This is a genomic window from Acanthopleuribacter pedis (assembly GCF_017377855.1).
GTDB lineage: Bacteria > Acidobacteriota > Holophagae > Acanthopleuribacterales > Acanthopleuribacteraceae > Acanthopleuribacter > Acanthopleuribacter pedis.
On record NZ_JAFREP010000027.1, the window covers coordinates 115,343 to 168,895 of the forward strand.

The following is a 53,553-nucleotide window of genomic DNA, read 5'->3' on the forward strand; positions in this document are numbered from 1 at the left end:
CAGGCCCATCGTGGAAAAGGCAGCAACAAAAAAACGATGTGAATCAAGAACACACGATTCTAGCACGCATGGAAAAAAGCGGGGTTGCAATGGTGCCAACATGCGGCATGGATGTTTTGAATGGGGGTGATTTGGCTTTGGCGTCGGGCGTTGCTTGGGTTTTCAGCCGTTTTACGGGGTTGCCGCCCTGTGCCAACCCTGCCCGGAACGCTCGGTGAAACGCCAACCTCGCCGACGCGCCTGCATTGCTTACCAAGGATTCTGCTACTAAGCCTTGTGGGAAATACGGGCCTGGCCCCCATCGATTCAGCGACCTTGAGCGAGGGTAATGACAGCGTGCAGCATCCGCGTTTTTTGGTAAATTGCATGCACAGCACGGCGCGGGTGGGCCATAATGGGCGCCGCCTTTCTTTTTGGCGTTCCTCGTTTGAACCGACGGGGGCACACCTCGTAAACAGGGAGACACATGCAATGAGTGGACAAAACCGGGACGAAATTCGAATAGGTTTGCGGGTGGCGATTGTGCTGAAAAAAGACCAGCGAAGCGGTCGGCTAACCCATGGCGTCGTAAAGGACATCCTCACCAAATCCCCGTTCCATCCCCACGGGATCAAGGTTCGTCTTAGCGACGGACAGGTAGGCCGCGTGAAAAGCGTGGAAGGCGATCCCGACTTCCAATTCGCGACCTAAGTCCTCACCACCCATTGGGTAACCTTTGTTTGATCTCGCCACAGGGAGCGTGCCATGAACCGAACCATTCGCCTGCGCGGTGTCGCCGAACACAACCTCCGCGACATCGACGTGGATATCCCCTTCCACGCCCTGACCGTGATTACCGGCGTCTCCGGTTCGGGAAAATCTTCGCTGGCCTTCGACACGCTTCTGCGCGAGGGTCAACGACGCTTTCTCATGCATCAATCGACCCATTTCCACAAGTTCATGGGCCGCATGAGTACCCCTGATGTGGGGTCGGTCGAAGGATTGCCCCCGGCCATCGCGGTCGCGCAATTCACGGCCCGCGGTGGTGCAGGCTCCACGGTGGGTACCTTAACCGAAATCTACGACAACCTGCGCCTGCTCTTCGCACGTTTGGGCGAGGCGCCGCCAAATAGCGACCAACCCCTAACCCGATCCTTGTTTTCTTTTAACACGCCCGTCGGCGCCTGTCCCGACTGCCGCGGCACCGGTCACCAAGACCGGGTTGACCCGCAACTGCTGATTGCCGATCCCGCCAAAACCCTGCGCCAAGGCGCTTTGGTTCCCACCCTGAAACGTGGCTATATCGTTTATTCTCAAGTTACCATGGCCGTCCTCGACCAGGTCTGCCGCGTCCATGATTTCGACGTGGACACCCCGTGGCAAGCACTCACCAAAGCACAGCAGGACGTGGTCTTTTACGGCTCGGAACGCATCAAGATCCCCTTTGGAAAGCATTCACTTGAGTCACGACTCAAATGGTCGGGCATTACCGCGAAACCGCGCGAGGAAGGGTACTACAAAGGCATCGTTCGGGTGATCAATGAGATTTTGACCCGAGATCGCAACCCCAATGCACTGCGTTTCGCCCGCTCCAAACCCTGTAACGCCTGCGGCGGAAGCCGCTTGTGTGAAGCAGCGCGCGGGGTGCGGGTCGCGGGTCGCACCATCGCCGATCTCAGCCGCCTTTCCATCAGCGCCTTGGGCGACTTTTTCAGAACCATCCGCGAGGAAGGCGGCGTCGCGGCACGAACCGCCGAGGACGCGCTGCGCCGCATCGATTGTTTGGAAGAATTAGGTCTTGGCTACTTACCCTTGGAACGGAACGCCGCCGGTTTGTCGGGTGGCGAATCCCAGCGCATCAAAACAGCCATTCAAGCCGCTCAGCCCCGCGAGGGCCTGCTCTATGTTCTGGACGAACCCGGCATGGGCCTGCACCAACAGGATCAAGCGAAACTCCTCAAGGTTCTGCTGCGGTTGCGTGACCAAGGCAACGCGGTGGTCGCGGTAAGTCACGAAGCACTGCTCATGCGCCATGCGGATTACCTGATCGATATGGGACCGGGGCCGGGTCAAGCAGGCGGTCGCTTGCTCTACCAAGGCCCGCCCGACCCGGATCTTCTGCCCGCCGAAAGCCCGACGGGCGTCTACCTGCGCGGCGAGTGCACGGTCCCCACCCCCAAGCGGCGTCAAGGCCGCGGTTTGCTTACCGTCAAAGGCGCCTCGGCACGCAATCTCAAGAACATCGACGTCTGGTTTCGAAAAGGCGCGCTCAACGCGGTCACCGGGGTTTCCGGCGCGGGCAAGTCCTCCCTGGTCCACGAAATACTGGCTAAAGCTCTGTGTGACAAATCCGACACAACCCTCGTTAAGTCAGAATCTTATCAAGCCATTGAAGGGGCGGATTTCGACAAGGTCATTGTGGTGGACCAATCCCCGATCGGCCGGAGCCCACGCAGTAACCCGGCAACCTATGTCAAATTCTTCGATCCCATTCGCATCTTGATGGCGGAGCAGGACGAGGCCAAGCGCCGGGGTTGGACCAAAAGTCGCTTCTCATTCAATCTCAAGGGCGGTGCCTGCGCGGAATGCAGCGGGTCGGGCGTCTATGAGATCGGCATGCATTTCTTGGAAAACGTCTCGGTGCCCTGCCCTAGCTGTGAGGGCCGCCGATTTAACGCCGAAACCCTGGAAGTCGCCTACAAGGGAAAAAACATCCGCCAAATCCTCGATCTCTCCGTCGACGAGGCACGCACCTTTTTCACGGACCAGAAAAAGATCGCCCCTCCCCTGCGCGCCATGGCCCAAATCGGCCTCGGTTACCTGACCCTCGGTCAAGCGGCGACCACGCTCTCCGGGGGCGAGGCCCAGCGTATCAAGCTGGCTTCCGAACTCGCGCGCCCTGCTGGAACACACACACTTTACCTCTTGGATGAACCAACCTCGGGTCTTCATCCCCACGACATTACGCGCCTGCTCGAGGCGCTGAACGGCCTGATTGAAAAGGGCCATACGATCATTCTGGTGGAACACCATCCCGACCTACTTCGCCGCGTGGATCATATCGTCGACCTCGGGCCGGGTAGCGGCGCCGAAGGGGGCCGGCTAACCGCCCAGGGAACCCCGGAAGAAATCGCCGACGAACAGGGCTCCCCCACCGCGCGGCTCCTCGCGCGGATGTTGCAGGGCAACCCGCTACCAGACATCAAAAAACAGCCCCCCCGTCCACCGGACACCAGCCTTCGGATTCGCGGTGCACGAACCCATAACTTAAAAAATGTGTCCCTGGACATCCCCCATGGGCAACTCACGGTGGTGACGGGGGTTTCCGGCAGTGGCAAATCATCACTTCTGTTCGATACCATCGCGGCGGAAGGTCGGCGGCGCTTCATCCAATCGCTCTCAAGCCAAACACGAGCGGTGTTAGCCCAAGGCGCCGACATCGAGGTCGACACCCTTACCGGACTGCCGCCAACCCTCGCGGTGGCCGGTCGCTCAAAATTCCAAACCCCGCGCACAACGGTTGCCACCATCACCGGCATCGATCCCTTGCTCAGGCTGCTTTGGAGCAGGGCCGGCGCCTACCCCGAGCCATCCGGCAGCGGCGAAAAAAAACCGATTCTCACCGCCTCCCTCTTCTCCGCCAACCGTCAGGAGGGCATGTGTCCCGACTGTAAGGGATTGGGTTTTCGCCGCGTGGCCGATCCTGAGAAGTTAATCACCGACCCGGCGCGGGCGCTCACCGACGGCGCCATGGCCGGCGAAAAAATCGGCCGGTTTTACGGTGATCCATCGGGGCGGCATGTCGCGATTCTCAAGGCGGTCGGTCAAGGTCACGGAATTGACTTTGAACAACCCTGGCAGCAATTGGACGATGCGGCACGTCGCATCGCCATGTGGGGAACAGGCCCGGAAATCCACCAGGTCACCTGGGCCTTCAAGCGAGGCACACGCACCGGCACCCACGATCTCGAAACCCCCTGGCAGGGCTTCGCGGCCTTGATTACAGAAGAATACGACCGCACCCACGGTGATCCCAAAGGCAAAGCCATGGCGCATTTGCTCCGCGATCAAACCTGCGTCCCGTGCAACGGCCGACGGCTGAACCCGACCGCCTGTCGCGTCCAAGTCGCGGGTGCCGCTTTACCGGAAATCGCCGCACAATCGGTTGACGCCTGTCGCCGCCGGTTTGAAGCAATGCGCGCCACGCTGGAGGGTGCCGCCGGTGAAGTCGCCGCGGCCACCATCCCCAAAATCATCGCCCGCCTGGACGCGCTTGCCGCGTTGGGTTTGGGTTACCTTTCTCTTGATCGCCGCGGCACCACCTTATCCGCGGGCGAAAGCCGTCGCGTCCGGCTGGCCGCGCTTCTTTACGGGGGTTTGAGCGGAATTACCACCATTTTGGACGAACCCACCTTGGGGCTTCATGCCTGTGACATCGCGAGTCTCTGCGAAAAATTAAAATTGCTGCGCGACAACGGAAACACCATTCTGGTGGCGGAACACCACCCCGACCTGATCAAGGCAGCCGATTATTTGATAGAACTCGGGCCGGGGCCGGGCGAAGCAGGCGGTGAACTGACCGCGTGCGGTCCTCGCGAGAAGGTACTGGCCGACAACAACTTCCTCACCGGCGCTTATTTGCGAAACCCATCCCAGATCGCCCTTCCCCGCCAGAGACGCCGCGGCGGCCCAGCGATCACCATTCGCGGCGCGCGCGCCAACAACCTGCGCGATGTTTCCCTTGATCTCCCAACCGGCAACCTCATCGCGCTCACCGGCGTCTCCGGCAGCGGGAAAAGCAGCTTGTTGTTGGACGTTTTGGCCGCCTCCGTCACCTCGGGACAGCCGCGTCACTGCGACGCCGTCAGCGGACACGATTCCTTCCGCCAAACCTTTTACTTCACGAGTGAACTCGGAACCATCGCCCGCACAAACTCAGTTATTGAAACCCTCGGCCTGTTCGAACTTTTACGGACCTTGCTTGCAAAAAGTGATGGAGCGCGCCGTTTGGGCCTAAAAAAGGCCCATTTCTCGCCACATGGCAAACAGGGCCGTTGCCCGCAATGCAAAGGCGAAGGCAGACAACGCATCGCCATGGATTTTTTGGAAGATGTCACCTACGACTGCGAGCCCTGTGGGGGTTCGGGATACCAACCCGAGGTCGCCGCTTTCCGCTACCGGGGAAAAAGCATCCCCGAAATGCTCGACTTAACGCTCGCGGCAGCCGCCGTTTGGTTCGCGGAAACCCCCTTGGGCGACGCGTTCAACGAACTGGCGCAAACCGGAATTGAATACCTGCGTTTAGGCCAAAAAACCGCGGCCCTTTCGGGCGGCGAACGCAACCGACTCCACCTCGCCGGCGCATTACGGCAAACGGAAGCACCCAGCTTGTTCCTGCTCGACGAACCGGGCGCGGGCCTTCATTTCCGCGATCTGCAACGGTTGCGCACCCTCTTCGACCAACTGCTGGACGCGGGTCATACGCTTGTGATCAGCGAACATCGTCCCCACCTGATCAAATTGGCGGACCACATCATCGAGCTCGGACCGGGCGCGGGCGAGGCGGGCGGACAGGTTATTTTTAGCGGGACACCGGAACAGATCGCGGCAAAACCCGATTCTAAAACAGGCGCCGCGCTCAAACCCTATCTATAAAAATCAAGGGGCTGGGAGCGGCCCAAGCGCTTAATGGGTCAGCACGCGAGGTTTTATCTTAGCCGCCGGCTCGGCGTTTCCCACCGCTTCTTTTTTGAGGCCCAGGCGTTGCTCCACCCGTTTAATCAGGGTGGGCACATCCAAACCGGCCATGGCAAGGGCTTCGACCCGTTGGCCGTGGTCGATAAACACATCGCCGATGCCGAACATTTCGATTTTACCCGCGTCCAATTGGTTTTGGTTGGCATGTTCCAAAACGGCCGCGCCAAACCCACCCGCGAGATTGTGGTCCTCAAGAGTGAACACCACGGGCTGACGGGCACATTCACGCGCGATCATCTTGGCATCCAAGGGTTTGGCAAAACGCGCGTTGATCACCGCCAGTTCAATACCGTAACGGCTGTAAATTTCACCGGCCACATCCAGCGCCATGTAAACCATGGTGCCGTAAGCCAGCAAGCAGCCGTGGTTGCCGTCGCGGAGTTGTTCGGATTCGCCGACTTTAAAAGGAAGGCGCGGCAACTCGGCGGATTCCATCGGGGTGCGCGTCCGTGGGAACCGAATCGCGGTAGGGCCGGGGTGATTGACGGCAAGACGCATCATCTGGCGTAACTCGCCGCCGTCGCGCGGCGCCATCACGGTCATGTTGGGGAACATGCGACAGTAGGTGATGTCGAAGACCCCGTTGTGGGTGGCTCCGTCGGGCCCTACCAAACCGGCACGGTCCAAACACATCACCACCGGGGTGTTGATCAAGGCCAGTTCTTGAAAAATTTGATCGACGGAACGCTGCATGAAGGTGGAATACACGGCACAAATCGGTTTTTGGCCCGCGAGCGCCAAACCCTGGGCCATGCCCACCGCGTGCTGTTCTGCCATGCCCACGTCGTACACGCGGTCGGGAAATTTGTCCCGGAACTTCACCAATCCGGTCCCTTCCAGCATGGCGGCGGTAATGGCCACCACGTCCTTGTCTTCCTCGGCCAAACGCATCATTTCATCGACAAAAACGTCGGTGTAGGCGGGACCGCCTTGCGCGCTGAACTCGGCAGGCAAGTGCGCGGTGATGGATTTACAGGGTTTGCCGGCATGGTAGGCCAAGCGATCTTGTTTGTAGGAATAACCCTTGCCCTTGGTGGTAATGCAGTGCAACACGACCGGACGGCGGAAGGATTTACAATCCTCAAGCGCTTCCAAAAGCGTGGGAAAATCGTGCCCGTCGATGGGGCCGTAATAAAAGTAACCCAGCGCTTCGAACAAAAAGCCGGGCGCAATCACCGGAACCAAACCGTGAATGCTCGACTTCAAACGGTCGGCCACGTCGTAGGTGAACTTGCCGAAAAACGGCGAGGCGCTTTCCATCATTTTGGTCAAACGTTTGAAGTTGCCCTTGGCGGCGCGGTAAATGGTGCCGGAACGGACTTTAGAAAAATACTTCATGAAGGCGCCCACCGAGGGGCCGATGCCGTGTTCATTATCATTTAGCACAATAATCAAAGGTAGGTCGTCAAAGACACCGGCGTAGTTGAGTGCTTCCAGCGCCGAACCCTCTTGCAAACCGGCGTCGCCCAACATGGCTACCACCTTGCGGTCCGCCTGCTCGCCGCGATTGCGCAAGGCCATCGCCATCCCCACCGCGGTGTTGAGGCTGGTACCGCCGTGACCTGTTTTAACGCGGTCATAGGGCGATTCATGGGGATCGGGAAACCCGCTCAAGCCACCTTTCTGACGAATGGTACCCATCTGGTCGCGGCGACCGGTCAGAATTTTGTGAGGGTAACACTGGTGGCCCACATCGAAGATGAGGTGGTCTTGTTGCTTAAATTCAAAGAGGTAATGCAAAGCAATGGTCAGTTCAACCACGCCCATTCCCGAGCCAATATGGCCGCCGGTGGTGTTGGTGAAGTCCTTGATAAAAGCCCGAAGCTCTTCGGCAAGTTGCGGTAACTGCTCGCGAGGCAGTAATTTAAGGTCTTCTGGGCTGTTGATCCGGTCAAGGAGATCACTCATGTTTTCCTACACCTACAAGCGAAATTTCGCCAAATCTGAATATTATTACCACTTGTTCGCCCATGCCGCAACTTTCCAAACACGCTACCAAGTATCAACCTTGATGCGGTCCGTTGCAACGATCCAGCGCGGCCCACGTAAAAACGCGAAGACACGGGGGTGAACCAAACCCTCTCACAAGATTAAACAGCGTCGAAAAACTTTCAAGTAGAAGGAGCACCATGAACGACTGGGAACGCATTCCCATGGGTTACACCGCCAAGCAGCAGCCCGCGACAGCGGATCTGTTAAACACGGGCGAATGGCGCTTTCCAAACGTGCCGGCAACCTTGAGCAGCTGCGTGGTCGACAGCTTCTGCGATTACGTTTCAGCCTGGAACCACAACGGTTTCTGGCTGTTTGACCATCCCCAAATTCTTTTGAAAACGGCGGCCCATTTCGGGGTGGACACCACCGACATGCGGCTGTTCTACGCCGAGGCCTACCCCCGCCAATACAGCGCGGCCGGGGAGGATCTCGGCGCGGTACGCCCGGATCCCGGTTTGCCCACGGCCGTCCAGGAACCGACCCACAAAACCCTGCTTGGCTTCGAGCCTGTGACCTTCTACGCCGGAACCCTGCCGGAATGCGCTTATTTAAGTTGTAACGGCCTTTACAAAGATTTTCCCAACCTCAACCAACACCTGCTGTTTCCTGACCTGGATACACCGCGCGTCCACCTCCAAAACGGTGACTTTAGCCATTGCGAACCCGGCCCGGTGCGCCTTATCGCCCTATACGAGGTGCCTTGGCCGGATCAATCGGCCGAATCAGATTGAATCGCGGGCAAAGGCCCCCGCCGACTGTCGTTGAGCGACCAGTCATAAGGCAGGTAGGTGATGGGGGCCTCGACGACGGTACCACGCGGCCCCCGCGCTTGCAGCAGGTTGCGCAAGCCTTGTTCGCCGCCGAAATCGGCCAGGTACCATTTAAAAATCGAGGACAGGCGCCATACCTTCTCCTCGGGGTCGTAGTGGTTGTAGCGCTCGTTGTTAATGAAGGCGGTTTCGGCCTCGCTCAATTGCGCTTCCAATCGGTCGGGTACGTAGGCCTCGGCGCGCAACGGCGGGCAGGAACGCGCGGCGCAATTTAAGGCGAAATGGACGCGGGCGTCCAGCGGCTGGATGAGGGTGGTTTCGAGCCCGTGCAAGGAAACCTTCCGGCCCGCAAGGAGATAAGCCCGCTCGCGGAAAAATTGCCGCAAGGGACCGGCATCCTCAACCGACTGAATCGGCCGGTGCTGCAGCACACCTTGGATCACAAATGCATTGTAGGCGTTGATCAAAAAGGCCAGCCGCGCGGCCTCGTCGGGAAATTGGGCAGGCGTGGCCCGCGCCACTTCCGCCAAATATGCATTGAGATGTTGTCGGGCCGGACCCGCCGCCCGCTGATAATCCACCAAGCCCCCGTCGGTCACCACTTCTTTGAGGAAAACGTCCCACAAACGCGGGTCCGGTTTCAAAAAGGGTCGCTCATCGACATGCATCACCGCGGCGACACCGTTTAAACCGGCAAACCATCGCCAAGCGCCGATTGCAGCGACGATCAACACCATTCCCAAAACCAAAGCCGTTCCGATTTTTGCCGCCACCAAAGCCTCAATGTACCTTTTTCTTGTGCCCGAACCGGGCTCTTACGCCCAAATCACCGCGATTCATCGCGCTTCTTAGGTTAAACACCGACTGTGCCGATTTTCTTCTCGTGAAACAACAGTGGCCGCGGGATCGCTTAACCAGACAACACCCGACCGGGATAACAGCGCTGCTCCAAGGCTTGGAGTGAGGGAAATCGCGCCAGATCGGGTCCCTTCAACGAGGCTTCGCCCAGGATCAAATGGGCGTTGGAGGCCTCGTGTAGGGTACGGGCCAGCATCACCAGGGCGGTGCGGGCGTCGCGGACATCGGGAAACAAACGTTTGGCCGCTGCATCATCGGGTTCGAGCCGGATCACGCGCGCCACGGCCGAGGTGTCCTCAAGGTCGCCGAAAACCAAGTCGAGAACCAGGCCGTGACCCGCGACCAAAGCAAGGGTTAACCCGTTGATTCGCTGAAAGGGAAAGGTCCGCACCTGTTGACCGGGGATCAGCAGCAAAATGCCTTCTTTGTTTAATCCCTGCACCGCGGCCCGGAACAAGGTGGGTTGGGGTCTCGCCGGGGCGCCCGCGGGCACGGCTTGCGGGGACGGCGCGACTTTGGGGACGGGACCGGTGGGCTGGGTCGGGACAGCCGGGTGATCACCCGAAGCCGACGGGGGCCGGCCGGGGTCGACCTCGGGCACCAGGGCTACCGCGTGCGCCTTGTTTTGCCAATGATCTTGGGCCGGATCCAATTCCTCAGCCCAGGTATCGCGGTCAAAAACCATCGGTTGTTGGTACTCCGATAGATCAAGCGGCTTGCGCACATTGGGATCGGGCGCATAAACGGTATCCGGCGCATCGCGCCAAAACGCGAGCGAGGTGGCCAAAGTTTCCCGGCTCTCCCCATCCAAATCCCCGTTGTTTTCCAACGGTTCGGCGATTGCCAAGGCGCGCGCATGACTCCAATCCGCGGCAAGTAAGGCCAACTGCAGACGTTGTTGCGGGCTGTACTCGAAGAGAATCGCTTTTTGCTGATCCAGCACCTCGGCCGCGGCATCATAATCGCCGATTTCCATCAGCGTTCCGGCGAGGTAACAACACAGGTCAAAAGGAAAACGCAGATGGGGGACCAGGTCGCGGCAGGTACGGTACACAATCAACGCCGTGCCGATATCCTCGTGTTGCAGGGAATGCTCGAACATCCAAGGCGCGGCGGCGGCGAGGTGAACAGGATCCTTGGTCTCGCGGGCGCGGGTCCAATAACGGCGACGCAGATCCTCCATTTCGGGATAATCCTTTATACCGCGCGCCAAAATGTCGAGGGCGTCGCCTTTTCCGTCGGCGTCGGCCTGTCGCACCGCGTTGACGGGGTTGTTTTCGGGAAGATCCAAATCGAGGCCCTTGGGATCGATGCGCACATCCCAACCGGTGATTTTTAAAAGGGCGGCGATGGCAAACCCAAAGGCAAAACCCCAAACATACAGCCAGACCGCGCCGCTCCCGTAACCGCGGTCAAAGTAAGCCATCCATCCGAAAAAGAAAGCCAGCACGGTGATGAAGAGATAGGCAGGGACCTTGAAGGTCCCCGAGCCAAAGCGGGTCGCGTAAAAAAAGGTAAAGCGAACGTCGTAGAATTTAAACAAAAACGCGCCGGTCACCGCGGCAACAACGCCACCGGCACCTACCACCGTGTGGTACGGGTTGCGGTGGAGACCCAAAAGCATCACGCCGGTAAACACGGCGGCGGTCGCCAGGAAGGCACCGTAAAAGGGACGCCCGAAACGATCCTCTACTAAGGGGCCGGTGAAGTAAAACATGACGAGGTGTCCGATTAACACCAGAATGTTGGTGTGGATAAAAACATAGGTGAGCAAACCAAAAGCGGAGAAACCGCGTTGGCCGATGCCGTAGCGAAACGCGGGATAATGGCGCAAAAATTGATCGACCCGAACCGCAAACTTTCGCGAGGCGGTTTCAACTTGTTGACGACTCACCTCGGGTATGGCTATTTCGGGCAGGGTCGCCCCACCGTAATACGAAACCTTGGCCTCGACTTTTTTCCGTGCCTCGGGCGAAAGGGAATCCAGATAATCCTGAACATCGTAATAATGCACCGTTTCAAAAAAGAGGCGGTCCTCCAAGACGGCCTCATGGTAGGGGCTGATCTGGATGTAACGATGCTCGCGGTACGTGTCCACCAAATCGAGGTAATCAGCGTGTAACGCCTCTTGCGAGCCGCCGAGATTGGACAAAAACTGCAAAACGACCCAAACGACCATCAGGCTAAACGAGACAATCGGAACCCGGCGCAAAATGGATTGGTCAATACCAACAGGAATCAAGGTTTTGGCTCCAAGAGAAGGGTTGTTCCAAGCGTACACGAAAACAGCCTGGGGCGGCGACCCCATCGCGCGGGCGGCCACCTTCCAATCAGGCGAAATCCGAAGGAAGAAGCGCCTGAAAATCACCGTTAGGTGCAGCACACAAGCAAAGGATCCGGCACAGCCAAGGAGACGAACGAACATTGATTATTTCTATATGTGACGCGGCCATCTCGAAGCCGTGTTTCGAAGTGACGGGAATATCCGCGGCGGATATTCCCAAGCCCAACCGACGGTTGGGCGGGAGAAGCAACCTCAGCGCATCCTCAAAATCAAAATATCCTGAGAAAAAACGAATACAACACTACCCCCCAACCGGCACACCAACGCACCCAACCATCCTAGCCCAGGATTTGCTCGGTCGTTTTCACGATGCAGAACTCCTCATGGAGCGAGGCAAGGTGAACGTTGTGAAGGGTTTCCGCGGGTATGTAAACGCCGCGATGGTCGGTTTTGTCAAAGGTTGCGGTGGCGTCCGAAACAAGCTCGACGGAGAAACCGAGGTTGGCCGCCATGCGGGTGGTGGTTGAAACACAATGGTCCGTGGTCAAACCAACGATCACCAACCGGGTGATGCCCGCCTCCTTCAAGCGCGCTTCCAAATCAGTGCCGATAAAGCCGCTGTTCACGGTTTTTTCAAACACCGGCTCGCCCGGCAGGGGAGCAACAGCGGGCAGGAAGGCATTGCCGGGTTTGTCCGGGTGCAGGGGTGATTTAGGTGATAACGAATTGTGTTTGACGTGGAATACGGGCCAACCTTGTTCGCGCCAATGGGCCAAAATACGCTGCATGTTGGCCTCCGCATCGGGATTGTTGCGCGGCCCCCAAAAAGGTTCCTCAAATCCCTGCTGCACATCAATCAAAACCAAAGCACGACGATCCATGTTTGCGCTCCTTTCAAAGATCACCCCGCGCGGCGGCGGGTATTATTGCACCAACGGGCTATCGTTGGGTTCGGGTTCAGCCACGCCGGTTTCGTCGAATTCCCGCAACGCCTGTTCCAAGTTGCGCGCCAAACGGTGTTGCGCGCCGTAGGTTTCCCGGCTCAAATCGAAGGCACACTGAAGGAAGTAGTCGGCGCGCGCGTGTTCGCCCTCGCGGCGTAGTTTCTCGGCCACGCGCGCAAAGGTATGAACCAAGTATTCGTCCGAACCGGCCTGAATTTGCTCCTCCAACGCCCATTTCAACAAAACCTCTTCGTGGGACCATTTCTCCAATTCTTGGTAATGGCTGATCAAGGCGTACAAGATGCGGGAAACCCGTTCGGGGTCTCGCTGATCCTGGTTGTGAAACACGGCCAAAGCCCGCCACAGCATGGGTTCGGCCAAGTCGTGGCGCCCCTGTCCGTCATAAACTTCGGCTAAATCTTGCAAGACCTGCCCGTCCATGAGGGCGGCGATTTGGTCGTCCTCGGCCTCGGTCAATGATCGGGCTTCCAGCAGCAAACACTCCGCCTTGTCAAAGTGACGGCGCCGGGCATGAATACCCGCCAGAACCCGCAAACTCTCGGCGACATCGCGCGCTTCCCCCTGTTCGCGCCGTAAGGCCAGGGCTTCTGTGATGATGGATTCCGCCTGATTTTCAGCACCCAGGTTGAGGCACACCGAACCAACCGTATGCATCACCGCCGCTTGAACCGCCGGATTATCGGGATAAAACTCCTGAATCCGACGCATGGCGCGGTCGGTAATCAGATTGGCGGGGATTTCGCCGGCCGGCCCGCCCACTTGGGGTACCGCAAACAGATCGGAAAAAAACTCACCGACAAAATGCGCCTTGGCGCGTTGCATTTCGGCCGCGCGCCGTTGCGCCAAGGTTTCGCGATGCTGCACCAAGGCGGTCACCACAAACAGCAGCACCATCACCACCATAATAAAGGTGGTCATCATCGCGAATTGGTGTCGCTCCCAAAATCGCTGCATCAGGTACAGCGGGCTGTGCCCGCGTGCCAGCACGGGGTGCCCGCTTAGGTAATTGACAATATCCAGCGAAAACTGTTCGGCCGAGGCGTAACGCAAATCGGGATCTTTGGTAATCGCCTTCATAATCATATTGTCGAGATCGCCGCGCAACTGGCGTTCCATGCGACGCGGATCGGTCCGGCGCTTCTCGCTGATGGATTCCGGCGTCAGCACCACCGTCCCGCGAGCGCGTTCAATTTGGAAACGCTCCCAAAAAACGACGCTGGGCCGCGGCGGGTAATCATCGCAAACCACACGCTGAACGTCTTCCTCCGTGCGGTTGCCGAAGCGGTGGGCGCGGTGCCCGCTCAAGAGTTCGTAGAGCAACAAGCCAAGGGCGTAAATATCGCTTTCCGTGGTCACGATTTCGCCGCGCACCTGTTCCGGGCTGGCGTATTCCGGCGTCATCGGGCGCACGCCGCTTTCGGTGAGGGTCACCGGCTCGTGACTGCCCGGCCGCAGAATTTTGGCTATGCCGAAATCGAGTAACTTGGGTTCACCCGCCGCGGTCACCAAAATGTTTCCCGGCTTTAAGTCGCGGTGGACCACCAGGTTTTGGTGCGCGAAATGGACCGCCGAACACACCTTGCGGAACAAACGCAAACGCGCGGCAATGGTCAGTTTTTGAAAATCGCAATAATCGTGGATGGGCACCCCGTCGACGTATTCCATCACGAAATAAGGCAAGCCGTCGTCGGTGGCACCGCCGTCCAACAAGGTGGCGATGTTGGGATGGCTCAGATTGGCCATGATTTGGCGTTCGTTGTTAAAGCGGGAAATCAAATCTTGGGTCGCCATGGCGTAGGGCAAAATTTTGAGGGCGACCTCTTGCTCAAACTCTTCGTCTTTGCGGGTCGCCATATAAACCGCGCCCATCCCACCGCGACCGATCTCGTGAATCACGCGATAAGGGCCGACCACGTCGTTGGCTTTTAAGCCGGTCGAGGGAACTTGTTCGGGATCCGCCATGGGCGATGCTTCGATAAATTCCGCGTCGGCCGCCTCGCCGTGGGAAGTAAGCAATTTGTCGACCTTCTCGCGAACCTCGGCGCAGCGCTCCGCCACCTTGGCCAGGTACATCGCGCGGGCTTCGCGGTCTAGATCCAGGCAAAACCCGAAAATATCCAGCGCGCGCTTCTCCTTGGACCCGGTCAGTTCGGTAGGGTCCAAGGTCGCCAGGATTTCCTCAATCTCTTCACGTAAATCGGGCTGCTTGCGGCAAACCTTATCGAGAAATGCGTCGCGTGCCTCTCCCGATAAATCGAGGGCGGCAATAAAAATGTGCTGAAACTGATCTTCACCGGAGGCGGTGTCCATAAACCCTCAACGCACAATCCCCGCGGGTCCTCTTCCCCGTTGCCGAAATTTCACGGAAAGCCCTGGTGAACCAACGGATGAAACCCAGTCAAAAGCTTTTTTGTAATGCTGCATTGTAGCGCACATCGGCCGTCGCCCAAAAAAATGCTTGGCCCGCATTGCTCAATCGGGTTGTCCCGTGGCAGAAACCTGGGTTAGCCCGCATTTCTCACAAGGAATTCTGCTACGGGGCTAGCCATGCGATTACGAGGGGGCGGCCTTCCGCCTTACTTGGTCGAGCCGCCTTCGCCTCAGCTGCTACACCTGTGCCGGCTCTCGGTCGTAAGCTTCGTACTCACAATGCTTTCTGCTTTTCGCGACGAATCCTTGTGAGAACCGCGGGCTAGCAATGCGGGTGCGCGCCACGCGAAGGGGCTGGTTGGCAAAGCCGCGTTAGTCCTGGTTTTCGGGTTGGTGCTCGGCCATGAAGCGATCATATCGGGCCAACAAAGCGGGAAACAAATTCTTGTGGTAACACACATTATCACCAACGGTGTTTTGCACCATCAGACCTTCGATGTTGCCTTGATCCATACACCAACGCATGACGCGGTCCCCGGGGAGCGCGATGTGATCAGGACGCAAACGCTCGTCCTGTTCGTCGGCGTAAAACACCACATAACTGCCCTCTTCCCCGTTAAACACGGGCAGGCGCACGGCGTCGGGATCTTGGGGTTCTTCCCCTTCAATCTGAACCGGGTTGGTGTACAAGGGCAAGGCAACCAAAACGCGGAACAGCCGCGCCACTTCTTCCTCGCGCTGATGGCGGCTGACCTCGCGGATCAGGTCGTTAATCTGGGCCGGGGTGATGGCTTGGGTCTCCCCTTGCGGCGCGGCATCGGCCTCGGTCAAAGCGTTTAGTTCGGACAGGTAGCGGCGCGCCATACGGCCCATGGGTGAATCCGCGCCTTTCAACTCAAGCACGGCCCGGAAACATTCAATCGCCTCGTCGTGATCGTCAATTTTCACCAGAGAAACGCCCATGCCCAGCAGCGCTTCGGGCCACGGGCCGTCAGCCACCTCCAAGGCCTCGCGATAATCATCGACCGCCGCCACAAAATCTTGGGCCTCGGCCATCATTACCGCGCGGTTGAAATACACCGAGGCGGCGCGCGGTTGCAATTCAAGCGCCTGCTCGTAGGCGGTTTGTGCGCGATCAAACTCACCGAGTCGGCCGTAAATCACACCGAGCCGGTTCCAACTTTCGACGTTCTCGCCCGCAAGGGGCCAGGCCTGCTCGGCGTCGGCCTCTGCCTGACCCACGTCTTTGATTTCCAGAAAAGCCAAGGCACGTAAAATCAAAATCGCGGCCCGATCCGGCGCGGTTTCCATGGAGCGGGTAAAGTTGTAAATCGCCTGGTGGTGTTTCTCGTTCGCAAGTTGCAATTGCCCCAACTGCGCAAAAACGCGCCAGTCGCGGGGATACTTGGAGGCCGCTTCTTGGAAAAAGGCAACAGCCTCATCCAAACGTCCTTCTTCCATTAGCTTAAAGCCCGGGAGAAGCGGATCGGTTTGGGTCGTTTCGGCATGGCCCTCTTGGGATTCAGTCATAATACGGCCTCCAACTTTTATATAAGGAATAGGGTTCAGCACATCGCGGGCGCCGGTACAGCAACGCGCCCGGGGCAAAAGCAACATCCCGTGCACAAACCATAGGCACCATATCAGGTCGTACCGACGCTGACAAGCATGGGCAGCGCGGCAATCCCCAACCAACGCGCAAGATTCCCCACCCGACTCAGTGCGGCATTGGCAAACCCGCAAGAATCGCGGAACGCGTGACGCAACGCAGCAATAACGTGGCGATTCGCCCGTGATCCATCCGCAACCCATTCCGTCGCTGTTTGGGTGATCCGAGTGCGATAAACGGCCTTAATTCGTCACCTTACAACGCTTCATCGCTATCGTGCCCATCAAAAGCAGTTGTTTGGTGCGCCTGCTTTTTCGTGAAGAAACGGTGAGATCAAAAAAACCCATCGCGCTTGGTATCCCCCTTGCTCCATGATAGGTGCGGGTTGTCCGCAAACCCGCAATTCTCACAAGGCGTTCTGCTGCGAAGCCTGAAACCCATGCGATTACGAGGGGGCGGCCATCCGCATTACTCAGTCGAGCAATACTCGACGTAGCGGTGCTACGCCGAAGGGTCGGCCCCGCTCCGTTTGCTCTCAGTCGTAATCCTCGTACTCACAAGGCTTTCATGCTTCTCGCGACGAATCCTCGTGAGAACCGCGGGCAAACCCGCGTACCCGCGCAACCCGCACCCTCGCTTCACAGCGGTTACGCACCTCGAATCAATCCTGCCGCGGTCCCCCACCGTGGTTTCCTTATCAATGAGGACGTTATGCAAAAAGCTTACGAACCCCCCACCCAAGAAAAGAAACCCGCCAAATTTGACCGCGCCACCATTCAATGGCTCGGCTTCTTCCTCGCACCGGTTTTGGCCGGCCTCGCTTTTTACGCCTTGCCCGAAAGCTACCTCAACCAAGACGGCGCCGCCGTCGCGATCAGCCACGAGGCCCGCGTGACCGCCGCCGTCGGTGTCTGGATGGCAGTTTGGTGGCTCAGCGAAGCCATCCCCATCTCCGCCACCGCCCTGGTCCCCCTCGTTTTGTTACCCCTGATGGGTGCCGCCCCAATCAAAAATGTGGCCACCAGCTACGGCCACGAGTTGATCTTCCTGTTCATGGGCGGTTTTTTTCTGTCCAAGGCCATGGAACGCTGGGGCCTACACCGTCGCATCGCCTTGTTAACCCTGCGCTTTTTCGGCCGCGGCCAACGCATGATGATCGCCGGTTTCATGATCGTCACCGCCGTTCTCAGCATGTGGGTTTCCAATACCGCGACCGCCATTATGATGTTGCCCATCGCCCTCAGCGTCGTCGCCTTGATCGAAGAAAAAGAAGGTGCCTCCAGCCAATTCGCCCCGGCACTGATGCTCGGCATTGCCTATTCCGCTTCGATTGGCGGCGTCGCCACCCTCATCGGTTCACCACCCAACCTCTTCCTCGCCGGCTACATCCGCGAACGGTTCGGCACTGAAATCAGCTTTGCCCAGTGGTTTATGGTCGGCTTCCCGCTGACCTGCGTGTTCCTGCCGCTGTCTTGGTGGCTGCTCACCCGGCTGTTCTACAAGGTCAGCCCCAACCCACCCGCGGGCGGTCGCGCCCTCATCGACAAAGCCTACCGCGAGCTCGGCACGATCAACCGCGGCTCGGTGATTACCCTGGTCGTTTTTTTGATGACCGCCGCCATGTGGCTGATGCGCCCCATGCTCACCAAACTCACCATCGGCGACCTGCAACCCCTCGCCGGCCTGACCGACGCCGGTATCGCCATTCTCGCCGGCTTGTGCCTGTTCTCCCTGCCGGTTAATCCCAAAGAACGGGTGTTTGTGCTCGATTGGGAAACCGCGGTCAAAATGCCTTGGGGCATTCTCATTCTATTCGGCGGCGGCTTGGCCCTCGCCGGCGCCATCCAAAGCACCGGACTCGGCGCCTATCTGGGTTCGCTGGTCACCCACTGGCAAACCCTTCCCACCGTTCTGCTCATCGCCCTGGTTGCCACCATGGTCATTTTCCTGACCGAATTAACCAGCAACACGGCGACCTCCGCCACCCTGGTTCCCATCCTGACCGCGATTGCCATCGGCATGGCGCTCGATCCCTACCTTTTGGTATTCCCCGCGACCCTTGCCGCCAGTATGGCGTTCATGATGCCCGTGGCCACACCGCCCAACGCCATTGTGTTCGGCAGCGGCAAAATCTCCATTCCAGAAATGGCCAGGGTCGGTATTTGGCTCAACTTCATCGGGGTGGGTCTGATCACGCTGGTCACCTGGCTATGGATCCCGGTGATTATGGGTTAACCCTCAACCGAAGCCCAAAACCAAAACCAAAAACAGCCCCCGAGGTGGGGGCTGTTTCCGTTTTGGCGCTGATTTTATGCAGTTGGGGGTTAGTAGACGAAGATGCGACGGCCGCACCAGCTTGAGTTGTTCTGCCACACGCTGTCGCCGGAGGTGCCGACGAAGGCGCCGATGTAGTACCAACCGGTCGGCGTGCTCTCGGGAATCGTCAAGGTGCGTGCGGTCAGCCAGTAGTGATCACGCGCCAGGGAAGAGTGGGTCGTGGTGCCGATGTAGCGGTTTGAACCCCAGCTGTTGATGTTGGGGACCAGGTACCAGCGGATGGTCGGGGTGTTGATGGTGGTGGTACCGGTGTTTTCGACCATGAAATTGCTGATGCGGATGGTGTCGCCTTTGCGAACGTAGATTTTGTTGAGCGTGCTGTCGCTGTAGCTTTGGAAGCCGGTGTTGTAGTAAAGCGCGACGCCCAGATCGGTGCGGTTCACGGTGCGGCCGGAGAAGGCGGCGCGGACAGCCATGGTGTCGTCACCCGAGAGAACGGTGTAGGCGCGGTACTTATGCGGCGCGTAGTTCATCACAGAGAGGAAGTTGAACTGGTGATCGAGGCCCCAGGAATGACCGACTTCGTGTAACAAGGTGCGGTCGGCGTTGAACAGGTTGGCGTTGCTGTAGGTGTCGTAATCGTTGGTGGTCCAAGAGAAAGCGGGGTTCATGGCGATGTCGGATTCAACACTGAAGCCGGTCCAGTCCCAACGCTTCCAGCAGACGGCCAAGGTGGTCGCGCCCCAACCGGAACCGAATTGACTCACCATGGTGGCGTTGCTTTGGAAACCGGCGATGTCGTAGCGACCGTTGCCCCAAGCCCAGGAACCGGTGGAAGTACGAACGCGGAAGATGTCGCTGTACTTGTTCCAGTAAGCCATGGCGTATTGGTCGTGCAAGCCGATCAAGCCACCGGAAGGCAGGGGGTTAAAGACGATGGGAACGTTTTTGGCACGGTTGGAGTAAGACCATTTGCTATGGGCGTGGTGGTTGTGCTTGTCTTTGCCGTCGCTGTCGTAATGACCGGGTTCGCCTTCTTCACCTTCTTCTTTGATGTATTCGTCGCGAATGTCCCGGTCCAATTCCAGGTCGAACTTCCGCGTGGGCGGCTCCCAGCCGTCTTCGAAAATCAGATCGTCGTTGCGGTCGTATTTAAGGGCGGGCAGTTTTTCCGTAGGAATCGCCAAGTGCCGCAAATGGTCGGGCAACTCGAGGCTGGGCACCGGCTTGGCCTTGGCCTCGGGGATTTCATCGATCAAAACATCGACAAAGGCCTCGAAAGGAATGGTTTCACCTTTGAACAAAATCGGTTCGCCTTCCCCGTTGAGGACCATCGAGCGGCCGTCTCGTTCATCGAAGCTCTCGATGAAACTGCCTTGGTACATACCGGTTACGGGACTGAACAAGGGACGTTCCAGGTCTTCAACCATCAGGATCACCCGTTCTTCCAAGCCGTACTCGGGCACACCGTGGATTTGGTGTTTTTCACCATCCAACTCACCGCCGGCAAAGGTCAGGAAAATGAGTTCGTCCATTTTGCCCCAAAGGCCTTTTTCTACTTGAAAGTGGTAGTCGGTAACGATCATGTTGCCCTGTTCGTTCCAGCGCACTTTTTTGCCAACCACGGTGGCGACAAAAATCGCGTTAGAACGTTGAATAACCTGTTCGCGTTCCATGGGAATAACCGAACCAAAGGCCGTGGGTAAAAACATGAGGCAGGACAAGATGCAAAGAATTAACTTGTGAACGAAACTGCTACGACGAGACATAATAAGCTCCTCTAAATACTCAATCTTTTGAGATGATGTTCTTTTAAGTTAGTATGTTTCACCAGCAAGGCGCACTTAAATACAAGACGTACTTAATCCCTGAAGGCCCGCCGGTGAACCCATTTTGATAGTCGATATTCAAACAGACCCTTGTGCTTTTACCGATGACCACCGCAAGCGAGCGCGCCATCCAAAATCTGTTTATCCCGATCGGTTGTGGTCGTACACGTTTTTGTGTCGGCAAGGCCTCCAAAAACCAAAGGTTCGCCACAAACCGCTTTATACAAGACTTTTAACAAACGACCGCTCCGTGATGGTCGCCGTTGTTTCCTTTCTTCCGCACAGCCCTGGGCACAGTTGATCCGCTCGCCGACCGCCAAATCCATCCAGGCAATTGGTCGCCTCTTGCGATGGTGGGGCGGCTGATTGAATCGTTTCCGCTCAATTGCCGTATCTGGCTAGTTAGTGCCGATCACCAAGCCAAGGTTTCGAAAAAAAACACACAAAGATAAACTTTTTATTTTCGCCGAAAAACGAAAAAAGCCCCCGAATTTCACGACCAAAGCCGGAAAAGCGGGGGCTCTTTTGTATAGAATTGTAATAAGGCGTAGACGATAAACTGGGTTTTTATTTGATAAGGTTTTATCGGAATTGATCAGCGGTTGTTTCGGCGAAAAAAGTCACAAGCCGGTGGACCATGATGTTGGCATGTGAACCAACCGGCTTGTGATGAATACCGTTCCACGAAAATCGGTGCGGATCACTCACAACAACGGGGCCGCAAGGGGAGAAACGCGATCCTGGCTTCATAGGATTTCGTCTCTGCTGAAAAAAGCCTTGCAGTGATTGAAGGTGTCGTTGTTCTAAGTGGTTTCCATCCCGTTTCAGCATCAAGGGCGACAGGACGGAGGAAAAGGTGTCATCCATTTTCGTTTTTTTTGCGCCGTCCAGGCCGCCAAACAGACAAAACCTTCCATTCAAATAACTTAATCCGAGAAAATTTATTGATATCCCTTGGCTTGCAACTTAAAAAGCCGTGCGTAATCGCCGTCAAGCTGGATCAGCGTCGCGTGATCACCTTGTTCCATCACGCGACCGCGCCGCAGCACCACAATCAAATCGGCTTGGCGCACGGTTGAGAAACGGTGCGAAATCAGAATTGCCATGCGGTCTTGGGTCATCTCACGGAACTGCTCGAAAATCCGCGCCTCGGCCTCGGCGTCCAAGGCCGCGGTGGGTTCGTCCAGTACCAAAATATCCGCCTCGCGCCGCATCAGTGCCCGCGCCACGGCGATCTTCTGCCATTGCCCACCGGACAACTCCTGTCCTTTGTGGAACCAACGCCCCAACTGGGTGTCGTAGCCGTCGGGTAAACGGTCGATCAATTCCGCCGCCAGACCGCGCTCGGCGGCGGTTTGCCAACGGTCCCGATCCGCAAAAGCGGTCACATCGCCCGCGCCAATATTTTCGCCAACCGACATTTGGTACCGCACAAAGTCTTGGAAAATCACGCCAATCCGCTCGCGCAAACGGCCGCGGTCCCAATCGCATAAAGCCAACCCATCGAGAAGAATCCGGCCGCGCTCCACCTCGTACAAACGGGTCAACAACTTAATAAGCGTGGTTTTGCCGGAACCGTTCTCCCCAACCAAAGCCAGCTTTTGGCCAGGCTTGAGGTGGAGATTGATCCCGCACAAGGCCGGCTCACCGGCGCCGGGATAGGTAAACCAGACATCCTCAAACCGCACACCGTCGCCGGGCTTGGGGCCGACCTTCGCCGATCCGGCGGGCAAGGCGTCGGGCTCCTCTAAAAACTCGTAGAGATTGGAAAGGTAAAGGTTGTCCTCGAACATGCCGCCGACGGCGCTTAACCCGGCTGAAAAAGCGGATTGCCCCTGCTTAAACACCAGAAAATACATGGTCATGGAACCGATGGTTAAGGCGCCTTGCACGGCGCTCCAGCCAATCCAGGCATAAGCACCGTAGAGGGAAAGGGTTCCCAACAAACCCAGCACGTACCCCCAAAAGCCGCGTCGCAAAGTCAGGTTGCGGTCTTCCTGGTAGAGATCGTTAAAGATCTGGCGGTAGCGCTGTAAAAAAAGAGGCCCCAAATCGAAGATTTTCACCTCCTTGGCAAAATCCTCACGGGCAAGCGCCATTTCCAAATAAGCGCGCTTGCGGGTTTCCGGCGCGCGCCAGCGAAACAAACGAAAGGCTTCGCCGGAGAAACGGGTTTCGGCGACAAACGCGGGCAAGCCGGCCAAAACCAGGACCAACACGGCAAGCGGGGAAAAAGCCAGCAACAACCCCCCGTAACTCAGCAAGGCAATGAGGTTCTGAATCAAACCAAAGGTGCGCATGACCAAGCTGAGCGGCCGACTGGAAGCCTCGCGACGGGCCCGTGTGAGACGATCATAAAATTCGCTGTCCTCAAACTGCGCGAGCTCCATCCTCAGTGCTTTTTCTAGGATGATCACATTCACCCGCTGCCCAAGCTGAGCGCGCAGGAGCGACTGGCACACATCCAAGGCACGCTGGGCCCCGGCCAACGCGGCCACCAGGGTGCACTCCAGCGCGATCCAGCCAATCAATGAGGCAGCCTCCGCACGCCCTTCCATCGCCGCCAGCGCCCCGTCGACGATCCACTTGCCGACATAGGCCACGCCGGCGGGCAACAAACCGGCCACCAAGGTGAGCGCGCCAATGGTCAGGGTCAAGCCACGCGAGGTCTGCCAAACCAACCCCAGGGCGCGACCACTGAACCGAAATACGGAAAAGAAACGGGTGCGCTCTGGGTCAGGCGGCGCGCCCGCGGCCGGGGTGCGCCGCCCCTGATGACGCGATTGATGAAAAACCATGAAACCATCCCAAGGAAAAAGAACCGGAGACGCACCATTCTAACCGGGCTTAAATCGGTCCACCCCCGGCAAAACCGCCCCGCGTTGCATTTAATACGGGGGTTCACGGTGTTTTTTAGGTAAAATCGGGGCTGGTTCCTATGCCTTCCCAACAATCCCTCTCGGCCGTACCGGTGGTTGTGAACCCCGGTTACCCCCACTTGGAGCAACCGTGCCCGTTGAAAGAAGACGAATCCTGGTTGTCGACGACGACGACGATATGCGCGAACTGCTTGAACGCAGACTCAAGCGCTGGCAACACGAGGTTGTTGTTGCCGACAACGGCTTAAAAGCGTTGGAAATCCTCAAAGAGGAAGACATCCAATTTGTCATCACCGATTGGATGATGCCCGAAATGAACGGCCTAGAGCTTTGCAAGGCAGTGCGCGCCGGGTCCGGCAATCGCTACATTTATATCATGCTGCTGACCGGAAAAGCCGAACGCAACGACCTGGTCGAAGGCATAGAAGCGGGCGCCGATGATTTCATCGTGAAACCCTTTAAGAAAGAAGAGCTTCAGGTACGCATTCGCGCGGGGTTACGCGTGCTCGAATTCGAGCGCCAGAAAGAACAAGCGCTGCAGGAAGTACGCGCCAAACACCAAGCCCTCGAGGAAGCCAACAAAACCATTCACGCCCACCTGGAAGCCGCCGGTCGCCTGCAACAAGCCATGTTGCCCCAGCACCACCGCACCTTTAACGATTTCCGCTTTGAATCCTTGTTTGTCCCCTGTGAATACGTCGCCGGCGATATGTTTAATTATTTCCAACTGGACGAAGCGCGTACCGCGTTTTACTTGCTCGACGTGGCGGGTCACGGCGTACCTGCCGCGATGCAGTCGGTCACGCTCTCCAAGGTGATCAACCCCTCGACCCTCGCAGATCAAATGGCGGTCAAGGATCAGATTGATCCGCGCGTGCCCATCCTGGATTTTTTCGATCCCGTCGCCATGGTGACCAAGCTGAACCAAATCTTTTTGGGACCCAGTTCGGGTACCCAGTACTTCACCATGTTTTACGGGGTGATCGACACACGCACCCGCCGCATCAGCCTAACCCAGGCGGGCCACCCGCCCGTGGTCTGGCTCAAAAGCAACGGCGGGGCGGAACTGGTCGGCGACGGCGGTTACCCGGTCGGTTTGTTGCGCAAAGCAAGCTACGACCTAATCGAATTTTCCTACCAGCCGGGAGATCGCTTGTACCTGTATTCGGATGCTTTGACCGACGGCCGCAACGACGAACGGGAAAGTTTTGGGCAAAAACGCATGCTGGCGACCTTCCAACAATACGGCGATTTACCGCTGCGCGAGGCACTGGAATCGGTTCACAAAACACTGAAAGATTGGGTCGGCGACGAAGTATTGGATGACGACCTCTCGATTTTGGGTCTGCAATTCCTTAACCCCGAATAAGCGAGCGCCATAAAAAAACGCCCCACGATCCCAAAGGTCGCGGGGCGTTTTTCACGTCAACCCATCAGCGGATTAGTTACAGGTTCCGCTGTTTGCTTCGTCGATTAAGTCGAGCACGTTCAACACATTGTCGACAACGCGGTCGTCCTGGGCTTGCCATTCGGCGTCGCCGACACGGGACATCCAGCGCGAGGTCATCGGCATCAAACGATCCGTGGCATGCGCCACGCTGATGTTCACAACAAACTCGGCCGTGAGCCCGCCGTCGTTGACATCGCAGATCAAGCTGTAGTCGCCCACGGCGTTGGCCGTGAAGTTGGGCGCGTTGACGTCGGTGGCGGAGAATTGCGCGAGGTCCGTGTCCGGCCCGGAGCTGATGCGCCAGTTATAGGTTACTTGCCCGCTCGCGCCGTTCACGGTAAACGGCAGCGCGGTGTCGTAACCGCGACACAGGCTGTACTGGCTTTGGCCTTCAACCGAGATCTGACGCGCCGTCAGGGCGATTTGCCAAGCGCCGCGGCCGTAGCTACCCAGGGTCAGCCAATAGGGATTGTCGTCAATTTCCAGATCGGTCACCATCACGCCCATCGGTAAACCAGGCATGAAGGGTTCGAAGTTTTGACCGGAATCAACACTGACAAACACGCCGATGTCGTTGCCGACAAACACCCGACCGGCCTGTAACGGATCCACCGCCACGGTATTGGCCGGCACATTGGGCAAACCGGTCCCCATCGGGGTCCAGTTGGTGCCGCCGTTGTCGGAACGGTAGAATTGCGCTTCGTTAAAGCCACCGCGCGTCAGGTAAATACGCTGGTCGTCGTTGGGGTCCAGCGCCATGTCGGTCACGGAACCACCGGGATAGTCCGAGGTGATTTCAGTCCAAACCGGCGCGGCCTCATCGGCGTTGCGGCTGATGAAAATACGGTTGCTGGATTGGGTGGCCGCCATGGCGACGATGTTGTCGCCGGTACGGGTCGAAACCACGAACGCGATCGGGCGCGTCTCATCAAAAGCCGAACCAAGGCCCGTCCACGTATCACCTTGATCCACGGAACGATAGATGCGGTTGGTACCAATGAAGATCCCAGTTTGCTGATTGCCCGGCATCACCGCGTTGTCCATCGGCAAAACCCAACCCGTGGGTTCGTTCGGGGTCACGCCCGTCATGGGCAACCACTGAAAGGCCCGCGGCGCGCCACCGGTGGTGGAACGCACAATCGACGGGGTACCGCCAAAGGGATAACTGGTTTGAAATACCACGTTGGGATCCAGCGGATCAAACAGGTTGGTAAAACCGTCACCAGTCACCACGGTCACTTCCCAAACCAGGTTGTTGACGGTGCGCGCGCTGGAGTTGTCCTGGGCGCCCCCGAGAATGTGATCGGCTTGATCCGGGTGAACGGCAATATCGTAGAACTGGGTGATGTTGAGTTGATCGTTGAGGTTGGCGTAGTTGGCGCCGGCGTCGTCGGTACGCCACAAACCACCGTCGCTGCCGACCCAGTAGCGATCCCCGTTTTGGCCTGCACGCAGGTCATAGCGCACCACGTGGGTGTCCTGGTGAACCGTCTGGCTCGAACCCCAACCGTCGACAATTTCGGCCAGGTTGGGACCGCCGTCCGTCGAACGGGCGACCCGCAGCGTCCCCACCAGAATCTCGTCGGGATTCGTCGGGTGCACCGCGATGCACAGGTTATAGCTGCACTGACCGGTACAGGCGTCGGCATTCACCAGCGCCCAGGTATCGCCGCCGTCGTTGGTCCGGTAAAGCGGCGTCTCGCTGCCGACATTCGCCAGAAGGTACAGAATGCTGCTGTCGGAAGGCGCCATCGCCAAACGCGCGCGGCCGATGGTTTCACCAAAAGGAATCGTGCTTTCCAAGCGATCCCAGTTAATACCGCCGTCGGTTGATTTGTACACCCCGTCGGATGCATTGCCCCAGCGGCCGAGAACCGTGTAAAAGGTGCCGGGATTTTCCGGGTCGGCGATAATGTCGTTCACCGCGGTGTTGAGCACGCGGGTCCAGGTCGCGCCGGCATCGGCGGATCGGTACAGACCACCGTAAAAGGCGCTGCCGTCTTCCTGGCAGAAACGCTCGCCGCCCGCCAGAATCACATCGGGCTGGGTCGGGTGCAGTTCTATCGCGGTCACGTTGGTGACGTTCAGCGTCGCCTCACCCGAACCGTTGGCGTCCTGCCAGGTTTGGCCGCCGTCCATGGATTTAAGCAAGCCAATCCCCGAATAACCGGAACAACGGGAACCTTGCTCGCCGGTACCCGCCCAAATGATGTTGGGTTGACCGGGTGCACCTTCCTGAATTTTCAGAGAACCAATGGATTGGGTACCTTGGCCGTCAAAAACGGAGGTCCAGTTGATGCCGTCGTCATCCGAGATCCACAGGCCGCCTGAGGCCGTCCCCAAATAGAGCTTCTGCGCATCGGTGGGATCGTAAGCAAAAGCGGAAACACGGCCGGCCACCCGACCCATCGCCCAATTCAACATCGTCATCGAATTCGGGCCGCGGTTCACCCACACTTGGCCGGGCTGATAAAATCGCGCTCGTAACTCGGCCGCTTTGGTTTCGGCGACTGCCTCACGCCACAAGGTGTTGGCATCGGGCATTTGCTTCAAACCGCGCCGCTCGGCGAACCATTCTTTGCGCGCTTTAATTTGTTCTTCCTCACCGTACAATTTCGCACCCGGTTCGGTGCGAATGGTGGGCACCTGGCCCGAAACCAATCCAGAAAGCGACAAGCCGGCAAGGACCGTCGCCAGAATCTTTTTCATACATTCTCCTCAAAATAAACACACGAAGACAACTTCATGTCGGGACGTGTCAAACCACGCCGACGACATCATGGGAGAGACCCAAGCGCGACCGAACCCCGCGCCGAAGCTTGTGACACGGGGAAAAAGATGAATTGAAAACGGCGTTGTTAACACCAACGTACGTGTTTTGCCTGGAAAAATCCACGGTTCACGCGGGCGCACCAAGGGAAAACGCACCGGGCTCGAGAACCAAAACCAAGCAAAAGGGTTCACGCAAAACGTCGCCCCATGAGCAAAGCACCACATCGCAGCAAGTTAATACCCAAGGAAATGCATTGCCTGTTCAAAGAACGAATTACGTGAGGTGAAGCAATTTCAAAAGAAAAAAGAGACTAAGTGATGAAAGGGATCGATACGCCGCGAAAAAAGTGACCCAAACCTTCACGGGGCGTCGCCGCTGCCGAGGTGCCCGTCAAGGGAGAACCTGCCTCGAAATTTGACCTCGCATGTTAACCATATACGGATAATAATCAACCAGATACTAAAAAGACGATCCCCGTGCGAGGCATCACACCGCATCACACAACGCCGCCCGGCATCCGTAAACCGATGCATGCACCCGCGCGAGCAGACACCGGTTTACATTCAACATGTCACGCCAAAACCGGCGAATGCCTTATCGACGCGCCCTTCAACGTCCCGCCGACAGGCGCGCTATCCGCGATTCACCTTCACACCCAAGGCTTTTTCCAAAACTTGGCTGATGTTGTCGGCGAGCACGAAGGTCACCGCTTCGCGTACCGATTCGGGGATGTCTTCCATATCTTTTTCGTTGCGCTTGGGCAGGATCACCACCTTCAGCCCGGCGCGGTGCGCGGCAAGCACCTTGTCCTTAATGCCGCCGACCGGCAGCACCTGACCCCGCAAGGTCATTTCGCCGGTCATGCCCACTTCTTTGCTAACCGGACGCCCGGTTAACAGCGAGGTCAGCGCCGTCACCAGGGTCACACCGGCGGAGGGACCGTCCTTCGGCGTCGCACCCGCGGGGATATGAACGTGGATGTCGGTTTTCTCGAAAAAGTCCTTTTCGATGCCCAACTCCTCGGCTTTGCCGCGCACGTAACTGACCGCGGCCTCCACCGATTCCTTCATCACGTCCCCAAGCTGACCCGTAACCGAAAGCCCTTTTTTCCCCGGCATTTGGGTTGCTTCGACAAATAAAATATCGCCGCCGACCGCGGTAACGGCCAGACCCGTGGCCACCCCGGGGGTTTCCGTCCGTTCCGCCACGTCGTAACTAAAACGCGGCTTGCCCAACAAACCATGGAGGTCTTTGGCGTCGATTTGGGAGGACAGTTCCTCTTTTTTGGCGACCTTCACCGCCGCTTTGCGGCAAATCGTGCCCATCTGCCGTTCCAGCGAGCGCACGCCCGCCTCGCGGGTGTAATCGCGAATCACCTGGAGCACGGCCGCATCGGTTAATTCAATTTCATCGGGACGCAATCCATTTTCCCGCGATTGACGCGGCAGCAAATACTTTTGCGCGATATTGCGTTTTTCATCGTCGGTGTAACCGGACAACTCTAACACTTCCAGACGGTCCCGCAAGGGACCCGGAATGGTGTCCAGCAGGTTGGCGGTGGCAATAAACATCACCTGGCTCAAATCAAAAGGGACGTCTAAGTAGTGGTCGCGGAACTCGCGGTTCTGCTCGGGATCCAACACTTCCAACAGCGCGGAAGAAGGGTCGCCACGCCAGTCGGAACCAACTTTGTCCACCTCGTCCAACATGATCACCGGATTTTTGGTTTGAACGCGACGCAAGGCTTGAATGAAACGGCCGGGCAGCGCACCGATGTAGGTCCGGCGATGGCCGCGGATTTCCGCCTCATCGCGAATGCCGCCCAAACTAATGCGGTAGAACTTGCGCCCCAAGGCACGGGCAATCGACTGGCCCAACGAGGTTTTGCCTAAGCCGGGCGGTCCCACGAAACACAGGATCACACCCTCGCGTTGCTTGCGCAGGTAATCCTCGCCGTCGTTTTCTTCCTCTTCCTTGTCGAGGCCCCGCTGCTGCTTGAGCTGGCGCACCGCCAAATATTCGAGGATCCGTTCTTTAATTTTTTCGAGGCTGTAGTGGTCCTCGTCGAGTATTTCTCGGGCATGTTCTATATCGAGCCGGTCCGTGGTGGTTTCCTGCCACGGCAGCGAGGTGATCCAGTCCAAATAGGTGAGGATCACGCCGTACTCGGCGGAGGCCTCGGGGATCCGTTCCATGCGGCTCAGCTCACGCAAGGCTTCCTGACGCGCTTCTTCCGGCATACCGGAAGCGTTGATTTTGTCGCGAAACTCTTCGGTTTTGGGTTGGCTCTCGTTTTCCTCGCCCAGCTCCTTTTGGATCGCCTTGAGCTGTTGCCGCAGGAAATACTCGCGCTGCGCCTTGTCCATCTCCGTTTTGGCGTCCGACTGGATTTTGCGACCCAGCTCGACCACTTCCAATTCGTGGTTAATGATTTCGGTGAGCCGTTGCAGCTTCTCGGCAACCGCATCCATCTCCAGAACTTCTTGGGCGACGGGCAGGTCCATCCGAATGCTGGAAGCAACCAGGTAGGCCAACGTGCGAAAATCTTTGGTTTTCCCCACCGAGCCGGCCAACTCGTCCGGCATGTAACTCATCAGCGACACAAGCCGCTGGAATTGGGTCACCATGTTGTCGCGCAAAGCTTCAAGCTGAATGTCACCGGGATGCGGCAAAACCTCGGGGTTCATCGAGACCCGGGCGCGCATGTAAGGCTCTTCCGCAACCCAATCGGAAAAAACGACGCGGTCCAAACCCTGAATCAAAATGTGGATGTTGCCGTCGGGTGCGCGCATCAGGCGCAAAATCTGCGCGACCACGCCGACTTGGTAGACCGAGTGGGGGCGAGGATCCTGGTCGTCTGATTTCAAAAGCGTTACCACGCCGATAACGCGATCCCCGCTGGACGCGTCTTCAATGAGTTTGAGCGAGCGCGGCCGACTGACCGTCACCGGAATCACCATCGAGGGGTAAACCACCACGTTGCGCAGGGGCAGAACCGAAACGACCTCTGGAATCTCGGGTTTCGGCGTTTCTTCCTGGCTGCCGTCGCCCTCCTCGGGCTGAGGTGGATCGTCAAAATTCATGGATGTCATGTATTGCCTCCAAAGGTGTCGGACCAAGCGGATGGGTACAGCATGAAAAAACCCAGTGCCGCCGGGCTTTTTGCCGGGCGAACGCTGCCAAAAAACGGGGTCCCGCACAAAATTCCGGGTCAAAGAGTAATCAAAGCAACTATCCGATAAGAGTTCAACCAGAACCATGCGCGCCGTCGCCAAAAAGTCTGCCGGGGTCGTGGCTCGCTCAGGCGGACGCGCGCATTTTCAGGGGGTTGTCGGCGACGAGCCAAGTTCCCCCTCGGTGTTCGTCCGCGCCGGCTATATAATGATCGCAAGTGAAACCTTATCGGCACGTTTCAAAGGGGTTCGTTAGGAACGGTTCGTTCGGAACCAGACAAGCATCCGCCGGCCGGAATCGCAACAGGCGAATTCACCCAGCCCACCGCATCTTGGCGGCGGTGCCGCACGGCCCAACCCCTCTGTTGACGCCCACCCGTCCCTTTCGATTCTCGCCCATGATTGGAAGTGTTTGATGACCGCAAAACTCGCCGCGCCCTCGGCCGGAAAAACCTTTGAGCTGGATCTTCTGCCGGAAAACCTTTTGTTCCGCGATTTCCAACTGTTTGACCAGGCCGTTTTCCCGCCCATGCTTTTTTTCGAGCTACTGATCAAAGTCGCCCGCGAGGAACTGGCCGTCAAACACCCCGTCTTCCGCAACACCCACTTCCACAACTTCCTGCTCCCCCGCGCGCAGCCGCAAATCATGCGCCTCGATTTTGCGGGCGGCGATTCTTTTTATAAAGTGGTGGTGTCTTCGCGACCCGCGGGATGTGCGCGCGGCCAAGGCGAAACCCTGCACCTGATGAGCGAGTGTCATTCCGGCGAACCCACCGGCGAAACCTTTGACGCAAAGCTGTTTAAACGCGCGGGTGACGGACCCCACGAGCTCCAGTTGCCACCGGGCCGCGACAGCCGCCGCCACCTGCGCCTCGGCCCGCTCTGTCTCACCGAGGGCGGCCTCACCTACGGCGCCGGCGAAACCCTCGCCGAACTCTACCTTTCCGCGGACCAACAACCGCTTTGGTCCCACTTTCAAGTGCCACCCGCCTTCTTGCAGACCGCCTTCCATATCGCCGCCGACAACGGCCGCATCAACCCGACCAAGGTCCTTTTGCCCAAATCCATTGCCTCGTTTGAGGCGCACCAAGCCCTGGGCGATAGTTGCGCCCTGGTGTTCCCCAACGCGCTGCAATACGAACCCGACAGCGATCCGCCGCGTCGGCTGCTTGATTTCTCTTTGTTCAACCCCTACGGCAACCTCGCGGTACGGGTGTCCGGCATTTGCCTCGAGGAAGTCACCGGACCCCTGCGCCGCATGGGCAACGGCGAACACCGCCCAACCCCGGCGGCACCGGTTGAAAAGGTTTTGGCCTACCAATCTACCTGGGTTGACGCACCCCTCGCGGACGCCTCTCCCCCACCCAACAACCTCGTCGTTTTCGCCAACGAACAAACCATGGGCAACGCACTCGCCGAACAATTTCCCGATCTCAAAATTCGCTTCATCCGCACCGGTGAGGAGTACGGCGTTTATACCGAGCAAAACATCGGCATCCGCCCGGATCAGACCGATCACTACGAACGCGCCCTGGATTTTTGCCTCGGCGAGGAGCAGGCCGATCTCAATCTGGTTTACCTCTGGGGCTGGGAAGATCTCGGCTGGGAAGAAAAGGAACGCGTCGGCCGCGGCAGTTTACAAATTCACACCCTTAAAACCGCCACCCAACTCTACTACCTCACCCGAGCCGCCAAACGCGAGGCCCAACGGCGCAAACGCAGCTTTCGGATCCTCTGTTTGGTCCCCAGTCCTCTCTTTGAAGGCATCGCCGCGTTCGCCGCATCCGTTCATCACGAGGAGGCGCGATTAAAGTTCCGCATTATTAAAGTAGACAGCCACCATACCGGCGAAGTAGTCGATATCATCGCCCGCGAGTTGGACCCGCGTCTGCCGGACCAAGAACCCGTGAGTTATCTCAAAGGCCTGCGCCGCATCCGTCGCCTGAAACCACTGCCGCTTGAACACGGGCAAGAATCCCCGCTCCTGCAAGCGAGGGATACCTACTTGATTACCGGTGGGAGTGGTTTTGTCGGCAGCATTTTGGCCGAATACCTCGGCGCCCGTTATCGCGCCAACCTCGTGCTAGTCGCCAAAAACCCCATCACCGACGACGTAACCCAGCTGATGGAACGCATCAGCGAACACGGCGGTCGCGCCGTTTACCACCAAGCCGATGTTTCCGACCCCGAGGACATGTACACCGCGCTCGCGGACGGCAAGCGCCTGTTCGGAACCATCGACGGCGTGTTCCATTGCGCCGGTTGCCGTCAGGGCGAACACGCCAACCAGGATCGGTTGGAAACCTTTGAAAGTGTTATTTGGCCCAAGGTCAACGGAACCCTGGTTTTGGATCAAGTCCTCAGCGGTGAACCGCTTAAGTTTTTCATCACCTTTTCCAGCTTCCCCGGCGCGCTCGGCGGCCCACGCTCGCCGTTCTCCAGCCTCGCCGACGGCTTTCAAGCAGGCTTTGCCGGATACCGCCGGGACTGGGAACAGAAACAGGGCCGCAAAAGTAAAAACCTCGCTTTGTGTTGGGCCAATTGGTTTAGCAGCACGCGCAGCCCCGATCCCGAGGCCGGTTTGATGCCGCCGATGCACGTGGAAACCGCCTTGGGTTGTCTCGAACAAGCCCTTGGCGCCAAACCCAACCACCTCTTTTTGGTGACCGCCCCACCCGCGCCGGAAGGTGTCGCGCGGAACACCGCGGCGGGCATTGCCGGCGCGGTCACGCCCGAAACCGCGGACACAGCCACCGCCCACGAAACCGAAATGGCGGGCGGCGCCACTGAACCCATAGGTGTCGGCGATGCATCGGTCCCCACGGAACCCGGCCCACCCCTTCTCGATTACCAACACCCCGGCACGGTCGCACCGCCCCGCCGCGAGAAAAAACGCTTTTTGCTCGTGGCCGCGAGTTGCCGCTTTCCCGGCGGCAAGGACCGCTTCGCCCTGTCTACCCAATTATTCCCCGAGGATTTACCGAGTCCCACCCAGGATCCCCTCCTCGCCCAAGATCCCGATTACGAGGAGCAGGCGCGGCTGTTCCTACCGGGACGCAACACCCTGGACGAGGTGTACCTGCGCCTCGGTAGCTTCCGCACTACCGCGCTGGATCCGCGCCTGGCGATTTGGCTGGCCTCGGCACGCCAAGCACTGGACAACGCCGGCCTCAACGACCGCATGTTGCGCGAGCAACGCGTGGGCATTTTTCTCGCCGTTTCTTGGTCGCTCTGGGACCAGGTCCCCAACGGCCACGCCCACAAGCTCGCCGCCTATGCCGCCCATTTTCTCGGCGCAACCGGGCCGGTGCTGACCCTGATCGGAGAAGGCCCCGCCGGCAGCCAAGTCGTCCAACTCGGCCTACAAGCCCTGGCCGCGGATCAATGTGAATTCGCCCTCGTCGGCGCCGTTCACCTCTTGCCCCACGCCGAAAACCACAAACCCGATGCCGAACGCGCCCGCATCCCCGCGGAAGCCTGCGTCGCCATGGTTTTGGCCGAAAACGATCAGGTCGAACCCCGCTGGTTACCCAACCTTGCCGAATTCCTCCACTTTGACATGCAATTCGAAGCCCGCAACCAGGCGCTCAGCATCCGTGATCAAGTCGACGGCTTCCACCGCCAAACCCAATTACGGCCCAACCAAATCACCCACGTGGAATGGGCGGGCGACTCCTCGGCGCTCACCCCCTGGCGCAACCACCTGGCCCCCGCTTATACCGCCGCCAACGCCCTCGGCGGCCCCAGTGTCCGCGAACTGATCGGCAACAGCGGTCCCTGCGAAAGCCTGTTGGCCATGTTGCGCGCCGTCAATTGGCTGGATGAACCCGCCAAACGCACCGCCCGCGCCGCGGCCGGGAGCAAGGATCCGGCCCATCTCGCCGTGCCCGACAGCTATGCAGCCGTCTACGGCGTCTATAGCGACGGGAGCCGCGCCCAATTTTGTCTGACCCCGGGCACCCCGGCCGGCAACGCGGCGCCCCCCGATCAACCCATGGTTTTTCTGACATCCGCCACCAACCACGCCTGCCTTTCCGCTTGGGTTAAACGCCTCGACGAACACTGCCGCAACGTGCCCGAGAGCCGTTTGGCACGCATCGCCGCCGCCTTGCGCGCGCGTCAGCCCCACCCCTGCCGCTTGGCCGTCATCGCCGCCTCCGTCGAGGAACTGCACCAGCGCTGGCACGACTTTCTGCGCGGTCGCACCAAACAGGGCGGCCTCTTCTTCAGCGGCGCCCGCGAAGAAGAAGAACCCCACCACACCGCCTATACCGGTCTCTCCGGTGCCGCCGATCTCTGGGTCAACGGCGGTGATCCGATATGGCCCGACGCCGAAAACCTGATCCAGGTGCGCATGCTGGAATTACCGCCACAGCCTACCGCCAAACACGCCTACAGCCTGGATCCTTGGCTCCACCGCAATCCCAAGGCCGACGCGGCCTTTTATGCCAAAACCATGTCACTCGAAGACATCGCCCCCCTTGCGGAGCCCCTACCCTCCGAGGAAGAAACGGACAGCACCACCCAACCCGAGGAAACCGTCGAGCCGGCCCCTAGCGAATCAACAACCGACGGCGACACGGACTTGTCCGCCCGCGAACGCATCAAACGCATGCAAAAGGCCCACGCGGACACCAATGCCGAGGAACGCAACGAACCCGTCATTACCATCAAAGACCTCACCGGCGAAGAACCCCCGGCAACCCAACCCAAAAAAGACGAAACCCTTCAGGACGAGGAACAGTACCTGGCCACCCATCTTCCCGAGGACATGGGTAACTTCGTGGGCTTCGGGGATGCCGAGGCGGAGGATCCCGCCTGGTACCAATCAGGCCCCGAGGGCCTTTTGCAATTTTCTCCCGACGACACCATTCCACCTGACGAGTTCCCCGACTTTCACGCGGCCATCTCCCTCGCTTCCGAGAACCCGGAGCCGGCACCACCCCGAGACGCGGAGAAACCCGCTTCGGCAACACCGGATTCCGACGCGAACAAATCCCAGCAAGCACGGACAAGCAGCGCGGATGAAAGCACCGAACGCGACCCCAACTTCGCCAAGACCGTGGTCCTGGACGAAGCCGCGCTAGATGCGGATATGTTGGATGCTCAAAGCGAGCCTTCTTCGCCGGAAGATAAGGAAGACATCGAAGAGAAACCTTTGAGCGAGGATCCTGGACACGCCTTTTTGCCGGCGACATCAGCGGAACCCGCTACGCCGCCACCGGTGGAACCGGTCGAACCGGTCGAATCAACGGCATCGGAAACGGAAAGGGCCTCGGAAGCAACGCCCCAAACAAATCCCGAAACCGATTCACAAGAACGCGGGGAAGGTATCGCACCGGACCAGGCAAGCGCCACGCGGCATTCCGAATCCGCCGGTCTAGAAAACGAAACAGCAGCGGAACTGAAGCCGGAGCAGGTGGACCCACCGGAAAAACCCGACACTGAGCCACCCGAAGAGACCAACCAAACGAAGGCGAACCAAAAACCGGGCGAAACCGAGGCAGACAAGCAACCTGCTGAGGCACGGATTCCAGAAAGCGTTGCTAGCCATAACTCGGCCGCGGACACGACAATCGACCCGGCGCTTCGCGATCCCGAGGATTCGGCCGAAAAACCAAGCGAAGCCATCCCCCCACCCGCACTACCCTCGGTTTCAGACGAAGCCGTCATATTTGATGAGGACGAAGAAAGCACCGATACCGATACAACACACACCACCGACAACGAGCCGGGGGCGCACACCGAGCCGGCAAGCGAACAACAGGAAACCATCGAAAACCCCGATCCACTTCCTCGCAACGAAGAACAGGAACCCGCCGACGCATCTCCTCCCAAAGAAGAACAGGAACCCGCCGATTCGCCCACGTCGACCGAGTCAAGCGAACAACCCCGGCATGAAGAGGATGCAGAGGTTTCAGATCACCCGGAAACCGACCCTCCTTCCGACGCCCAAAACGGATCCGAACCCAAGGAAGAAACCCACGAAACATCCCCGGAAAGCGAGGTTGTTGAAACTGCCTCAGGCGATGCGGACCATAGGGATGAAACCACGCCGGCCGACCAAGTGGACCTCATCGCCACCGCCGAGCATGCAACCAATGAAGCCGACACCGATGGGGACGAATCCCCCTCGGTCGAAGATGCAACCAAAGCCCAAACAACCGATGAAGCCGACCCCCCAGCTCGCGGCGATGAGGAGACCGGCACGAGCGTGGACGAAGCGGCGACCGCCGCCGATGACGAACCGGATCACGGAGACGAAGCCCCCCCAACCGATGAGGAACAGCCGGTCGAACCCGAACGCGAATGGTGGCTTTGGCAGGAGCTACCCGCCTACACCCAAAGGTTTCATCTCTTGCATTGGGGTCAGCAAAAACGGCCGCTTTTCTTTTTGCCCAGCTTAGACGGTTCCTGCAACTGGGCCGAACACCTGGCCAAAGGCCCTTTACTCAGCCATCCCTTTCACTTCATGGCGGCCCCGGGCGCGGTCGACGAAACCGAACCCCAATCGCTGCTACGCCCCATCGCCGCCGAGTTCGCTGACTATGCAAGCCGTCACAGCGGCGAGCACGACCCCATTCTGATCGCGTGGTCGAGCGGCAGCACCTTGTTGTTCGAAACCTGTCGCCATTTGCGCCGTTCCCAGCAGAACTGCGTCCTCATCCTGCTCGACGGCTTGATTCCCGGCGGGCATGCCGTCGAATCCTTACTCAACCTAAACGACGGTGCCATCCTGCGCGAACAAGTCATGATCCTTAGCGCCGCGCTTGCCGTCCGTTCCCAGGGCCGGTTCAAAGGGCTGGAAGACATGGGCCGCAAGGCACAGCTCAAGCAAGTGACCAACTTCTTAGTCAACCAAACCCACTTCGCCGTCAAGAAAAAGGACCTGCGCGGCCTGCTGGAAAAACGCCTGGACATGTGCCATTTCAACCGCAAAAACATCCTCAAGCATCGCCTTGAGCCCACCTTCGCCCCGGTCCCCCTCTTCCTCTACAACAGCAACGATCAAACCCACCCGACCGGGGTCGCCTCCATCTGGCGCAGCCTAATGAACGGCGTCACCATCCACGAGTGGCGCGGCAACTGCCACGCCGAACATCTGTTCTACGAACCCAACATCAGCTTCCTCTGCCGCTACCTGGAGCAACAGCTGACACAGCTGACCCCGTAAGTTCGCCGCCATGAGCAGGGTCAGCCGTAAAAGGCTTGGGTCAGGGCGACCAGGCCGGCGGCGACGAATCCAACCAAGAAAGAGACATAGGCCCAGCGGAGGAAACGGTATTTCTTGCGGGCCAGGAAAACCCCGAGTTGGTAGATTTCGCGAACCTGGACCTCATAGGCGTGTTCGATGTCGCTGAGCACGTGGTTCATTTCGTCCATGTACTCATCGTAGCTGAGCGCGGTGAAACTCCCGAAAAACAGAATGTTAAAGCGGCGGTCGTTGACATCTTGGTGCGGTCCGGGTTTGGTGGAGAAACTAATGTGGGGCATCACCACAAAGGCTGCTAGGAAGATCGTAATCACGCAGAAAAATTGCAACACCAGGACCGCTCGCCCCAACAAGGGATCCGACAACAGATCCAGGGAGAAGGTGAACACGACCGAGGACATGGTCAACAAAATGTTGGCCTTCATGTCGGCCATGGTGCTGAGATGCATGTGATGAACCCGTGTCTGCTTGAGCAAGTGGTCCAAATGGGAGCCTGGCTGGATCGACGCCACGTCGCCTCCTCCAATCGAAATCCGTCAGCTGGGGTTTCACAGCCGTACCGTGCAACGCACGGAACGGCAAAGCCGGCAGGACAGGCCGAGAAAACGGGTTTCTTGTTTCAGTTGGGTCGTCATTGCGGAATGCCTCTATTTTAGCCGACCCACCCCCGGCTTCATAGTTCCGTGCGAAGTCGCAGGTCCCGATGGCGACTTTTCCGTAAAACTGTTAGGATAATTGCCAGTTCCAAACCTTGAAAAGCCAAATTGATGCCTGTTCAGACGCGCTTTCCCCAGCCGTTCGTCCCCGTCTCGTCCTTTCCACTTATTTTCAGCACGCCTCAGCGTGGGAACCGCCATGGATCAAGCTCCCGCTCAAAAACTCACCCAGCAATACAACCGCATTACCATCGGCGGCACCGTCATCATGTTGCTGTTGGTTTCGGTTTTGTTTTACGGACAGTTCCAGGAGCAGCAAAAACACCACACGGAAATGCTGCAGGATCAACTCAACGACCGCCTCGCCGCGATGGACACCTTCCTCGCCGGCACCCCGCTTTACATCGAACAAATGCATCTGTTAATGACCTATTATCTCGACATGGCGGGCGCAGAAAACAACGACACCCCCCTGCCCCATCCCGGTATGGTCGATCACATTACCCAAAAGGACGACATCGGTTTTACCTTTGACAACCCGCCCCGCCGTTACGACATCACCCGTTACGGCAACCTCATGGGCGCCGGCTCGTTCGCCGAACGTTACGCGGATCCCCTTAAGCAACGGGAGATTTTGGCGGCGATCAGCCTGTTCCCGCTCCTCAAGGCCTCCCACGAGGCCATGCCCCATTTTTCCTGGAGCTATTACCAATCGGCCGATGAATTTGTGGCCATTTACCCCTGGCGGTCGACCCGAGACATGATCGCCGATCAACCCGACCGCACCGTGGGAGACTTGGTGCGCAGTGCGATTGCGCTCGACCTATTCCAGTTGGGCACCCCCGAAAAAAACCGCGACGGTGCCTCCTACTGGACCTCCGCCTACGACGACCCCGCCGGCAAAGGTTTGATGATTAGCCACGGGAAACCCGTTTTTTGGCAGGATCGGTTTTTAGGCGTGGTTGCCACCGATATCAAGCTCAATTCCTTGCAGCATTACACCGAAGAACTCGAAGCGCCCAGCAGCATCCTGACGATAGTCGACGGGCAGGGCCATGCCTTGTCCTCCAATAAAGGGCCACGGGTTTATACCGGTAACCCGCTCCCATTGCGGGATCTGCTGCCGGACGCACTTAAACCCCATGAGGCCGAAATCATGGCACTCGACGGGCAAGCGCTTTTTTTGGGACATTTGGTGCTGCGCCGCGAATCAACCGCCGCCCCTTGGTCGATGATTGTGATCATCCCTCGTCAGGCCCTTTACCGCGACATGCTGTTCGGTTTCGCCGGTTACCTTTCGATTCTGTTGGGCTTGTGTTTTTTCCTGATCATCCTCTATGTGTTGCTGCAACGGCGGTTCCTGCGACCGGCGCTGGCGCTCACCGACCTGATCCGCGCCGAGGCCCAGGACGGTCACTCCCGCGCATCAGACGTCCCCGATATCTGGCGACCCTGGTTCGATAAAGTCTCGGATACCTTCGCCCTCAAAACCGTGACCGCCAACCTGCCCGGCGCCGTCTTTCAGGTTTACCGTCAAGCGCCACGGCGGTTCAGTTTCCGTTTCGCTACCCAGGGCATTGAACAGTTTTCCGGGGTAAGTGACAGCAACATCACCGGCGATGCGGATATCTGGTCGCAATTCCTCCCCGATGAAGAGCGGCGCCGTTTGTTCCAGGAACTTGAAAACAGCCAGGCCCAGAATCGCCCCATCCATTTTGAAACCCCGTTCGGTCGAAACGGGTTCCGACGTGGCTGGATCCGTCTTTCCGCCAACCCGCGCCATGACGAACGCGGCAATACTGTTTGGGAAGGCCTGTTGCTGGATATCACGGATCAAAAAAACGCGGAATGGGCCTTGCGCCAGAGTGAGGAGCGGCTGCGTTCGATCCTCGACGCCTCCCTGTTCCCCATTGTCATCACCCGGGAGAGCGACAAACGCATCGTGTTCATCAACGACCGCGGCTCGATTCTGTTAGAAACCCGCAAGGACGAGGGCACGGACAGTTACGGCAGTGATTACTGGGTCAATCTGGAAGATCGCGAAAACATGATCGCGGAGATCACCGAAAAGGGCCTGGTCGAAGATTACGAGGCCAAGTTGGTTAAGAAAAACGGCGAAGCGTTTTGGGCACTGATGTCGGCCATGCGCATGAACTACCGCGACCAACCCTGTGTCTTAATTACCTTTAACGACATCACCCGGCGCAAATCGCTGGAAGAAGAACTAAAAGAACTGGCCACCACCGATTCCCTCACCGGCGTCTACAACCGCCGTCATTTCTACCAAACCGCCCTCGCTGAGTGGCAACGGGCATTGCGCTTTGAACAACCCATCTCGGCACTGATGATCGACATCGATCATTTCAAGAGAGTCAACGACCAATACGGCCACAGCACCGGTGATGCCGTGATCAAAACCATGGCGATGATTTGCAACGAAAGCCTGCGCACCATTGATGTGTTCGGCCGCATCGGCGGCGAGGAGTTTTGCGCCATTCTGCCCAACACCAACAAGGACACCGCCGTGCAGGTCGCGGAACGGCTGCGCAAAAAGATCGCCTCCGCCGAGGTCACCCGCCAGGGCGACGCCGTGCGCTTCACCATTAGTGTCGGCGTGGCCGGCAAACGCGATACCGACGGCGCGCTCGAGGCCATGATCGAACGCGCCGACCACAACCTTTACCAAGCCAAGGAACAAGGGCGCAACCAGGTGGTTTCGGGTTAGCCCGCATTTCGCCTCGTGCGGGATTACTCTTTGATCGTGACGGTCGCGACCAGCCGGCCTTCATCAGCGCGGTCCAAACGAATGACGTGTTGACGGCGCTGTTCGTCGCCCCGTCCAAAGTTCGTAATGATCGTGGCGATACAGGTTGTTGGACCGGCAACCGCCAGACGATCACTGCCGAAGTAATGCACGCGAACCTCGTAATCGCCGGGCATTGCCCGGTGTAGGAAATAGGCCTCGGGACCCATGCCGGCGGTGAGGTCTTCGCTCAAAAGCCCACCGAGATCCGTTTCCGTGTTTTTGAAAAAGCAGGGTTCGCCGGTTGGTTCAACCACCCACAAATCCATATCCGCGTGAGGATCGTCCCAGTCGATGGTCACCATCAAGTCACCTTCAAGCCGTTTCACCAAGCCGTTTTTCAGGTGAGGATAGGCCACCTCGCGAGCCCGCGTTTCCCCGAAACGTCGCACAACTTCTTGGTACACATTTTGGTAATCGACACCGGCAACTTGGTGGAATGCCCCAAACTGTTCGTCCTCAATATAATCCTCTGCTAGGTACACCGGCAGGCTCCCCCAGGGTTGCCACAAAACCGCACCGAGTAAGTTCAGGGCACGCTGATACAGGGTCAAGGCTTCATCCCGATTCGCTTCACCGAAGGCGCGACGCGCCGCTTCAGCGAGGAGCAACCCATGTTCTCGGCGAACTTGCGGCCATTCCGGCCGTTGATCCGCCAGCGCTGTATAAAGTCGTTCCGCGGCGTCCCATTGGTGAAATTCATTGAGCACAAATGCGGCACACCGGGTTGTGGCCGCATCCTCAATCCCCATCTCGAGAAGGTTGGTAAGAATCCGGCGACCCATTTCGGATTGCCCGTTCTTGAAAAAAAGACGGGCCACGTCGAGAAAAAAGGCCGGCGATTGGCCGTGCTTTTCCTTTAACGCCAAGTAACCCGCGTACCGCGCCTTTTGATCCAAAGCCGAGAGTTCTTGAATGTAGGAAACCGAAGCATCCCAGGGCTGGACGCTCACGGGATCGCCGCCCCCCTCCGCTTCAGCTCCACCAACGGCACTTGTTACCGTGACCCTTTCCTCGTAGAAGACGTGCTCGATTAACGGACTGGTCACGGTAAATACCTTCAAATAAGGTTTACCCGCTTCATCTTTCGCCCATTGGACATCATAAACATCCCAAGAAACCTCTTTGGTAAAAACGCGGTAGTGATCCGGGACCAAGGCATCGAAGCTGAACCAGCCGGAGGCGTCGGCGGCCATCTTGGGCCAATCTTCCTCTGGTTGGCCTTCTTTTTTTACGCTCATGAGAAAACCTGGCAATACTTCGCCCCGGGCATCAACCACGCGACCCCGAACCGGGCCGACCGCATCCTCGGGAATCTGAACCCAAGCAGACTGGCGGCGCGGCAAACGTTGGTTTAACCTAACGTGACGCTTGCCGAGGATCGCAAAACGTTGGGACCTAAAGTCGTCGTGCCCATCGGAGATCGTTTTTACCGAATAGATCCCTTCTGGAAAAGCTTCAAACCGGAAGTGTCCGTCGCGATCCGTTTGGGTCGAGAACCGCTTTTCGCGTCCCGCCATATCCTCACCTTCAAGGAACACGCGAATACCGGCAAGGGGTTGTTCCTGCTCAGAACGTAAAACCCCTTGCACCAATGCATGCTCACCGCGCTTCATGGTGATCGGAGGCGTAACCTCACGACTTGGTTGCGGAACCGGTTGGTTGTCGCGATCATGCACGACGGGTGTCGCCTCATGGGAAACAAAAATTTCCGAAATTTCATCCGCCCAGTCCTCTTGATTTTCGGCCCGAAGTTCGTCGCGTGATTCGGCCGAGAAGTTTTCGTCGTCCCAGGCGCCGTCGATCAAAGATGCGGCAAGATCCACCACTTCCTCGGCAAAGGAGGCACGGTACTCGGCTAAAGTTTCCACCGCCGCCTCGGTTCCCGCAACTTCTTCAAAATATCGTGCTCGCCATGCCGCGAGTCCTTCCGGGGGTGGCACACGGTATTGGCGATACTGTTCATAAGTCTCCAACACCATGAGGGTCGTATAGGGTGTCACCAGCTTGAACCTTTGGGCTAAAGCCATCAGCGCCTCACGGTTTTTGTTGGGCTGCACCAACAAGTCACGCATATGGCGCTGTGCCCAAAAACGGCCGGCGAGGGGCGAGGTCGCCGCCGCGGGGTTCAATTCAAGGTTCACGTTTCGCGTCTGCTTTCCATCCACACCAAGCCCCAGGGACAACGTCAAAGGTGCAGCGCCGTTAAAGCGACCACAGACCCACAACCGGTCGGCGAGGGTCTGTTGGTCCCATTCGGCAACCTCGGAAACCCGGGATCCGGCGGGATAAATCGGCGTCAAAGCCGGAATTTGACGACCGACCTGAGCAACGGCCGCGGCTGTTTTGGTATTGCTCAAAGCCACATAATCACCACCGCTAAAACGTGCCCAAGCCGCAAGCACCTGATCTGTCCCATAAACTTCAGGTTGTACCGCAAAAAGCGGCACATCAAAAAGCGGTTCGGCAGGACTGTTGATCACATCGCGACCATCGCTAACCAGCATCGCAATATCGACACCGGAGATGGGTTGGAGGTCGTAGAGATTGGTACCACCGTCGGCGACCACTTCCCCTAGAAAAGCAAAAAGTTCGTCAAAAGCGCCACGACGCCGTTTGAAGGATCGCGGTTGTTCCTGGGTGTCGCGAAACACCACGACATCGACCTGCTTAACACGCCGGTACGTCGCCAAAAATTCTTTGAGGAACGCCGTCGCACGGGCACGTCCCGCGGCCGTCAAACTCGCCGAGCCATCCCAATACAGCGCCAGCCGTCGCCACTGCCCTGTCTTTCTTTTGACCGCGGTTTGCTCCGCGCGCACCGCCGCAACAAAGGCATAATCCGCCTCACCCAAGCGGGTGATATCCACCAAATCACGATCAGGAAACGGGCAAGCCACCACGAGTTCGCCCTTGGGCCGATGGTCCTTAAAACCGCCTTCAACAATAAACCCCTCGCCATTTGGTTTCACTTGCAGGGAGCCAAGGGGATCGCGTACCAATGATGGCCGGCCCGGCAGGTCCGTGAGCGAAACCTTCACATCCAAACGGCGTAATTCTCCGTAACCGGAAAGCGGTAAGCGATAATGCAGGCGGTTTTCAAAAGCAAACAGGGGATGGACGTAGGCGATGCGAATGGTACGTGTTTGAAAAGGGGGCAGCGGAAAAACCCGTGTGCGAAACACCTTGCCGTCCACCCATTCCGCGGTGCCGGGATCGACCTGGCGGCGCTGCTCCCGCTCGAACACAAAACGCGCTTTATCCTTGGGAACAACCACCCCTTCAACCATGGCACCGTCGATGTCCAAGGCGTAGCCTGAAATGGTGGCGCCGGCGGGCAGCGGCAATAGAAACTCACCTTCCATCTCTTCCGCCGTTTCGTTGAGGAAGGTACAGGTCAAGCTGGTTTCGGCCAACAGACCGGAAACCTTGGCTTCAATGGCAACATCAACCAGGGTGACCGGCGCGGGTTCGCCCTGGTGTTGCCCCACCAATCGCGGTCCACCACCGGTAAAAACCCCTTGCATCTGAGCCGTCAGGGGAAAAGAACACACCGTCAAAAACGTAAAAAATCGCATCCACATAAATGTACCTCATCAATTCACGCTGGAAGAAATCACATAATGATCCAAACGCACAACCGCCAATATTCGCCCACCTCAAACCGATGAAGCGCGATAACTCGCGGTGATGTTCGCTAAACCTCTAAGCGACAACGGCCCGTAAAAACACGCACCGCACCCAATGGGTGCGCGTCGTACGCGACCCCAGCCTGTTTTTCCCAAGTCATTTTGTTCCAAATTCTTAGCCAGAACGCCTCGCTTCACCGCCGCTTAGGTAAAAAACCGATAGGTTTTACACCTGAGTCGTTTTCGTTTTCTCAGCGGCAATGGCGCCCAATACCGGCTTCTGAGTCATGCAAAACCCAGGACAAGCAACGAGCGCAATCAACAGCAGGGTATTTTAGGTGTAGCCATCATGTCTCCCATTGTTTTTTTCAAGAAAACCCAAAAATCGTACAGAGGTCAGGCCAAGGAATAAATTCAGAAATCTTTTTCATTCCACGTCGCCAAGCGGGGCTTTGATCGAAAGTAAGCCACAACCCCGGCAAAAAGTCGGTCTCATTTTCGCCCTGTCATCAACCTACCCACCAACCCCTTTAAAACAAACTTTTTCCACCTGCCTACTACCAGTGTTTTACCTTCCGCGTGGCGGTGCGCCCGTTAAAGCCGTCGGTCGCGGTGGTTTCGCCCTCGGCATAGGTCGTGGTTTGTTTGGTTTCGCCGGCCCCGGTTTCGGTCGGCCGCCCAAAGCCGTCCAATTGGGTGACGGCGGTGCCCACCCCGCCCAGCTCGTGCTGCACGGTCAAACCGTCGGCGCTGATATTGATCGGCACGGTGTCGGTTTGGCCCGCGATGGTGGCGTCCGCGCGGGTGATCTCGATGCCGGCGTCCCCGATCACCACATTTTGGCTCTGGCTGATGCCGGCGGGACCGGTCACCCGCGTCACGATGTCAGTGTCCTCGAAGTAGCTGTAACGGGTGGTGCCCACGGCCGGCCCCTCGCTGCGCACCACGCTCAACAAACGATCCAAGGGATCGTAGCTAAACCGCGTGGTCGCCGCGATGGGTTTGGCGACGGTGACCTCGCGGAGCAAACCGCGCTCGTCGTAGGCTTCGCGCCAGGCGGTATCGCTTGCCTTATTCTCGCTCGCGACCACCACGCGGTTACCGAGGGTGAGGTGCTGGAAGGTGGCCGATTGGTTGCCCAGCGTGGTTGCGGTGACCCGGCCCAAACCGTCGCGTTCCACGGTTTGTTTGCTGCCCAAACGGGTGCCGCCGACGACCTCGCCGAAACGGTTGAAGTAGGCGGTGCCCAGCGTATCCTTGCCGTTGGGTTTGAAGGCCGCCCCGTCCCGTTCAACGGCGGGATAATGCAATGGCGCAACACCCCACTTGGGTTTCGGGAGATCGCCTGTTTCTGTCTTTCGTTGTGAATCAACGAGGGTTCATGCAACCTGGATGGTTATGGAGGAGAAACGATGTCGTGGCTGAACGTTTTGTGGTTGGTTTTGTTTTTGGGGAAGGTGGAAACGCGTCAGCAGGCCGTGCTCGATTTTCTTCTGGGTCTGATTCGGGTTCAGCGTGAAACGATTCGTTCATTAAATAAGGGCAGGGACAAACGTTTAAACGACCAACAGCGGCGCCGGCTTGCGATCCTGGCGCGGGCCGTGCCCCATGATTTTTTGCAAGACATCGCGGCCCTGAGTTACAGCCCGGACACGTTTTTGCGTTGGTATAAAAAGCGGGTGCATCAGAAATATAATGCTGATTCCATGCGACGAGGTCGGCCGGCCACTGCGCCAGAGACCGTCGCTTTAGTCCGGCGTTTGGCCGAGGAGAATCCAAGCTGGGGCTACCGCAGGATCGTTGGGGTTCTGAAGCAGGTCGGCGTTTCGCTTTCGAAAAATACCGTGGCGCGGATTTTGGAGGACGGTGGCTTGAACCCCGCCCCCAAACGCGCCCGATCATGGCGTGATTTCCTAGAGCAGCACTGGTCGAGTATGATTGCCGCGGACTTCTTTACGGTGGAACTGACCCGTGGCTGGGGCATTCAGCGCGTGCATGTCCTGGTGATGATGCACCTGGCGACGCGGCGCATTCACATCGCCGGCATCGTGGATGAGCCGACGCAAGCGTGGCTGGTTCAGATCGCCCGCAATGAAACCGATGAAAACCACGGGTTTCTGAAAGAGGGATCGTACCTAATCCACGACCGGGCGGCGGTTTTTAGCCAAAAGCTGAAACAAACCTTGGCGGCTTCGGGCGTGACCACGGTAAAACTGCCGGCCCGTTCACCCAACCTGAACGCCCACGTGGAACGCGTGATTCGCAGTATCCGCGAAGAATGCTTGGATCGATTCGTGATTTTCTCCAGGGAACAACTTGAGTACCTTTTGCGTGAATACGTGACCCACTACCGTGAGGAACGCCCCCATCAAGGACTTGGCAACCGGCTGATCTCCGGCCACAGGGCAAAATCCGGCGACGAACCCGGCTGGGCGGCCTGCTCAGCTTTTATCATCGCGTTTCTAGTTAGGAACTACGTGGATTTAAATCAAAATCCAAGGCTAAAGTGCGTCCAAATAAGTCCGTTGCACCAAAAACAACCCACTCTCCGACAAAATTTATGTCATTTTTAACCAAAGTGAAAGGTAGATCTCCCTTCAGCGGCGCGGATTTCATCTTGAATTGCCAGCCTCGTTATTTCTGGGACACTGCGGAAATCTAAAGAATCACAAATTTCGATTTCCAAACTAATTTATTTGAACTTATACCTAGTTCTCCAATGAAATCTTTTAAGTGGGTGAGATTGGGCTCAGGTATAGATAAAGAAATTTCACACGGAGACTTTGTCAAGCTTCGAGTTAAATTGACTCGATGCTCACCTAGCTTGATCTGGCAAAATTCACCTAATTCGGAAAAATCATCTACCCATCTAACAAGCTGTACCCCCAACTGCGAAAGAAGACTATCTTCCTTCATGAAGCCAAGACAATATGCATCTCTAAACCAAATTATTTCATCCCATCGAACGGCGATCAGGCCATTTTTCTGGCTTCGGCTTGTTTTTTTTAATCCACCTAGGTACTCATTGAGGTCAATATCTCTTAAAAAAAACTCACTTCTATCAAGGGGATTTTTGTGACACACAAACCCTAGATTTACAAAAACATCAAAACCTTGTTCTTTGGTCAACGGAGGATATGTGCCATAACTGCCCTTGATAGTAAACTTCGAGTCCTCGTTTCTATACCAGGCTAATAGCTCGCTTCGTGAAATATCACCAGATAGAACTTTTTCTATCTGGTCGATCATATCCTGTGCCAGACGTTCTCCTTGGGATTTCATTTTTGGCCTCCATTCATGAACTCAAGAAACTTTTTTCTGTTTTGTTCGATAAGCTCTAGATGATCTTTTGACAAGTAGCTTTTAAGGGATTCCGAAACTTCTATTACGATAGTGTCAAAACCATAAAAATCAACCTCGATATCTTGATCATTTTTCTTGGTTCCTTTATAAGTTATACCCTTTGTTCCTTTATGCCAGACAGCATAGCCTCTTGTGGAAAACGGGTATAGCTCAACCTCAGTAACAAACCTGTACCATGTATCGGTATGCAATTCCCCTGCGGCATGAGCTTGGATTTTAGCAGCTCCTCCTGCCTGTCCTGCGGTAACCCCGCCCCAATGCTCACTCGAAACGACATATCTCGCGAAATCCTCCATAGATTATTTTGGTTTGATCGTACGAACGAAAACATATAACCCAAACTGATCAGATTGGTAATTTATTCTTCTAGGAGGTAAAAGATCTTTCCTTACCGGAATTACAGGGTACTCTAACTCCTTAATGATCTTGTTTAACCCAGAAGAATCTCCGATGTATGCCTGGTTGAGAATGTGGTTCAAGTCACTCAAATAATAACCAACAGAACCTACTCCACCGCCTAATACAGCGCCGCTAAGGTAAACTTTCCAATCCGAAAGACCTGATCTTTCTCCATAAAGGTTTGCAAAACCATCGTTTCCTAAGACATCACCCATACCTGTGATTGAACCGGCTAATGTCGTTCCACCGATCCCAGTCAAGCCAACTTTTGCCAAACCATTGACGATTAATCCGCCACCAAGAAAATTAAAAGTCAGGGCTGCACCCATGGTTGATAAATTGCCGACGGTTTGTAGAGCATATTCCCCAGCGCCAACTTTGCCAACCAAATAATCATCGGTGGATTTACTCAAACGTTCCGTCGATCCCCAAGTCAACAAGTTAAGGACTTGGTAACCACCCTGAACAGCTCCAAGCGCAACTGCCGTGGATCCAACAGCGAACTTCATTCCAATTGTTTTAGCTTCGCTGTACTCCACCGCAAGGTTTGTCATCTCCGTTTCGAGAAAATCACCAGTGGAAATTAATCCATTCGGATCCCAGAACATTATCGGGTTGCCGGCAGCGAACGCGTACGGTTCGGTGAAGGTACTGGGGTCGTAGATGTCGGGGGCGCGGAAGTCCGGGTTTAGGAAGTGGCCTAGCCGCGGGTCGTAGTAGCGGTGGTGCATGTAGGTTAGGCCGGTGTCCCTGTCTTCGAGGTGGCCGCTTAGGCCGAGGGGGATTGTTGGGAAGATGGGGTCCGGGGGGAGGCTGAAGTTTTGGGTGGTGTAGGGGGAACCTCGCGCTGGGGTGTTGGCCAGGGATTCGCCCCAGGGTGAACGCGGGTTGATGTAAATCGTTCCCGTGTTGGTGTTTTTGTACGCCAGTGGCGTGCCGAGGTGGTCGGTGAAGATGTGGTAGTCCATGCCCGCGCCGGTCAGGTCTTTGATGAAGGCCGGGCCGAGTGGGCCTTGGCCGATGGCGTGGGTCCATTGGACTTGACCCGGTCCCTCGTACAGGCCGATGGCGATGACTTTGCTGCCCTCGTAGGCGAAAGCCAGGGGTTGTGGGTGGTGTTGGGTGGCGGCGCGGATGCGCCGGTACTGGTGATCGTAGTGGTATTGGGCGGTTAGGTTGCCTTCGTCGCAGATCTCGCGCAGGCGGCGGAAGCCGTCCCATACGAAGGTGCGCACCGTCCCGTCGCGGCGGTTGATTTGTTGCAAGTTGCCCAGCACCGGATCGTAGCTGTATTGGTCGGTGCCGCTTGGCTCCGTGGCGCCCGTTGCGCCGATGCGTTGGTGGATGCGGCGGTTGTCCGCGCCCGCTTCGGCCGCCAATTGCTCATCTACCAGCACTTGGTTGTTGAGCAGGCGGGTTAGGCCGCCCAGCAGTTGATTTTGCACTGTGCCGTAGCTTTCTTGGATTTGGTCGGTGACGCCGTTGCTGTTGCGGTTGATGGTGACGCCGGTCAGGTGTTCGTCGCTGTTGTAGCTGGGTTCGATGATTTCGCTGAAGGTCCCTGCTTTTCGTTCTACTCGCGTGAGTTGTTTGTCTTCTGATCCGCCTGATTCGCAGGGGTCGCCGCTTGCCGTTTCCGATCGCCAGGTGAGGTCGAGGACGAAGACCTCGGCGTCGTCGGCGATGCGCTGCAGGTTGTTGTTGCTGTCGCGGTCGATGCTGAAACGCGTGCCGTCGCCCCACGTCATGGTCGCCGGTAAGCCTTCTTGCCAATCCGTGTAGGTTACGGCCATCCCGCTTGATTGCAGTTCCAGCAGGTTACCCGCGTCGTCGCGGCGGTAGTGGAAGGTGGGGCCGCCTTCGATGTCGATCCGGTTGGTGTACCCGTATGCATCGTAGCCGTAGCGGTGCAACACCCCGTTTCCATCCGTGTAACTCAGCACCCGTTCCCCGTCCACGAAGCGTTGATCCGGGTCCTGGCCGGCGCTGTTGTCCGGGTCGGGATAGGTCCAGGCTGCCAACACCGCGCCATTTTCGAGGATGGTGCTCAGGCGGCCGTGTTCGTCGTATTGGTATGCGTACAGGTCCTCGGGGCCGTTTGCGTTGACGACGCGAATCTCGCTGAGATCACCGTTACGGTAATCGTAGTCGCGAAGCAATTGCCCACCAAAAAAGAGCTGGTCCAGTTGATCGTCGTCGCTGTAGGTCAATTCTTTGAGGGCCAGGCCGGGACGTTGTACTTCGATTAAACGGCCCTTGGAATCGATGTCGGCGGTGACGTCGCCGGGGAAGTTGAGCTTGCCCGATGCGCCGTTGCCAAATACCTCGTAGTCCTGACCTTTGTAGCGCATGCTCGCCACGCCGCCCCAGCGGTTGTAGCTGTAGGACACGGCGGGTTGATTGCCCCGTTGGATGCTGCTCAGGTCACCGAAACTGCTGTAGGTGCGCGTTGTGCTCAGTCCGCCTTTTCTGGTTTCGGTCACACAGCTGAGGCGACCGCCGCCGTGGTATTCCATCTCCATCACCAAACGGCCGTTGCCGATATCGGCCCGACCCGGCTGGCTGAGATGGTTGAAGTTGGAGAAAGCGATGGGTTCTTTTAGGCCGTCGATGCGCGCCAAGGCGTCGGCGGCCTTGTCGTAGGTGAGGTTGATCTCGCGGTTGGGCGTGCGCATGCCGACAACCCGACCGCGTTCGTCGCGACGCACCTGGGTTTGCGTTAACCCGTTGCGGGTGTTGCGCAGCGCGGTGCCGAATCCATCGTTTTCACGACCCACGGTGGCACCGTTGGGCAGGGTGACCTAGCTTTTGTTGCCGAATGCTTCATGGCTGAAGCGGGTCGTGCCGCTTGGGCCCTCGGCTTGGGTCGGCAAGCCGGTTCCTTCTTCCAAACGCAGGCTACGCGTCACGCCGCGTTTGGCGCTGCCGGCCGTGGTGGTGGTTTCGGTGAGGGTGACGCCCTTGTTGTTGTCGCCCACATCGATGCCGATCTGTTGCTGATGACCCAGCCAATTGCCGAAGGTACCGCTCAGCAAACCGCTGTCACCCTCGCCACGCGCGAACAGAACCAGCTCGCTGTCGGTCCGGTTGGGCTCGTTGGTACTGACCCGGTTGAGGATGCCGAGCTCGGGATGGTACGCGTAATCGAACACCATCCCCCGTGGATGGGTATAAGTCGCCACCTGGCCGTTGTCGTTGTAGGTGAGGGACCAAGCGTGGCCGTGGGGATCGGTGCCGGAAGTCGGCCGGCCGTGGCTGTCGTACTCGGTGGAAGCGGTCGTGTTGCCAGTAACCCCGTCGCGCCCGATGCTGATCGAACCCGGTGCGCCGCTCGCGTGGTAATCGGTCAAGGTAACCACCCGGTCGCCGACCCGGATCTCCTCGATCTCGCCCTCACCGTTCACACGGACACTTCGTTCCTGCCCGCCTTGGGTGGTTTTGGCGATCATGCCCGTGCTGTCAAAAGTGACTTCCGAGCTTGCCGCGCGGGTGTCGCCGGTTTTTTGATCTTTGACGCTGATGCTTTGTTTGATGCCGTAGGGATCTTCGACCTTTAGCGTGGCGGTGCGCCCGTTAAAGCCGTCGGTCGTGGTGGTTTCGCCCTCGGCATAGGTCGTGGTTTGTTTGGTTTCGCCGGCCCCGGTTTCCGTCGGCCGCCCGAAGCCGTCCAACTGGGTGACGGCGGTGCCAACCCCGCCCAGCTCGTGCTGCACGGTCAAACCGTCGGCGCTGATGGTGATCGGCACGGTGTCGGTTTGGCCCGCGATGGTGGCATCCGCGCGGGTGATCTCGATACCGGCGTCCCCAATTACCACATTTTGGCTCTGGCTGATGCCGGCGGGGCCGGTCACCCGCGTCACGATGTCGGTATCCTCGAAGTAGCTGTAACGGGTGGTGCCCACGGCCGGCCCCTCGCTGCGCACCACGCTCACCAAACGAGCCAAGGGATCGTAGGTAAACCGCGTGGTCGCCGCGATGGGTTTGGCGACGGTGACCTCACGGAGCAAGCCGCGCTCGTCGTAGGCTTCGCGCCAGGCGGTATCGCTTGCCTCATCCTCGCTCGCGACCACCACGCGGTTACCGACGGTGAGGTGCTGGAACGTGGCCGATTGGTTGCCCAGCGTGGTTGCGGTGACCCGGCCCAAACCGTCGCGTTCCACGGTTTGCTCGGTACCCAAACGGGTGCCGCCGACGACCTCGCCGAAACGGTTGAAGTGGGCGGTGCCCAGCGTATCCTTGCCGTTTGGCTTGAAGATCGCCCCGTCCCACTCATCGGCGGGATACTGCAATGGTGCAACACCCCGCTTGGGTTTCGGGAGATCGCCTGTTTCTGTCTTTCGTTGTGAATCAACGAAGGTTCATGTTACCTGGATGTTTATGGAGGAGAAACGATGACGTGGCTGAACGTTTTGTGGTTGGTTTTGTTTTTGGGGAAGGTGGAAACGCGTCAGCAGGCCGTGCTCGATTTTCTTCTGGGTCTGATTCGGGTTCAGCGTGAAACGATTCGTTCATTAAATAATGG

General features: G+C 57.8%; 25 protein-coding genes. 8 read left to right on the forward strand and 17 right to left on the reverse strand.

The features are described from left to right. Window positions 1-471 precede the first annotated feature (471 nt). The gene (locus J3U88_RS25110) at window positions 472-690 is read left to right on the forward strand and encodes a YwbE family protein (protein WP_207861753.1); all 219 of its coding nucleotides are present in this window, start codon (window positions 472-474) and stop codon (window positions 688-690) included. A gap of 54 nt (window positions 691-744) precedes the next feature. Then, a complete protein-coding gene (locus tag J3U88_RS25115; RefSeq protein WP_207861754.1) occupies window positions 745-5,634 on the forward strand; it encodes an ATP-binding cassette domain-containing protein in 4,890 nt (1,629 codons plus the stop codon). 30 nt (window positions 5,635-5,664) lie between these two features. Here the strand turns inward: J3U88_RS25115 and dxs are convergent, their stop codons facing one another. Next, window positions 5,665-7,644, reverse strand: coding sequence for a 1-deoxy-D-xylulose-5-phosphate synthase (dxs, locus tag J3U88_RS25120; RefSeq protein ID WP_207861755.1), 1,980 nt, complete (start codon window positions 7,642-7,644; stop codon window positions 5,665-5,667). A gap of 221 nt (window positions 7,645-7,865) precedes the next feature. Between dxs and J3U88_RS25125 the strand changes: the two genes are divergently transcribed. Next, window positions 7,866-8,462 (forward strand): hypothetical protein, encoded by a 597-nt coding sequence (locus J3U88_RS25125; protein ID WP_207861756.1) that lies wholly within the window; start codon window positions 7,866-7,868, stop codon window positions 8,460-8,462. On the opposite strand, the gene J3U88_RS25130 is transcribed toward J3U88_RS25125, so the two are convergent. The 5 genes from J3U88_RS25130 to J3U88_RS25150 form a co-directional block, all read right to left on the reverse strand. Beyond that, window positions 8,441-9,274 (reverse strand): DUF547 domain-containing protein, encoded by an 834-nt coding sequence (locus J3U88_RS25130; RefSeq protein ID WP_207861757.1) that lies wholly within the window; start codon window positions 9,272-9,274, stop codon window positions 8,441-8,443. The two genes, J3U88_RS25125 and J3U88_RS25130, sit on opposite strands and share 22 nt — an antisense overlap. 137 nt (window positions 9,275-9,411) lie before the next feature. Further along, the gene (locus J3U88_RS25135) at window positions 9,412-11,601 is read right to left on the reverse strand and encodes a rhomboid family intramembrane serine protease (protein WP_207861758.1); all 2,190 of its coding nucleotides are present in this window, start codon (window positions 11,599-11,601) and stop codon (window positions 9,412-9,414) included. 380 nt (window positions 11,602-11,981) lie between these two features. Beyond that, window positions 11,982-12,524 (reverse strand): cysteine hydrolase family protein, encoded by a 543-nt coding sequence (locus J3U88_RS25140; RefSeq protein ID WP_207861759.1) that lies wholly within the window; start codon window positions 12,522-12,524, stop codon window positions 11,982-11,984. Window positions 12,525-12,566: 42 nt separating this feature from the next. Further along, window positions 12,567-14,918, reverse strand: a complete 2,352-nt coding sequence (locus J3U88_RS25145) for a serine/threonine-protein kinase (RefSeq protein ID WP_207861760.1) — start codon at window positions 14,916-14,918, stop codon at window positions 12,567-12,569. A 432-nt stretch (window positions 14,919-15,350) separates the two neighbouring features. Continuing rightward, on the reverse strand, window positions 15,351-16,508 hold the full coding sequence (locus J3U88_RS25150; protein ID WP_207861761.1) for a tetratricopeptide repeat protein: 1,158 nt from the start codon (window positions 16,506-16,508) through the stop codon (window positions 15,351-15,353). A gap of 790 nt (window positions 16,509-17,298) precedes the next feature. Here J3U88_RS25150 and J3U88_RS25155 point away from each other — a divergent pair. Further along, window positions 17,299-18,822 carry an SLC13 family permease gene (locus J3U88_RS25155; RefSeq protein ID WP_207861762.1) on the forward strand — a complete coding sequence of 508 codons (1,524 nt, stop codon included), beginning with the start codon at window positions 17,299-17,301 and terminating at the stop codon, window positions 18,820-18,822. Window positions 18,823-18,911: 89 nt separating this feature from the next. Here J3U88_RS25155 and J3U88_RS25160 read toward each other — a convergent pair whose 3' ends face one another. Further along, window positions 18,912-20,633, reverse strand: coding sequence for a zinc metalloprotease (locus J3U88_RS25160; protein WP_207861763.1), 1,722 nt, complete (start codon window positions 20,631-20,633; stop codon window positions 18,912-18,914). A 1,001-nt stretch (window positions 20,634-21,634) separates the two neighbouring features. After that, window positions 21,635-23,491 (reverse strand): ABC transporter ATP-binding protein, encoded by a 1,857-nt coding sequence (locus J3U88_RS25165; RefSeq protein WP_207861764.1) that lies wholly within the window; start codon window positions 23,489-23,491, stop codon window positions 21,635-21,637. A gap of 211 nt (window positions 23,492-23,702) precedes the next feature. On the opposite strand from J3U88_RS25165, the gene J3U88_RS25170 reads away from it, so the two are divergent. Then, window positions 23,703-24,941, forward strand: coding sequence for a SpoIIE family protein phosphatase (locus J3U88_RS25170; RefSeq protein ID WP_207861765.1), 1,239 nt, complete (start codon window positions 23,703-23,705; stop codon window positions 24,939-24,941). A 72-nt stretch (window positions 24,942-25,013) separates the two neighbouring features. On the opposite strand, the gene J3U88_RS25175 is transcribed toward J3U88_RS25170, so the two are convergent. Beyond that, window positions 25,014-27,731 (reverse strand): WD40/YVTN/BNR-like repeat-containing protein, encoded by a 2,718-nt coding sequence (locus J3U88_RS25175; protein ID WP_207861766.1) that lies wholly within the window; start codon window positions 27,729-27,731, stop codon window positions 25,014-25,016. Window positions 27,732-28,427: 696 nt separating this feature from the next. Beyond that, window positions 28,428-30,887, reverse strand: a complete 2,460-nt coding sequence (gene lon / locus J3U88_RS25180; protein WP_207861767.1) for an endopeptidase La — start codon at window positions 30,885-30,887, stop codon at window positions 28,428-28,430. 496 nt (window positions 30,888-31,383) lie between these two features. Here lon and J3U88_RS25185 point away from each other — a divergent pair, with 496 nt between their 5' ends. Beyond that, window positions 31,384-38,142 (forward strand): SDR family NAD(P)-dependent oxidoreductase, encoded by a 6,759-nt coding sequence (locus J3U88_RS25185; RefSeq protein WP_207861768.1) that lies wholly within the window; start codon window positions 31,384-31,386, stop codon window positions 38,140-38,142. A gap of 20 nt (window positions 38,143-38,162) precedes the next feature. Here J3U88_RS25185 and J3U88_RS25190 read toward each other — a convergent pair whose 3' ends face one another. Continuing rightward, complete coding sequence (locus tag J3U88_RS25190) at window positions 38,163-38,693, reverse strand: Pycsar system effector family protein (RefSeq protein WP_207861769.1); 531 nt, start codon at window positions 38,691-38,693, stop codon at window positions 38,163-38,165. Between the two features lie 343 nt (window positions 38,694-39,036). Here J3U88_RS25190 and J3U88_RS25195 point away from each other — a divergent pair, with 343 nt between their 5' ends. Next, on the forward strand, window positions 39,037-41,562 hold the full coding sequence (locus J3U88_RS25195; protein ID WP_207861770.1) for a diguanylate cyclase: 2,526 nt from the start codon (window positions 39,037-39,039) through the stop codon (window positions 41,560-41,562). 23 nt (window positions 41,563-41,585) lie between these two features. Here the strand turns inward: J3U88_RS25195 and J3U88_RS25200 are convergent, their stop codons facing one another. Next, window positions 41,586-45,224: a VIT domain-containing protein gene (locus J3U88_RS25200; protein WP_207861771.1), complete on the reverse strand. Its 3,639-nt coding sequence runs from the start codon at window positions 45,222-45,224 to the stop codon at window positions 41,586-41,588. 602 nt (window positions 45,225-45,826) lie between these two features. Continuing rightward, window positions 45,827-46,579 carry a hypothetical protein gene (locus J3U88_RS25205; protein ID WP_207861772.1) on the reverse strand — a complete coding sequence of 251 codons (753 nt, stop codon included), beginning with the start codon at window positions 46,577-46,579 and terminating at the stop codon, window positions 45,827-45,829. 102 nt (window positions 46,580-46,681) lie between these two features. On the opposite strand from J3U88_RS25205, the gene J3U88_RS25210 reads away from it, so the two are divergent. Further along, on the forward strand, window positions 46,682-47,842 hold the full coding sequence (locus tag J3U88_RS25210) for an integrase core domain-containing protein (RefSeq protein WP_207861773.1): 1,161 nt from the start codon (window positions 46,682-46,684) through the stop codon (window positions 47,840-47,842). A gap of 85 nt (window positions 47,843-47,927) precedes the next feature. On the opposite strand, the gene J3U88_RS25215 is transcribed toward J3U88_RS25210, so the two are convergent. Genes J3U88_RS25215 through J3U88_RS25230 form a run of 4 tightly spaced genes read right to left on the reverse strand, consistent with a single transcriptional unit; the run spans window position 47,928 to window position 53,320 of the window. Further along, window positions 47,928-48,551, reverse strand: coding sequence for a hypothetical protein (locus tag J3U88_RS25215; protein WP_207861774.1), 624 nt, complete (start codon window positions 48,549-48,551; stop codon window positions 47,928-47,930). After that, the gene (locus J3U88_RS25220) at window positions 48,548-48,928 is read right to left on the reverse strand and encodes a hypothetical protein (RefSeq protein ID WP_207861775.1); all 381 of its coding nucleotides are present in this window, start codon (window positions 48,926-48,928) and stop codon (window positions 48,548-48,550) included. Before J3U88_RS25220 ends, J3U88_RS25215 begins: the two co-directional genes overlap by 4 nt. Before the next feature lie 3 nt (window positions 48,929-48,931). After that, window positions 48,932-51,808 (reverse strand): RHS repeat-associated core domain-containing protein, encoded by a 2,877-nt coding sequence (locus J3U88_RS25225; protein WP_207861776.1) that lies wholly within the window; start codon window positions 51,806-51,808, stop codon window positions 48,932-48,934. A gap of 24 nt (window positions 51,809-51,832) precedes the next feature. After that, window positions 51,833-53,320: an RHS repeat domain-containing protein gene (locus J3U88_RS25230; RefSeq protein WP_207861777.1), complete on the reverse strand. Its 1,488-nt coding sequence runs from the start codon at window positions 53,318-53,320 to the stop codon at window positions 51,833-51,835. Window positions 53,321-53,553 lie beyond the last annotated feature (233 nt).

Excerpts from the sequence above, each read along its gene's own strand:
- J3U88_RS25175 (WP_207861766.1), bottom strand. The coding sequence starts at position 27,731 with ATGAAAAAGATTCTGGCGACGGTCCTTGCCGGCTTGTCGCTTTCTGGA.
- J3U88_RS25125 (WP_207861756.1), top strand. The coding sequence starts at position 7,866 with ATGAACGACTGGGAACGCATTCCCATGGGTTACACCGCCAAGCAGCAG.
- J3U88_RS25145 (WP_207861760.1), bottom strand. The coding sequence starts at position 14,918 with ATGGACACCGCCTCCGGTGAAGATCAGTTTCAGCACATTTTTATTGCC.
- J3U88_RS25220 (WP_207861775.1), bottom strand. The coding sequence starts at position 48,928 with ATGGAGGATTTCGCGAGATATGTCGTTTCGAGTGAGCATTGGGGCGGG.
- J3U88_RS25185 (WP_207861768.1), top strand. The coding sequence starts at position 31,384 with ATGACCGCAAAACTCGCCGCGCCCTCGGCCGGAAAAACCTTTGAGCTG.
- J3U88_RS25140 (WP_207861759.1), bottom strand. The coding sequence starts at position 12,524 with ATGGATCGTCGTGCTTTGGTTTTGATTGATGTGCAGCAGGGATTTGAG.
- dxs (WP_207861755.1), bottom strand. The coding sequence starts at position 7,644 with ATGAGTGATCTCCTTGACCGGATCAACAGCCCAGAAGACCTTAAATTA.
- J3U88_RS25115 (WP_207861754.1), top strand. The coding sequence starts at position 745 with ATGAACCGAACCATTCGCCTGCGCGGTGTCGCCGAACACAACCTCCGC.
- J3U88_RS25215 (WP_207861774.1), bottom strand. The coding sequence starts at position 48,551 with ATGAAATCCCAAGGAGAACGTCTGGCACAGGATATGATCGACCAGATA.
- J3U88_RS25210 (WP_207861773.1), top strand. The coding sequence starts at position 46,682 with ATGTCGTGGCTGAACGTTTTGTGGTTGGTTTTGTTTTTGGGGAAGGTG.
- J3U88_RS25110 (WP_207861753.1), top strand. The coding sequence starts at position 472 with ATGAGTGGACAAAACCGGGACGAAATTCGAATAGGTTTGCGGGTGGCG.
- J3U88_RS25150 (WP_207861761.1), bottom strand. The coding sequence starts at position 16,508 with ATGACTGAATCCCAAGAGGGCCATGCCGAAACGACCCAAACCGATCCG.
- J3U88_RS25195 (WP_207861770.1), top strand. The coding sequence starts at position 39,037 with ATGGATCAAGCTCCCGCTCAAAAACTCACCCAGCAATACAACCGCATT.
- J3U88_RS25160 (WP_207861763.1), bottom strand. The coding sequence starts at position 20,633 with ATGTCTCGTCGTAGCAGTTTCGTTCACAAGTTAATTCTTTGCATCTTG.
- lon (WP_207861767.1), bottom strand. The coding sequence starts at position 30,887 with ATGACATCCATGAATTTTGACGATCCACCTCAGCCCGAGGAGGGCGAC.
- J3U88_RS25165 (WP_207861764.1), bottom strand. The coding sequence starts at position 23,491 with ATGGTTTTTCATCAATCGCGTCATCAGGGGCGGCGCACCCCGGCCGCG.
- J3U88_RS25200 (WP_207861771.1), bottom strand. The coding sequence starts at position 45,224 with ATGTGGATGCGATTTTTTACGTTTTTGACGGTGTGTTCTTTTCCCCTG.
- J3U88_RS25155 (WP_207861762.1), top strand. The coding sequence starts at position 17,299 with ATGCAAAAAGCTTACGAACCCCCCACCCAAGAAAAGAAACCCGCCAAA.